Genomic DNA, 57,671 nt, shown 5'->3' with positions numbered 1-57,671 from the left:
ATGATGGCGGTGTCAAATCCTCCGTATGGCTGCCCATGTCTCCTGTTTCTCATTCCGACGCCAACGCCGAGTTGGTCTCTCTCATCAAGCCCCTGGCGCCGCGCCCGGGTTTCGTCGATACCCTCGTGCCGGGCGTGCAGGCGATGTCCTGGGATTACTACGTCGCCAGCAGCCCGCAGATATATGAACCCAGCCTGGTGATCATCGCCCAGGGCAGCAAACTCGCGCGCCTCGGCCCGCGAACGCTGGAATACGGCGCCGGTCATTATCTGGTGCAGGCGTTGTCGGTGCCGTTCATGTGCGAGACCTTCGCCACGGCCGAAGCGCCCATGTATGGCGTCGCCGTGTCAATTGATCGCGCGCTGCTGGGCGAGCTGGTGCAGACCATGGGCGAGGCGCCGAACGTGAAGGTCAGGGCGCAGACGCCGGAGTCCATGACCTCCGCCGAGCTGGATGCGCCGATGCGCGAAAGCGTCGAGCGGTTGCTGCGCTGCCTGCACGATCCGCTGGACGCGCAAGTGATGGGGCAGGCCCGTGTCAGGGAAGTGGTGTACGCCGCGTTGCGCGGTCCCCAGGCCGGAGTGCTGCGGGCATTGGTCGAACAGACCGGCCACTTCGCGCGCATTGCGGCGTCGCTGCAATACCTGCGCGACCATTACGATCAGGCCCTGAGCGTCGAGGATCTGGCCCGCTGCGCCAACATGAGCGCCTCGACCTTTCATGAGCATTTCAAGCGCAGCACGCTGCTGTCACCCGTTCAGTACCTGAAACGCGTGCGCCTGCTCAAGGCCCAGCAGATGCTCATCGGCGAGGGCATGGGGGTGGCGCAGGTCGCGCACAAGGTCGGGTATCAGAGCACGTCGCAATTCAGTCGCGAGTACAAACGCTACTTCGAGCGCAATCCGGGGGAAGAGGGCGAGCGGCTGAAGATATCAGCGTGAGGGGTGATGCCGAACCTCAAAAGCTTCCCGGCGGTAGGACCGGCTTCAGCCGGGAAGAGGCCAGTGTGAGCAACATCAATTGTGCGATGTGGCCGCTGACGCTTTCCCGGCTAAAGCCGGTCCTACTCAGAATCCCTTACATATTGGGATAGGTCGGGCCGCCTGCGCCTTCCGGTGCTACCCAGGTAATGTTCTGCGACGGATCCTTGATGTCACAGGTTTTACAGTGGACGCAGTTCTGGGCGTTGATCTGGAAGCGCTTGGCGCCGTCTTCCTGGGTCACGACCTCGTAAACCCCCGCCGGGCAGTACCGTTGAGCAGGCTCATCCCACTTGGGAAGGTTGACGCTGATCGGGATGCTCGGATCCTTCAGCTTCAAGTGGCACGGCTGCTCTTCTTCGTGGTTGGTGCCGGAGATGAACACCGAGCTTAATTTGTCGAAGCTCAGCTTTCCGTCGGGTTTCGGGTAGTCGATCTTCTTCGAATCGGCCGCCAGCTTCATGCACGCGTAGTCCGGCTTGGTGTCGTGCAGGGTGAAGGGGATCTTGCCGCCGAACAGGTTCTGGTCGATGAAGTTGAACGCGCCACCGAAGATCGCGCCGAACTTGTGCACCGCCGGGCCGAAGTTGCGGCTGGCGAACAGCTCTTCATGCAGCCAGCTGGCCTTGAAGCCCTCGACGTAGCCGTTGAGCGCGTCGCCCCCCTCGTTGCCAGCGAACAGCGCATCCGCCACCGCTTCAGCGGCGAGCATGCCGGACTTCATGGCGGTGTGGCTGCCCTTGATCTTGGCGAAGTTCAGCGTGCCCAAGTCGCAACCGATCAGCGCGCCGCCGGGGAAGACCATCTTCGGCAGCGAATTCAGGCCGCCCTTGCAGATCGCCCGCGCCCCGTAGCTGATGCGCTTGCCGCCTTCCAGGTATTGCTTGAGGACGGGGTGGTGCTTGAGGCGCTGGAATTCATCGAACGGCGACAGGTACGGGTTGGCATAGGACAGGTCGACGATCAGCCCGACCACGACCTGATTGTTTTCCAGGTGGTAAAGGAACGAGCCGCCGGTGTTTTCGGTGCCCATGATGTCCAGCGGCCAGCCGGCGGTGTGCACCACCAGGCCTGGCTGATGTTTGGCCGGATCGACTTCCCAGATTTCCTTCAGGCCGATGCCGTAATGCTGGGCGTCGGCTTCGCTGTCGAGGTTGAAGCGGTTGATCAATTGCTTGCCGATGTGACCACGGCAGCCTTCGGCGAACAGCGTGTACTTGCCGCGCAGTTCCATGCCGGGGGTGTAGAGGCCTTCTTTCGGATTGCCTTCACGGTCCACGCCCAGATCGCCGGTGAGAATCCCGCGGACCACGCCGTTTTCATCGATCAGCGCTTCCTGAGCCGCGAAGCCCGGGTAGATCTCTACGCCCAGGTTCTCGGCCTGCTGCGCCATCCAGCGGCACAGGTTGCCCAGGGAGATGATGTAGTTGCCTTCGTTGTGCATGGTCTTGGGCACGAATGCGCCCGGGACTTTCTGACTGGCGTCGGCACCGGTCAGCACATAGATGTCGTCACTTTTGACCGGCGTGTTGAGCGGGGCGCCGAGGGCTTTCCAGTCAGGGAACAACTCGTTGAGGGCGCGGGGTTCGAACACCGCACCGGAGAGGATGTGGGCACCGACTTCGGAGCCTTTTTCCACCACGCAGACGCTGATTTCCTGACCGGCGTCAGCGGCTCTCTGTTTCAGGCGGCAAGCGGCAGACAGCCCGGCGGGCCCGGCTCCGACGATGACGACGTCGAACTCCATAAATTCGCGTTCCACAGGCTATCTCCTACTCAAGGCTCAACGGCGTATTTTTTTATTGATGGCTAAACCGACACCGGGAAGGTCGTTGGCCCGGGTGTCATCTCAAAGGCGCGCATTATATCTACACCACCTCACAGGTCCAATACAAACGTTTGTTTGAATCGGCCGAAACCCTGATAAATCATGGTGAGACGGCTTGTGACTGGCGTTTATGTCGTATTGACCCGACTAGACGTTGCGGTCAAGATACGGGCGGTTTTGCGCTGGCTACGGGTTGGCTGTCAGCCCTGATGATTGCGTACGAACCGTCGGTAGCAGAACACCGGTAAAAGCAACGTGAGCATCGCCCCGCGCAACCGTCAGCCTCAGGCCGGCGGCGCGCTGCAGTTTACACGGGCGATCGGCGTCTGGCTTGGATTGCCGCCGTAGCGTGGCCGCTTTTGCTGACATCCGCATTCAGCAACCGTGAATACGTTGTTTTCACAGGTGTTCCTTACACTGACGAGTACCCATCGCCGGGCCTGGCCTGGCGATTTCTTTTCACCGGAGAGAAACGAGGAATCCATGAAGGTTCTTGTAGCTGTCAAACGAGTGGTCGACTACAACGTCAAGGTTCGCGTCAAAGCGGATAACTCCGGCGTCGATCTCGCCAACGTCAAAATGTCGATGAACCCCTTCTGCGAAATCGCTGTAGAAGAAGCCGTGCGCCTGAAAGAGAAGGGCGTTGCGACCGAGATCGTCGTCGTTTCCATCGGCCCGACCACCGCTCAGGAGCAACTGCGTACCGCGCTGGCACTGGGTGCCGATCGCGCCATCCTCGTGGAATCCGCTGACGAACTGACCTCGCTGGCCGTGGCCAAGTTGCTCAAGGCCGTTGTCGACAAGGAGCAGCCGCAACTGGTCATTCTCGGCAAGCAGGCGATCGACAGCGACAACAACCAGACCGGCCAGATGCTGGCTGCGCTGAGCGGTTATGCCCAAGGCACCTTCGCCTCCAAAGTCGAAGTGTCCGGCGACAACGTCAACGTCACCCGTGAAATCGACGCCGGTGCGCAGACCGTATCGCTCAAGCTGCCAGCCATCGTCACCACCGACCTGCGTTTGAACGAGCCGCGCTACGCGTCGCTACCAAACATCATGAAAGCCAAGAAGAAGCCTCTCGAAGTGCTGACGCCTGATGCGTTGGGTGTTTCGACTGCGTCCACCAACAAGACCCTGAAAGTTGAAGCCCCGGCTGCCCGCAGCGCAGGCATCAAGGTCAAGTCGGTTGCTGAACTGGTTGATAAACTGAAAAACGAAGCGAAGGTGATCTGATGACGACCCTGGTTATCGCTGAGCACGAAAACGGCGCAATCGCTCCCGCCACCCTGAATACCGTTGCTGCAGCCACCAAAATCGGTGGTGACATCCACGTTCTGGTCGCCGGCCTGAACGTCGCTGCCGTCGGCGAAGCTGCTGCAAAAATCGCCGGTGTGTCCAAGGTCCTCGTGGCTGACAACGCCGCCTACGAGCACCAACTGCCGGAAAACGTCGCCCCGCTGGTGGTCGAGCTGGCTTCGGCTTACAGCCACGTACTGGCCGCTGCAACCTCCAACGGCAAGAACATCCTGCCCCGCGTCGCAGCGCACCTGGACGTCGATCAGATCTCCGAGATCATCTCGGTCGAAAGCGCTGACACCTTCAAGCGCCCGATCTATGCCGGTAACGCTATTTCGACCGTTCAGTCGTCGGCAGCCGTGAAAGTCATCACCGTTCGCGCCACCGGCTTCGATGCAGTGGCAGCCGAGGGCGGTTCTGCTTCGGTGGAAGCCGTGAGCGCAGCCCACGATGCCGGCAAGTCGTCCTTCGTCAGCGAAGAACTGGCCAAGTCCGATCGTCCGGAACTGACCGCTGCCAAGATCGTCGTTTCCGGCGGCCGCGGCATGCAGAACGGTGACAACTTCAAACACCTGTACACCCTGGCTGACAAGCTGGGTGCAGCGGTCGGCGCTTCCCGCGCGGCCGTCGACGCAGGCTTCGTGCCCAACGACATGCAGGTCGGCCAGACCGGCAAGATCGTCGCGCCGCAGCTGTACATCGCGGTCGGCATCTCCGGCGCGATCCAGCACCTGGCCGGCATGAAAGACTCCAAAGTGATTGTCGCGATCAACAAGGACGAAGAAGCGCCAATCTTCCAGGTGGCCGATTATGGCCTTGTGGCGGATCTGTTCGAAGCGATCCCGGAGTTGGAGAAGCTGGTTTAATCCACTTCCCTGACTTATAAAGAGAACCCGTTCGTTCGGGCTGCCGCAAGCGTGTTCACTATGAACCAGCGCTCAGGCAGTCGGAACTGACGGGTTTTTTTATGGGCTCAAAAAAGGACGTTGTCATGTTGTCGCCAAAGCAGACGCTGGCTTCACTGCTGAGCGGGTTGCTGTTGCTGCCGTCGCTGGCCTGGTCGGCGGGCAAGTGTGACCGGCTGATCGTCACCGGCAGCCCTGACGCCCCGCCGTACCTGTGGCGCGACCCGCAGGACCCCAAGCACCTGATGGGCGCCAATGCCGACCTGCTCAAGGAGGTGGCGCAACAGATCGGCGTCAAGGTCGAGCTGCTGTATGGCGGCAAGCGCAGCCAGGCCCTTGAAGAGGTGCGCACCGGGCGCATGGACATGCTCGCCGACACGCCGCTCAACAGCGCCGAGCTGGAATCCCTGGACTTCATCCACCCGCCCATCGCCCAGAACGAAATCATGGTCTGGACCCGCAACGGTCATGAGCAGCCGTTCAATTCCCTGGCCGATCTGCAGGGCCATCCCGGCGCCATGTCCGAAAAGACCCGCGTGACCGCCGGATTCGATGAGGCGATCAAGGCGCACCTGACGCTGGAGAAGCAGGCCAGCCTCCCCAAGGCCTTTCAGAAACTGGCGGCGGGGCAGGTCGAGTTTGTCCTCGCCGGCCGCTATGCCGGTATGGCCGTGACCCAGGCGCTGGACATCGCCAAAGACCTGCAAACCCAGCCAATGCCCCTCGATCGGCCTGGGTTCTATCTGGCGCTGTCGTTCAACTCCTCCTGCAACGATCCATGGCTGCGCGGACAGCTGGCGAAAAAAATGACAGAATTGGCGGCTTCCGGTCGCTCCAGTGAAGCCGTCACGCGCAATCTGGACCTGTGGAAAATTCAATTGCAGCAGTCCGGTAGCGCCCTCCATCAGTAGGAATGTGTTTTGAGCTTTCTTTTGAAAATCCAGCCTGTATTCGCCGCCGTCGTGCTCGCCGCCCTCGTGGGCTGTGCCAACGACCCGGCGCCCACCGAACAACTCAAGCTCACCGAACAGGCCGTCGCCCAGGCCACTGCGGTCGGTGCTACGGATGACGAACCAGACCTGGTGACAGCGCAGGCGAAGCTGGCCCAGGCTCGCGCCGACATCGCGGACAAGTCCTACAAGGACGCTCGCATGCAGGCCGAACAGGCCGAGCTGGACGCGCGTCTGGCCGAGGCTCGAGTGCTGACGCAGAAGAGCGAAGCGCAGGTGGCCCAGGTCAATATCCGCCTCGAGCGTCTGCGCAAGCAGTTGGGGGCTGGCCAATGAATGCCGTTGCGCGAAGCCTCAGTCTCGGCCTCTTGCTGGTCAGTGCCGGTCTTGCCGGCTGTGCCGGCCACCAGAACAGTGAGCAGGCGCTGCAGGGCGCCATTGCCGATTACCAGAAGGTCAAGGAAGACACCAACGTTCTGCGCAGCGCGCCGAAGGACGTCATCCGCGCCGGCGAGTTGCTGGGCAGGGCCGAGCGCCTGTCGAGCTACATCGGCAGCGCTGACGACGTCAGTCATTACGCCTACCTGAGCAGCCGTTACAGCGCGATCGCCCGGGAGCACAGCAAGCTGCTGTTGAATCAGGAAAAGCTCGCGCGGCTGGAGCTGGAACGTCAGCGTCTGCAACTGGCGCTGCGTGAAGCCAAGCTGGCCGGCGCACAGCAGCAGGGCAAGTGGGCCGAAGATCAGGTGATCAGCCTGTCGACGCAGCAGAACGAGCGCGGGCTGGTGATGACCTTGGGCGACATGCTGTTTGACACCGGCCGCGCCGAACTGAAAAGCTCGGCCAATCGCACGGTGCTGAAGGTCGTGCAGTTCCTGCAATTCAATCCCAAGCGCGTGGTGCGCATCGAGGGTTACACCGACAGCACCGGCGACGCTCAGGAAAACCTCGCGCTGTCGAAAGACCGGGCACAGGCCGTGGCTGACGTGCTGTCTGATCTGGGCATCGAGGAAGACCGGATTCAGGTCGAGGGTTACGGCGATCAGTACCCGGTGGACGCAAACACCTCCGAAAGCGGGCGTGCGCAGAATCGTCGTGTGGAAATTGTGTTCTCCGACGACAAGGGCCATCTGAGCGCGCCTCGTTAAGGATCACGGGATTGTCAGGATCCGGGTGATTCAAACACCGCGCCCTCTAGCCGGAACAGGAACTGTCACCGTACACTTCCGAACTGTTCCGGTGATCCTTTCGTTTCGATCGCCGCACGCATGATCAAAGCACGGGATCGAGGGACGCGAAATGACCAGTCTGTTGCTGTACCAACGTATTGCCCAACAGCTGGCCGAAGACATTCGCCGGGGCGTGTATCAGCCCGGCGAGCGCGTGCCCTCGGTGCGCAAGATGAGCTCCCAGCTCAACGTCAGTCATGCCACCGTCCTGCAGGCCTACGCCAATCTCGAAGACCAGGGTCTGATCCGTGCGCGGCCGCAGTCCGGTTACTACGTGCATCAAACCCCGGCCCTCACGGCGGCGACCCCCGATATCGCGCGAGTCGAGCGACCCGGTCTGGTCACCCGCGCCAGCATCATTCAACAGGTGCTGGTCGAAGCGAGGCGGGAAGGGGTGTTCGCGTTTGGCGCTGCTGTCCCTCACATCGATTACTTGCCCCTGCGCGCGTTGCATCAGCAACTGGCCAAGGTCACCCGATTTCAGAGCCCTCGGGCGTTCAATTACATGTTCAGCCCTGGGTTCGAACCGCTGCGCCGTCAGGTGGCGATTCGCATGCGCGACGCCGGCGTGGTGATCGATCCCTCTGAAGTGGTGATCACCCATGGCTGTGTCGATGCGCTGCAGATGTCGCTGCGGGTGCTGACCAGCCCGGGCGACCTGATCGCCGCAGAATCTCCGACGTACTACGGCTTGCTGCAACTGGCCGATCTGCTTGGCCTGAAAGTCATCGAAATACCCAGCGACCCGAACACCGGGATCAGCCTGGAAGCGCTGCAACTGGCGGCCAATCAGTGGTCGATCAAAGCGCTGGTGATGACCTCGCGGCTGAGCAATCCCTTGGGCAGCACCATGCCGGAAGAACGGCAGAAACACCTGCTGCGCCTGGCCTCGGACTTCGACATTCAAATCATCGAAGACGATATCTACGGCGAGTTGATGTACGAGCAGAATAAGACCAAGGCATTGAAGGCCTTCGACCGGCTGGGCCATGTCATCTACTGCTCCAGCTTCTCCAAAACCCTGTCGCCGGGAGTGCGGATCGGCTGGATGATCGCCGGGAAATATCAGGCGGAAATCCAGCGCCTGCAAACCTTCAGCACCCATTCAGCGTGCAGCGTGACGCAGATGGCGGTGGCGTCCTACCTGGAAAACGGCGGGTACGACCGGCACCTACGCTTTATCCGCCAGGAGCACCGCAAAAATCTCAGCGCGTTTCAGCTGGCGGTGCAGCAGATGTTTCCCGAAGGCACGCAGATCAGCCGGCCTGCGGGCGGGTTCATTCTCTGGATAAGTCTGCCGGGGCGGGTGAACACTCAGGAGTTGCACGTGCGCGCGCTGGAGCAGGGCATCAGCATCGCGCCGGGGCTGATTTTCAGCAACACGGAGCAGTTCAACCATTGCATCCGCCTTAACTGCGGGTTGCCGTGGAACCGGGAAGCAGAGAGGGCGCTGATGACGGTGGGCATGCTGGCCAAGCAGTTGTGCCAGGATGCCGGGCAATCCTGGTGAACTCGTAGGGTTGCCAGCTTTCCTTACTATCGGGGGAGGCGGACGAGGGAACTTGTCAGCCGCCGTGCAAAGGGCCAGCATATGGCTCCTGTCTTACTTACTGCCGTTCAGACTATGAAATCACTGCGTTGTATAAGTGTGATGTTGTTGGTGTTGCTGAGCGCCTGTGATGCGGATAAAGCGCCCACGCCACCGGCGAAAGCCACCGCCTCGGCGCCTGCCGCGTCTGCCGATGCGCCCGCTGTGGCGCCCGTGTCTCCCGAACCAGCGAAGCCTGCTTCCGGACCTGAGCCTTCGCCTGCGTTGCCGGACAAGTCTGTGGCTGACGCGCCAGCGGTCCATACCCTTGCGCCAAATATCACGACCGTGCCTGTAGTCGCATCCGGCAAGTCATCGGCTGAAGCGCCGCGAACGGTCACCAGCGCCAAAACAGCTGATGACAAAACAGCGGGCCCCAACGCCAAATCCGCCAAGGTTAAAGCGGATAACGCCGAAGTGGCGCGGCGCGCTCCGGTGGCCAGCAAGAGCAAATCGGCGTCTCAAGTGGTCAAGGAAACCAAGCTCAACAAAGTCCCGCTGGACCTGAGCCTGCCCCCCGAGATGGTCAAACAGTTGACCCCGCCGTCCAACGTGATCACTGCCGCGTCGAAGGCCAAAGCCCCGTCAGCCGGCGCCAAGCCGCTGCTTCCGAAGATGTTCCCTGATGCGAACGCTGACCCGGACTTCCAGATGCAAGGCCGTCTGCTGAGCAACGAAATGGACCTGCAGTTGCGCAATGAGGCGCGCAAGGACGTGGAAGGCGCCGCGCTGGATTTCACCTTTAAAAAGTGATGAACCCATGACGCTGTCAGAGCGCTCGATTTCAAACGTGTGTTTTAGCGCGTAAGATCAGGCCATCGTTCTCACTGCCACACAGGTTCTTTTCATGGAATGCCGTCCAGGCTGCGGCGCGTGCTGCATCGCGCCGTCCATTACCTCACCGATTCCCGGGATGCCCAACGGCAAGCCTGCGGGCATGCGCTGTCTGCACTTGTCGCTGGATATGCTCTGCGGCATTTTTGGACAGCCGGGCAGGCCGGCGGTGTGTGGTCAGTTTGCGGCGGACCCTGAGGTGTGTGGCACCGGCCCCGAGGACGCGATCCGTCTGATCGGCTGGTGGGAAAACATGACATCGGTGGCGTGAAGCGCACCCGAGGCGCGACTGAACTTCAACAATAAGGAACACCATATGAGTTCGCTGTACCGCATTGCTTTCGGCTTGGGACTGACTGTATGGGTGGCTGCTTCAGCGCAGGCTGAAGAGTGGAAAGTCGCGAAGAACGAGGAGGGCATCAAGGTCTCCCTCAGCGAAGTTCCCGGATCGCAGTACAAGGCTTATCAAGGCGTGACCACCATCAAGGCGGGCATCGGCAAGCTCAGAGCGCTGCAGGAAGACGTAGCCGCTGCCTGCGCGTGGATTCACGAGTGCAAGCTGCAGAAGATCCTCAAGCACGACGGCGACAAGACCTGGACCTACTCCCAGTTCAACACGCCGTGGCCGGTCACGCCGCGGGATTCGGTGCTGAAAGTGACGACGGTGGAGGGCGCCGATGGCAGCGTGACCCGTGAGCTGGAAGGCGAGCCCAAGTACATCCCGGAAGAGAAGGGCTTTGTGCGGGTGGCGCAGGTTGAGGGGTTCTGGAAGTTCGTGCCCAAGGGCGACAACCTGACCGAGGTGACCTATCAGGTGCACACCGAGCCTGGCGGCAGCGTGCCGTCCTGGCTGGCGAACAAGTTCGTGGTGGATGCGCCGTTCAACACCCTAAAAGCGCTGAAGGACCGAGCCGAGAAGAACTGATCGGTTCGCTCGCGACGCTAAAGCCACACACTAAAAAGGCTGCCCGAGGGCAGCCTTTTTTTGCGTCGTCGTGGTGGCTGTCGAGTTATTTGCGCTCGGCCAGCGGAACGATGTCGCGCGACACTTCGCCGGTGTACAGCTGGCGTGGACGGCCGATTTTGTACGGGCTGGAGAGCATTTCTTTCCAGTGAGAGATCCAGCCGACAGTTCGCGCCAGGGCGAAAATCACGGTGAACATACTGGTCGGGATGCCGATTGCCTTGAGGATGATGCCCGAGTAGAAGTCGACGTTCGGGTACAGCGAGCGTTCGATGAAGTACGGGTCGGTCAGGGCGATCTCTTCGAGACGCATGGCCAGCTCGAGCTGCGGGTCATTGGTGATGCCCAGTTCGCGCAGGACTTCGTCGCAGGTCTGTTTCATCACGGTGGCGCGCGGGTCGCGGTTCTTGTAAACCCGGTGACCGAAGCCCATCAGCTTGAACGAATCGTTCTTGTCCTTGGCCTTGGCGATGTAGGTGTCGATGTTGGACACATCGCCGATCTCATCGAGCATGGTCAGCACGGCTTCGTTCGCGCCACCGTGGGCAGGGCCCCAGAGTGCGGCGATACCGGCGGCGATACAGGCAAACGGGTTGGCGCCCGACGAGCCTGCCATGCGCACGGTGGACGTCGAGGCGTTCTGTTCGTGGTCGGCGTGGAGGATGAAAATCCGGTCCATGGCCTTGGCCAGCGTCGGGCTGATCGGTTTGATCTCGCACGGCGTGTTAAACATCATGTGCAGGAAGTTTTCCGCGTAGCTGAGGTCGTTGCGCGGGTACATCATGGGTTGACCCATGGAGTACTTGTAAACCATGGCCGCCAGGGTCGGCATCTTGGCGACCAGACGGATCGCGGAGATTTCGCGGTGCTGCGGATTATTGATGTCCAGTGAGTCGTGGTAGAACGCCGAGAGGGCACCGACCACACCGCACATGACCGCCATCGGGTGGGCGTCGCGACGGAAACCGTTGAAGAAGGTCTTGAGTTGCTCGTGCACCATGGTGTGATTCTTCACGGTGACGACGAATTCGGCTTTTTGCTCGGCGGTTGGCAGTTCGCCGTTGAGCAGCAGGTAGCAGGTTTCCAGGTAGTCCGATTGCTCGGCCAGCTGTTCGATCGGGTAGCCGCGATGCAGGAGAATGCCGTTGTCACCATCGATGTAGGTGATCTTCGATTCGCATGAGGCGGTGGACATGAAGCCAGGGTCAAATGTGAAGCGTCCGGTGGCAGTCAGGCCGCGTACGTCGATAACATCGGGACCAACGGTGCCGGTCAGAATGGGCAGCTCGACGGGGGCTGCGCCCTCGATGATCAACTGCGCTTTTTTATCAGCCATGTGGCCTCCTAATTATGCTTCAAATCATCAGACAGACCCCCCACGCAGGGCCCGCATCACTATAGTGAGATAAATTCTAAAGTCAATTTGCCAAAAGTCTTGTAGCAGAAGGCTTTAACGCAGGGTTTTCGTCGAAATTACGGGCCATTTACGCCAATTATCGGGCTAAAGCAATCCACCCTTGGGACAGGGTCTGCGCGTTGTCATTAGTTGGCTAACTGTCTATACTCGGCGTCCGACCGCCAGGGGCTTTCAGGCCCGATTCAACGGGGTTGGTCACTTCCTGGGTAGTGGGTACCTGACCAGTACACTTCCCAACAACTTGCCCTGAGTGTTAGGGCTCTTCAGTGTGAAAAAAAGCCGTGAAAAGCCAACGACCTGTAAACCTAGACCTAAGGACCATCAAACTCCCTATCACTGCTTACACGTCCATCCTTCACCGTATCTCCGGTGTCATCCTCTTCGTCGGCATTGCCATCATGCTTTATGCATTGGACCTGTCGCTCGACTCCGAGGAAGGCTTCGCGTCGGTGAAAGCGGGACTGACCAGTCCGCTGGCCAAGTTCGTGATCTGGGCTCTTCTGTCCGCACTGCTGTATCACCTGGTGGCGGGCGTCCGTCATCTCATCATGGACTCGGGCATCGGCGAGACGCTGGAAGGCGGCAAGCTGGGCTCTAAAATCGTTATCGCCGTGTCTGTGGTGGTGATCGTTCTGGCAGGAGTGTGGATATGGTAACCAACGTCACCAACCTTTCTCGTTCGGGCCTGTATGACTGGATGGCGCAACGCGTCTCCGCCGTCGTACTCGCGGCTTATTTCATTTTCCTGATCGGGTACCTGATCGCTCACCCTGGCATCGAATACGCCACGTGGCACGCGCTCTTCTCCCATAACGCAATGCGCATCTTCAGCCTGTTGGCCCTTGTAGCCCTGGCGGCTCACACCTGGGTTGGCATGTGGACCATCGCGACCGACTACCTGACGCCGATGGCGCTGGGCAAGTCCGCGACAGTGGTGCGTTTCCTTTTTCAGGCGGTGTGCGGCATTGCGATGTTCGCTTACTTCGTCTGGGGTGTGCAGATTCTTTGGGGTATCTGATTCATGGCTAACATTAATACGCTTTCATTCGACGCCATTATCATTGGCGGCGGCGGTGCGGGCATGCGTGCCGCATTGCAGCTGGCTCAGGGCGGCCACAAGACCGCTGTCGTCACCAAGGTCTTCCCGACTCGCTCCCACACCGTTTCCGCCCAGGGTGGCATCACCTGCGCAATCGCTTCGGCCGACCCGAACGATGACTGGCGCTGGCACATGTACGACACCGTCAAGGGCTCCGACTACATCGGTGACCAGGACGCTATCGAATACATGTGTTCCGTTGGCCCGGAAGCCGTGTTCGAGCTCGAGCACATGGGTCTGCCGTTCTCCCGTACCGAGCAGGGCCGCATCTATCAGCGTCCGTTCGGCGGTCAGTCGAAGGACTTCGGCAAGGGCGGTCAGGCTGCACGTACCTGTGCCGCTGCCGACCGTACCGGTCACGCGCTGCTGCACACCCTGTATCAGGCCAACCTGAAAGCCGGCACCGTATTCCTGAACGAGTACTACGCAGTTGATCTGGTGAAGAATCAGGACGGCGCGTTCGTCGGCATCATCGCCATCTGTATCGAAACCGGTGAAACCTCCTACATCCGCGCCGACGCGACTGTATTGGCCACCGGCGGTGCCGGCCGCATCTATTCCTCCACCACCAACGCCCTGATCAACACCGGCGACGGCGTGGGCATGGCGTTGCGTGCCGGTGTACCTGTGCAGGACATCGAAATGTGGCAGTTCCACCCGACCGGCATTGCCGGCGCAGGTGTACTGGTCACCGAAGGCTGCCGTGGTGAAGGCGGTTACCTGATCAACAAGCACGGCGAGCGTTTCATGGAACGCTACGCGCCGAACGCCAAGGACCTTGCCGGTCGTGACGTGGTGGCTCGCTCGATGGTTAAAGAGATCATCGCCGGCAACGGTTGCGGTCCTGACGGCGACCACGTAATGCTCAAGCTTGATCACCTCGGTGAAGAAGTGCTGCACAGCCGTCTGCCAGGGATCATGGAACTGTCCAAGACCTTCGCACACGTCGATCCAGCCGTGGCGCCAATCCCTGTCGTACCGACCTGCCACTACATGATGGGCGGCGTTGCCACCAACATTCATGGTCAGGCGATCACCCAGGACGCCGCCGGCGTCGACACCATCATCCCGGGCCTGTTCGCGGTCGGTGAAGTGGCGTGCGTATCGGTTCACGGCGCCAACCGTCTGGGCGGCAACTCGCTGCTCGACCTGGTGGTCTTCGGTCGTGCTGCGGGTCTGCACCTGGAGCAGGCGCTCAACGAGGGCGTCGACTACCGTCGCGCTTCCGAAACCGACATCGACGTCGCGCTGGCTCGCCTCAATGGCCTGAACTCCCGCACCGATGGCGAAGACGTCGCGACCCTGCGCAAAGAGCTGCAGAGCTGCATGCAGAACTACTTCGGTGTGTTCCGTACCGGCGAATACATGCAGAAGGGTATTGCCCAGCTGGCTGACCTGCGCACGCGCATCGCCAACGTCAAGATCAACGACAAGAGCCAGGCGTTCAACACTGCCCGGATCGAAGCGCTGGAGCTGCAGAACCTGCTGGAAGTCGCTGAAGCAACGGCGATCGCCGCAGAGCATCGCAAGGAGTCCCGTGGCGCTCACGCCCGTGAAGACTTCGAAGATCGCGACGACGAGAACTGGCTGTGCCACACCCTGTACTTCCCGGGTGAAAAACGCGTAGCCAAGCGTGCCGTGAACTTCTCGCCGAAAACTGTTCCGACTTTTGAACCTAAGATTCGGACTTATTAAGGGTGACCGCCATGTTGCAAGTCAGTGTTTATCGCTACAACCCTGATCAGGACGCCGCGCCGTTCATGCAGGATTTCCAGGTCGACACCGGTGGCAAGGACCTGATGGTGCTGGACGTGCTGGCTCTGGTCAAAGAGCAGGACGAAGGCTTCTCGTACCGTCGTTCGTGCCGCGAAGGCGTGTGCGGTTCCGACGGCATGAACATCAACGGCAAGAATGGCCTGGCCTGCATCACGCCTCTGTCGGCTGTGGTCAAGGGCAACAAGCTGGTGGTTCGCCCACTGCCTGGTCTGCCGGTCATCCGTGACCTCGCCGTCGACATGAGCATCTTCTACAAGCAATACGAGAAGGTGAAGCCATTCCTGCAGAACGATACGCCGGCTCCGTCCATCGAGCGCCTGCAGACCCCGGAAGAGCGGGAAAAACTCGACGGCCTGTACGAGTGCATTCTGTGCGCTTGCTGCTCGACGTCCTGCCCGTCCTTCTGGTGGAACCCCGACAAGTTCCTGGGTCCTGCTGCGATCCTGCAAGCCTATCGTTTCCTGGCTGACAGCCGCGACACCCGGACGCAAGAGCGTCTGGCGTCCATGGACGATCCGTTCAGTGTGTTCCGCTGCCGCGGCATCATGAACTGCGTCAACGTGTGTCCGAAAGGCCTTAACCCAACCAAGGCTATTGGTCACGTGCGCAACATGCTGCTCAAAAGCGGTGTCTGAGTTTGCCGCACCTGTAACATCGCAGCACCCGCTACTGCAGCACCCGTAAACGCTGCGGCGCAGGCTTCAACCGGCGCCGTAGTTTTAACCTGAGCAGTTGTCGTATGGCTTCAGCTCTTATTTTGAAGAAATGAAACCAGCAGGGGCATCCGGGCTGGTACCCGGACTATCTGCGTGATCCCTAGTGACTTGAAGTCGCTGCACATGGACTTTTCAAGTTTGCGCTGGCATCGACGCCGATGGTGTCCCCTAATCGAGGGTGACCAAGCATGCAAGAAAGCGTGATGCAGCGCATGTGGAACAGCGCCCACCTTTCCGGTGGTAACGCTGCCTATGTGGAAGAGCTCTACGAGCTCTACCTGCACGACCCTAACGCTGTGCCAGAAGAGTGGCGCACCTATTTTCAGACGTTGCCGGCTGACGGCAGCACTGCCACCGATGTATCGCACTCTACGGTTCGCGATCATTTTGTGTTGCTGGGGAAAAACCAGCGCCGCGCCCAACCGGTCTCTGCCGGCAGCGTGAGCAGCGAGCATGAAAAGAAGCAAGTTGAAGTGCTGCGACTTATCCAGGCATTCCGTATGCGCGGCCATCAGGGTGCGCAACTCGATCCTCTGGGTCTGTGGAAGCGTACTGCGCCAGCTGACCTGTCGATCAACCATTACGGTTTGACCAACGCTGACCTCGATACCACATTCCGTGCCGGCGACCTGTTCATCGGCAAGGAAGAAGCGAGCCTACGCGAAATCGTCGAAGCGTTGCAGCAGACATATTGCCGCACCATCGGCGCCGAGTTCACGCACATCGTCGATTCCAACCAGCGCAACTGGTTCATGCAGCGCCTCGAAAGCGTGCGCGGCCGTCCTGCCTATTCCGCCGACATCAAGAGCCACCTGCTCGAGCGCGTCACGGCGGGCGAGGGTCTGGAGAAGTACCTGGGCACCAAATACCCGGGCACCAAGCGTTTCGGTCTGGAAGGCGGCGAAAGCCTGATCCCGATGCTCGACGAGCTGATTCAGCGCTCCGGTTCCTACGGCACCAAGGAAGTCGTCATCGGCATGGCCCACCGTGGCCGTCTGAACGTGCTGGTTAACACCTTCGGCAAGAACCCGCGCGACCTGTTCGACGAGTTCGAAGGCAAGAAGAAGGTCGAACTGGGCTCCGGTGACGTCAAGTACCACCAGGGCTTCTCGTCCAACGTGATGACTACCGGCGGCGAAGTCCACCTGGCGATGGCGTTCAACCCGTCCCACCTGGAAATCGTTTCCCCTGTGGTGGAAGGTTCGGTGCGTGCCCGTCAGGACCGTCGTAACGACGCCACTGGCGAGAAAGTGCTGCCGATCTCGATCCACGGTGACGCTGCGTTCGCTGGCCAGGGTGTGGTGCTGGAAACCTTCCAGATGTCGCAGACACGTGGCTTCAAGACGGGCGGCACGATTCACATCGTGATCAACAACCAGGTCGGCTTCACCATCAGCAAGCAGGAAGACTCGCGCTCTACCGAGTACGCGACCGACGTTGCCAAGATGATTCAGGCGCCGATCCTCCATGTGAATGGCGATGATCCGGAAGCCGTGCTGTTCGTGACCCAGTTGGCGATCGACTACCGCATGCAGTTCAAGCGTGACGTGGTCATCGACCTGGTCTGCTACCGTCGTCGCGGCCACAACGAAGCCGACGAACCGAGCGGCACCCAGCCGCTGATGTACCAGCAGATTGCCAAGCAGCGCACCACCCGTGAGCTGTACGCCGATTCTCTGGCCGCCGCCGGCATCCTCAACGCCGAAGCCGCTCAGGCCAAGGTCGACGAGTACCGCAACGCGCTGGACAACGGCATGCATGTGGTCAAAAGCCTGGTCAAAGAGCCGAACAAGGAATTGTTCGTCGACTGGCGTCCGTACCTGGGTCACGCGTGGACGGCACGTCACGACACCAGTTTCGACCTCAAGACGCTCCAGGAACTGTCAGCCAAGCTGATGGAAGTGCCAGAAGGTTTCGTGGTTCAGCGTCAGGTCCAGAAAATCTACGAAGACCGCCAGAAGATGCAAGTCGGTGGACTTCCGATCAACTGGGGCTACGCGGAAACCATGGCTTACGCCACGCTGGCATTCGAAGGCCATCAGGTGCGCATCACCGGGCAGGACGTCGGTCGCGGTACGTTCTCGCACCGTCACGCCGTGCTGCACAACCAGAAAGACGGCGCGACCTACGTGCCTCTGCAGAACCTGTACGCCGGTCAGCCTCGTTTCGACCTGTACGACTCGTTCCTGTCGGAAGAAGCCGTGCTGGCGTTCGAATACGGTTACTCGACCACTCAGCCCAATGCGCTGGTGATCTGGGAAGCCCAGTTCGGTGACTTTGCCAACGGTGCACAGGTCGTGATCGACCAGTTCATCACCAGCGGCGAGCACAAGTGGGGCCGTCTGTGCGGTCTGACCATGCTGTTGCCCCATGGCTACGAAGGGCAGGGCCCGGAGCACTCATCGGCACGTCTTGAGCGTTACCTGCAATTGTGCGCCGAGCACAACATTCAGGTCTGCGTACCGACCACCCCGGCTCAGATCTACCATCTGTTGCGCCGTCAGGTGATCCGTCCGCTGCGCAAGCCGCTGATCGTGTTGACGCCGAAGTCGTTGCTGCGCCACAAGCTGGCCGTGTCGACCCTGGAAGATCTGGCCCATGGCTCGTTCCAGACCGTCATCCCGGAAATCGACACCCTCGATGCCGCGAAAGTGACGCGTCTGGTGCTGTGCAGCGGCAAGGTCTACTACGACCTGCTGGAAAAACGCCGTGCCGAAGGCCGCGAAGACATCGCCATCGTGCGTCTCGAGCAGCTCTATCCGTTCCCGGAAGACGACCTGATGGAGGCCATCGCGCCTTACACCAACCTGACCAACGTGGTCTGGTGTCAGGAAGAACCGATGAACCAGGGCGCCTGGTACAGCAGTCAGCACCACCTGCGCCGCAGCATCGGCAATCACAACCGCAACCTCGTTCTCGAGTATGCCGGCCGTGATGCTTCCGCTGCTCCTGCTTGTGGATACGCTTCGATGCACGCCGAACAGCAGGAAAAACTGCTGAAAGACGCGTTCTCCGTTTAACGCCTTCGCGCACTAGAAACCGAATTAAAGGAATTACAGATAATGGCTATTGAGATCAAAGCCCCCTCTTTCCCGGAATCCGTTGCCGACGGCACCGTTGCCACCTGGCACAAGAAACCGGGCGACGCCGTCAAGCGTGATGACCTGATCGTTGATATCGAAACCGACAAGGTCGTTCTGGAAGTACTGGCCGAAGCTGACGGCGTACTGGGCGCAATCGTTGCCGAAGAGGGCGCCACTGTCCTGTCGAACCAGTTGCTGGGCTCGATCGAAGAAGGCGGCGCTGCTGCCGCTCCAGCTGCTTCCGCTCCAGCCGCCGCTGCATCGGCTCCTGCCGCTGCGCCTGCCCAGGCTGCTGCTGCCCCAGCCGCTGCTTCCGTTGACGAAGACGCGATCGGCGCTCCGGCTGCCCGCAAGCTGGCCGAAGAAAACGGCATCAACCTGTCCAGCGTCAAAGGCACTGGCAAAGACGGTCGTGTTACCAAGGAAGACGTCGTCGCTGCCATCGAAGCGAAGAAATCCGCTCCGGCCGCCGCGCCTGCCGCCAAGCCTGCTGCTGCAGCCGCTGCTCCTGTGACCGCCGTTGGCGACCGCACCGAGAAGCGCGTGCCGATGACCCGTCTGCGCGCCAAGGTTGCCGAGCGTCTGGTTGAAGCTCAGTCGAACATGGCGATGCTGACCACCTTCAACGAAGTCGACATGACCGAAGTCATGGCGCTGCGTTCGAAGTACAAGGACCTGTTCGAGAAGTCCCACAACGGCGTACGCCTGGGCTTCATGTCGTTCTTCGTCAAGGCAGCGACCGAAGCGCTGAAACGCTACCCGGCCGTCAACGCTTCGATCGACGGCACCGACATTGTCTACCACGGTTATGCCGACGTCGGCGTTGCCGTGTCGAGCGATCGTGGCTTGGTGGTTCCGGTGCTGCGCAATGCCGAGCAGATGAGCCTGGCTGAAATCGAAGGCGGCATCGCCACCTTCGGCAAGAAAGCCCGTGACGGCAAACTGTCCATCGACGAGATGACTGGCGGTACCTTCACCATCACCAACGGTGGTACTTTCGGTTCGATGATGTCGACCCCGATCGTCAACCCGCCGCAAGCGGCCATCCTGGGCATGCACAACATTCTGCAGCGTCCTATGGCGATCAACGGTCAGGTCGTCATCCGTCCGATGATGTATCTGGCGCTGTCCTACGATCACCGCCTGATCGACGGTAAAGAAGCCGTGACGTTCCTGGTGACCATCAAGAACCTGCTGGAAGACCCGGCGCGTCTGTTGCTGGACATCTAACGAAGCAGCGTCAAGCTGCAATCCGAAAGCTTCAAGTCAGAAGCGGTACGGTATGCAGCTTGTCACTCGCGGTTGGTATCAATGAATAAGTCGCAAGCCGATCCTGCAGTTCATCGCAGGTCAGCTTGTAGCTTGCAGCTTAAAGCTCGCAGCTAAAGAGGAACTCTTTTCTATGTCCCAGAAATTCGACGTGGTAGTGATTGGCGCTGGCCCTGGCGGCTACGTGGCTGCTATCAAGGCCGCGCAACTCGGTCTCACGACTGCCTGCATCGAGAAGTATCAGGATAAAGAGGGCAAGCTGGCCCTCGGCGGTACCTGCCTGAACGTGGGCTGCATCCCTTCCAAGGCGCTGCTGGACAGCTCCTGGAAATTCTACGAAGCCAAGAACCAGTTCGGTGTTCACGGTATCTCGCTCAGCGACCTGAAAATGGACATTGCGGCCATGATTGGCCGCAAGGCGCAGATCGTCAAAGGCCTGACCGGCGGCGTTGCCAGCCTGTTCAAGGCCAACGGCGTCACTTCCCTGCAAGGCCACGGCAAGCTGCTGGCCGGCAAGAAAGTCGAGCTGACCAAGCCTGACGGCACCACCGAAGTCATCGAAGCCGAGAACATCATTCTGGCCTCCGGTTCGCGTCCGATCGACATTCCGCCGGCTCCGGTCAATCAGGTCACCATCGTCGATTCGACAGGCGCCCTGGAATTCCCGGCTGTGCCTGAGCGCCTGTGCGTTATCGGCGCCGGTGTAATCGGTCTGGAACTGGGTTCGGTCTGGGCTCGCCTGGGTGCCAAAGTGACGGTGCTCGAGGCCCTGGAGAAATTCCTGCCGGCCGCTGACGAAGCTGTCGCCAAGGAAGCGCAGAAGACCTTCACCAAGCAGGGTCTGGACATCAAGCTGGGCGCACGCGTCACCGGTTCCAAGGTCAATGGCGACGAAGTCGTTGTGACCTACACCGACAAGGACGGCGAGCAGAACATCACCTTCGACCGCGTGATCGTGGCCGTGGGCCGTCGCCCGGTAACCACCGAACTGCTGGCTGCAGACAGCGGTGTCGACATCGACGAGCGCGGTTTCATCTTCGTCAACGAGCAGTGCGAGACCAGCGTTCCTGGCGTGTACGCGATCGGTGACGTGGTTCGTGGTCTGATGCTGGCGCACAAAGCATCCGAAGAAGGCATCATGGTTGTCGAGCGCATCAAGGGTCACAAGACCCAGATGAACTACGACCTGATCCCGTCGGTTATCTACACCCACCCGGAAATCGCATGGGTCGGTAAAACCGAGCAGACGTTGAAGGCCGAAGGCGTGGAAGTCAACGTCGGTCAGTTCCCGTTCGCGGCCAGCGGCCGTGCAATGGCAGCGAATGACACCGGCGGTTTCGTCAAGGTCATCGCTGATGCCAAGACCGACCGTGTACTGGGTGTACACGTCATTGGTCCTGGCGCTGCAGAGCTGGTACAGCAGGGCGCGATCGGCATGGAGTTCGGCACCAGTGCCGAAGACATCGGCATGATGGTCTTCTCCCACCCGACGCTGTCCGAAGCGCTGCACGAAGCGGCACTGGCTGTGAATGGCGGCGCCATCCACATCCAGAACAAGAAAAAACGCTAAAGATAACCACGACGGTCCGCCCGTCGTAGGCCCTGCTCGCAGGGCTTACCGCGGAAGGTCCGTTGGACTCGAACTCCCGGCGGCGAAGGGCAGGCTTGATGCCTGAGCGGCGTTCTCCGGGAGAAGCGGTCACAGGTGGTGCGGCACGCTTTGACGAGCAGCACCGAATGCGCAGTACCTAACGAAGACGGTAATAAGCATGAATCTTCACGAGTATCAGGGTAAGCAGCTGTTTGCTGAATACGGCCTGCCAGTATCCAAGGGCTATGCAGTAGACACCCCGGAAGCAGCAGCAGAAGCGTGCGACAAGATCGGCGGAACCGAGTGGGTCGTCAAAGCCCAGGTTCACGCAGGCGGTCGCGGTAAAGCGGGCGGCGTCAAGCTGGTTCGCAGCAAGGAAGACGCCGCTGCGTTCGCTCAACAGTGGCTGGGCAAGCGTCTGGTCACTTACCAGACTGATGCCAACGGTCAGCCAGTCACCAAGATCCTGGTTGAATCGTGCACTGACATCGCCAAAGAGCTGTACCTGGGCGCTGTAGTCGATCGTTCGAGCCGTCGTATCGTGTTCATGGCTTCCACCGAAGGTGGCGTGGACATCGAGAAGATCGCTCACGACACGCCTGAGAAGATTCTCAAAGCGACCATCGATCCACTGGTTGGCGCTCAGCCATTCCAGGGTCGCGATCTGGCATTCCAGCTGGGTCTGGAAGGCAAGCAGGTCACCCAGTTCGCCAAGATCTTCACCGGTCTGGCCAAGCTGTTCCAGGACCACGATCTGGCCCTGCTGGAAGTGAACCCGCTGGTGATCAAGGCTGACGGCGATCTGCATTGCCTCGACGCCAAGATCAACATCGACGCCAACGCCATGTACCGTCAGCCAAAGCTGAAGGCTTTCCACGACCCATCGCAAGATGACCCACGTGAAGCCCATGCTGCCAAGTTCGAACTGAACTACGTGGCACTGGAAGGTAACATCGGCTGCATGGTCAACGGTGCCGGTCTGGCCATGGGCACCATGGACATCGTCAACCTGCATGGCGGCAAGCCAGCCAACTTCCTCGACGTAGGCGGCGGCGCAACCAAGGAACGCGTTACCGAAGCGTTCAAGATCATTCTGTCCGACACCAACGTCGCGGCAGTACTGGTCAACATCTTCGGCGGCATCGTTCGCTGCGACATGATTGCCGAAGGCATCATTGGCGCCGTGAAAGAAGTCGGCGTGAAAATCCCGGTGGTTGTTCGCCTTGAAGGCAACAACGCTGAGCTGGGCGCTAAAGTACTGGCAGAAAGCGGCTTGAACATCATCGCAGCTACCAGCCTGACCGACGCTGCTCAACAAGTCGTCAAAGCTGCGGAGGGCAAATAATGAGCGTCCTGATCAATAAAGACACCAAGGTTATCTGCCAAGGCTTCACCGGCTCCCAGGGTACCTTCCACTCCGAGCAAGCCATTGCCTACGGCACCAAAATGGTTGGCGGCGTGACCCCAGGCAAGGGCGGCACCACGCACCTGAACCTGCCCGTGTTCAACACGGTGTCCGAAGCAGTAGAAAAAACCGGCGCAACCGCTTCGGTCATCTACGTTCCGGCTCCGTTCTGCAAGGATTCCATCCTTGAAGCAGCGTTCGGCGGCATCAAGCTGATCGTCTGCATCACCGAAGGCATCCCGACCATCGACATGCTCGAAGCCAAGGTCAAGTGCGACGAACTGGGTGTGGTCCTGATCGGCCCTAACTGCCCAGGCGTCATCACCCCGGGCGAGTGCAAGATCGGCATCATGCCAGGTCACATTCACTTGCCAGGTAAAGTCGGTATCGTGTCGCGTTCCGGCACCCTGACTTACGAAGCTGTGAAGCAGACCACTGACGCCGGTTTCGGTCAGTCGACCTGCGTCGGTATCGGCGGTGACCCGATCCCGGGTTCGAACTTCATCGACATCCTGAAGCTGTTCCAGGAAGACCCGAAGACCGAAGCGATCGTCATGATCGGCGAGATCGGCGGTTCGGCTGAAGAAGAAGCGGCTGCCTACATCAAGGCACACGTGACCAAGCCAGTCGTTTCCTACATCGCGGGTGTGACTGCTCCTCCGGGCAAGCGCATGGGCCATGCGGGCGCGATCATCTCCGGCGGCAAAGGCACTGCAGACGAGAAATTCGCTGCACTGCAAGACGCGGGCGTGAAAACCGTGCGTTCGCTGGCAGACATCGGCAAAGCCCTGGCTGAGCTGACCGGTTGGGAAGTGAAGAAGGCTTAATCGCCCTCGTCTCAATCAACAAAAGCCACCTTCGGGTGGCTTTTGCGTTTCCGGCGTTTCGATTTGCCTCGTGCTCTTGGCCCAATCCTGTCAGACATTTCTGATATGCGACACGAATGTGCATTCAGCGGTCGCACCGCCCTGTATAGGTGCGCCAAATAGGGTAGGCTAGCCGCCGTTTTGTGCAGTCGGCTCCCACAAGGAGCGGCGGCGCGCTCAGGGTCTGTCTTAAAAGGGCGGGCAGCATTTCCCCCACCCTCAGGGAAATCCTCTTCTTAATTCCGATTCAGCAGTGTGGTTTCCTTAATGAAAGTGTTGAAAGGCCAGGACATTCTGGCACTGGGTTTCATGACGTTTGCGCTGTTCGTCGGCGCTGGCAATATCATCTTCCCCCCGATCGTAGGCCTCCAGGCCGGCCCCAACGTATGGATGGCCGCTTTGGGCTTTCTGGTCACGGCCGTCGGCCTTCCGGTGGTGACTGTCATCGCGCTCGCCAAAGTTGGCGGCGCTATGGACGCGTTGAGCAGCCCGATCGGCAAGGTCGCCGGGACCATTCTCGCCGCCGTCTGCTACCTGTCCGTGGGGCCGTTGTTCGCCACGCCGCGCACGGCGACGGTGTCGTTTGAGGTCGGCCTGGCGCCGTTGACCGGTGAAAGCCCCCTTGCACTGTTTCTCTACAGTCTGGTTTATTTCGTGCTGGTGTTCTGGATCTCCCTTTATCCGGGGCGATTGCTCGACACCGTGGGCCGCTTCCTCGCGCCGCTGAAGATCATCGCCCTGGCCATCCTCGGCATCGCCGCGTTTGTCCTGCCAGCGGGGGAGGTGGGCATTGCCGAACCTGCCTACGTCGCCGCGCCGTTTTCCCAGGGGTTCATCAACGGCTATCTGACCATGGACACCCTGGGCGCGCTGGTTTTCGGCATCGTCATCGTCAATGCGATTCGCTCCCGCGGTGTCGAGTCGCCTCGGCTGATCACCCGTTACGCCATCATCGCCGGCCTGATCGCCGGTGTCGGTCTGGCCCTGGTCTACATCAGCCTGTTCCGTCTGGGCTCGGACAGCCATGCCATCGCCGCCGGTGCCACCAATGGCGCTGCGGTGTTGCATGCTTACGTTCAGCACACCTTTGGCACCCTGGGCAGCAGCTTCCTCGCCGTTCTGATCTCGCTGGCGTGTCTGGTCACCGCGGTTGGCCTGACCTGCGCTTGCGCCGAGTACTTCAGCCGCGTGCTGCCGCTGTCTTACAAGACACTGGTGATCCTGCTGGCGGCGTTTTCGCTGCTGGTGTCCAACCTTGGTCTGACCAAGCTGATCCAGTTCTCGATCCCGGTGCTGACCGCCATCTACCCGCCGTGCATTGCGCTGGTGGCGTTGAGCTTCTGCAAGGACTTCTGGCATGAGCAGGGTCGGATCGTCGCGCCGGTCATGCTGGTGGCGTTCCTGATCGGTGCGGTGGATGCGGTCAAGGGTTCTGCGCTGGGTGTGTACCTGCCGGATGCGCTGGCCCATCTGCCGTTGAGCGAGCAAGGCCTGGCCTGGCTGATCCCGTCGCTGATCACGCTGTTCATCGCGTTCGTGGTGGATCGCATGCTGGGCAAGCGCAGCGAAGCGCTGGCCTGAGGGGGAAGGTCGGCGCTTCGCAGAATAAACACGCCGATCTTTTCAAGCAGACAAAACAAAGCCCGCTAAATGCGGGCTTTGTTTTTTGAAACTCTGGAAACTTACTGCTTAGTTGCAGGTGCTGCCTGGTTCGCTTCTTTCGCGCGCTCTTGAGCGGCTTCAGCGTTCTTTTGAGCGGCTTCCTGACTTTCTTTGGCAGCGTCGTTCACTTTGTCTTGCGCTTTTTGCATCGATTCTTGCGACTGCTCGGCAGCCTTGTTTGCATCTTGCTGTTTATCTTCGGATTTTTTGTCACAGGCGGCGAGGCCCAGAGTGGCAGAAAGCATGAGGGCAATAGCTAAAGATTTACGCATGGGGTGTTTCTCCTTATTGGTCATCAACGTGCCTTCGAGCATTCGGTTATAAGGTTAGTTCCATGTTCCGGCGGGATAAATACATAAGCGTCTCAGCGGTGTAACAACTCGGCTGATCACACGCGGTTAGTGGTTTATGTCCGGTGTTCAGTCGACAGATCTGCAGCCCGGAGATTTTCGGCGGGTGAAGATTCTTCGCTGACGGCACGCCTGCCCTTGAAATCGTCTCCCCAGCCCCCACCTTGATGACAACCCGCTGCTCGGAGCCGCCCTCGGCGTTTCGCGCAGCTACCCCTATTTGTGTGGACTGATTGGAGTTTGATGACCATGAGTGTGGAAACTCAAAAGGAAACCCTGGGCTTCCAGACCGAGGTGAAGCAGCTGCTGCACCTCATGATCCATTCGCTGTACTCGAACAAGGAAATCTTCCTTCGCGAGCTGATCTCCAACGCGTCCGACGCGGTGGACAAGCTGCGCTTCGAGGCACTGTCCAAGCCTGAGCTGCTGGAAGGCGGCGCCGAGCTGAAGATCCGTGTCAGCTACGACAAGGACGCGAAGACGGTCACTCTGGAAGACAACGGCATCGGCATGAGCCGCGAGGATGTCATTACTCATCTGGGCACCATCGCCAAGTCCGGCACAGCCGACTTCATGAAGAACCTGTCCGGTGATCAGAAGAAAGATTCTCACCTGATCGGTCAGTTCGGTGTCGGTTTCTACTCCGCGTTCATCGTGGCCGATCAGGTTGAAGTGTTCACCCGCCGCGCCGGCCTGCCCGCCAGCGAAGGGGTGCACTGGTCGTCGAAAGGCGAGGGCGAGTTTGAAGTTGCCACCCTCGAGAAGGCCGATCGCGGTACGCGCATCGTGCTTCACCTCAAGAGCGCCGAAGACGAGTTCGCTGACGGCTTCCGTCTGCGTAACATCATCAAAAAGTACTCCGACCACATCGCCCTGCCGATCCAGTTGCCGAAAGAGCAGGCGTCGGTCGAAGGCGACGCCGAGCCTGTTGAAGAGTGGGAAACCGTCAACCGTGCCAGCGCGCTGTGGACCCGTCCACGTACCGAGGTCAAGGACGAGGAATACCAGGAGTTCTACAAGCACATCGCCCACGATTTCGAGAACCCGCTGAGCTGGAGCCACAACAAGGTCGAAGGCAAGCTGGAATACAGCTCGCTGCTGTACGTGCCGGCCCGCGCGCCATTCGATCTGTATCAGCGTGAAGCACCGCGCGGCCTGAAGCTGTACGTGCAGCGCGTGTTCGTCATGGACCAGGCCGAATCGTTCCTGCCGCTGTACCTGCGCTTCATCAAGGGCGTGGTCGATTCAAACGACCTGTCCCTGAACGTGTCCCGTGAAATCCTGCAGAAAGACCCGATTATCGATTCGATGAAGTCCGCGCTGACCAAGCGTGTGCTGGATATGCTGGAGAAGCTGGCGAAAAACCAGCCGGAAGACTACAAGGGCTTCTGGAAAAACTTCGGTCAGGTGCTGAAGGAAGGCCCGGCCGAAGACTTCGCCAACAAGGAGAAGATCGCCGGCCTGCTGCGCTTCGCATCGACCTCCGACGACAGCGGCGAGCAGAGCGTTTCGTTGGCCGACTACCTGTCGCGCGCCAAGGAAGGTCAGGACAAGATCTACTTCCTCACCGGCGAAAGCTACGCGCAGGTCAAGAACAGTCCGCACCTCGAAGTCTTCCGCAAGAAAGGCATTGAAGTGCTGCTGCTGACCGACCGTATCGACGAGTGGCTGATGAGCTACCTGAGCGACTTTGACGGCAAGGGCTTTGTCGACGTGGCACGCGGTGACCTGGACTTGGGCAAGCTTGATTCCGAAGAGGACAAGAAAGCCCAGGAAGAAGTCGCCAAGGACAAGGAAGGCCTGATCGAGCGCCTGAAAACCGCGCTGGGTGATGCCGTCAGTGAAGTGCGTGTTTCCCACCGTCTGACCGATTCGCCGGCGATCCTGGCGATCGGCGAGCAGGACTTGGGTCTGCAGATGCGTCAGATCCTGGAAGCGAGCGGTCAGAAGGTGCCGGACTCCAAGCCGATCTTCGAATTCAACCCTTCGCACCCGCTGATTGGCAAGCTGGACAACGAGCAGAATGAAGACCGCTTCGGCGATCTGTCCCACATCCTGTTCGACCAGGCTGCGCTGGCAGCCGGCGACAGCTTGAAAGATCCGGCTGCCTACGTGCGCCGTTTGAACAAGTTGTTGGTCGAGCTCTCGGTTTAACATCCGCGTCACGGCAGAACCCGCTCCGGCGGGTTTTGTCATTTAATCTCCCTCCATCCTTATCAGCAGGAGTTCGCTATGAGCAATGTGACCGTGCAGTCCGTCGTGTATGACATCGACGGCGTGAGCTACGAGAGTCGTCTGGCCTTCAGCGAAGGTGCTCAGGCCGCACCGGGTCTGGTGATGGCGCCTAACTGGATGGGCGTCAGCGAAGACGCCGAGCAGATTGCCAAAGACGTGGCGGCGAAGGGCTATGTGGTCTTGCTGGCGGATCTTTACGGCCAGCAAGTGCGCCCGACTAATGGTGACGAAGCGGCGGCTGCCATGATGCCGTTGAAGAACGATCGCGTGCTGTTGAACACACGCATGAAGGCCGCCCTGGATCAATTGACTGCGCAGACCATTGCGGCCGTCGACACGTCCCGGCTGGCGGCGTTCGGCTTCTGCTTCGGCGGTTGCTGCGCACTGGAACTGGCGCGCACCGGTGCGCCGTTGAAGGCTGCGGTCTCCTTCCATGGCACGCTCGACACGCCGAACCCGGCTGACGCCAACAACATTAAGGGCAAAGTGCTGGTGATGCACGGCGCGTCCGACCCTCTGGTGCCAAAAGAGCAGCTGCCGGCATTTGAAGCCGAGATGAACGCTGCCAACGTCGACTGGCAACTCTTGAGCTACGGCGGGGCGTTCCATTCGTTCACCGACCCACACGCCAACAATCCGGGCGTACAGATGTACAACCCGACCGTTTCGAAGCGCGCGTTTACCTCGATGCACAACCTGCTGGACGAAGTGTTCGCGGGCTGATGTGATGTTTTAACTGTTGTGGGAGTGCCCCTCCGGTCACTCCCACAGCGTCCGGGCAGGCCGCGGCCAATCAGCGCTTCGGCCTGCTGCCCACCGGCAATTCAATCCGCTCTACTTCCCCCGGCACGGTCGGCCAGTCCCCGGCCGCCCATTTCGCCCTGGCCTGTTCAATCAGCGCCGCGTCACTGGCGACGAAATTCCAGTTCATCTTTCTCGGCCCATCCAGGGGCGCACCGCCGAACAGCACCGCATGGCATTCGCTTTCCGCGCACAGCGTCGGCTCGCTCCCTGCGTCCAGCACCACCAGACTGCGCGGCTGCACCGGCTCGCCATCCAGTAGCAAGTCGCCTTCGATAACGTACAACGCGCGCTGCTCGTGCTCGGCGGGCACACACAGCGTCGTCGCCGTCTGCAGGTTCAGTTCGGCGTAAAGCGTGGGTGACAGCACCGGCACCGGCGACTTCAGGCAAAAGCCTTCGCCCGCGATCAAGCGGATGCGAATACCCATGGCGTCGCTGACCGGCAGTGTGGCGGCGGGGTGATGGCTGTAATGACCGGCGCCTTGCTCATGGGATTTGGGCGAGGCCAGCCAGACTTGCAGGCCATGCAGGCGAGAGCCACTGGCGTGCAAGTCCTCGGGTGTGCGTTCAATGTGGGCGATGGCGCTGCCGGCGGTCATCCAGCTGACCTCGCCGGGCCTTACGTGCAGATCGCTGCCGAGGCTGTCCTTGTGTCGGATTTCGCCTTCAAACAGGTAGGTCAGCGTCGACAGGCCGATGTGCGGATGCTGGCGGATGTCCATGCCGGTGCCGGGCGCGTAGCTGGTCTCCAGCATGTGATCAAAAAAAACGAAAGGCCCTACGCTTCGGCATTGCGCAGCGGGGAGGGGGCGCAGGATCGGTTGGCCTTCGACGTCTTCGGCGCGGGGAATGATGGTCAGCATGATGGCGCTCTCTCTTTCGGTGCGGTTGTAGGACCGGCTTCAGCCGGGAAGGGGCCAGGCAGGGCACCGTTGATCTTGCCGCATGACAACCGAAGCGTTCGCGGCTAAAGCCGGTCCTGCAAAGAGCAGGTCCAACGCAATGGGTTTCAGCAGCCCACAAAAAAGGCGCCCCGAAGGGCGCCTTTTGTCTGCAACTGACTTACTTGCCAGTCCAGCGCTTCATCACCAGCGTGGCGTTGGTGCCGCCGAAGCCGAAGCTGTTGCTCATCACCAGATTCAGCTCGGTGTTTTCGCGGGTCTTGGTCAGGATCGGCATGTCGGCAACGGCTGGGTCCAGCTCGTCGATGTTCGCCGAACCGGCCATGAAGTTGCCTTCCATCATCAGCATGCAGTAGATCGCTTCGTGAACGCCGGCGGCGCCCAGGGAGTGACCCGACAGGCTCTTGGTGGAGCTGATGGCAGGCGCCTTGTCGCCAAACACTTCACGCACGCCTTCCATTTCCTTGACGTCGCCGACCGGAGTGGAGGTGCCGTGGGTGTTCAGGTAGTCGATGGTGCCATCAACGGTGGACAACGCCTGCTGCATGCAGCGGATGGCGCCTTCGCCGCTTGGAGCGACCATGTCATAACCGTCGGAAGTGGCGCCGTAGCCTACCAGCTCTGCGTAGATCTTCGCGCCACGGGCCAGAGCGTGCTCCAGTTCCTCGACCACCACCATGCCGCCGCCGCCGGCGATGACGAAACCGTCACGGTCTGCGTCGTAGGCACGGGAAGCCTGTTCAGGCGTGTCGTTGCGTTTGCTGGACAACGCGCCCATGGCGTCGAACAGGAACGACTGGCTCCAGTGCTCCTCTTCGCCACCGCCGGCAAACACGATGTCCTGCTTGCCCATCTGAATCTGTTCCATGGCGGTACCGATGCAGTGAGCACTGGTGGCGCAGGCAGAAGCGATGGAGTAGTTCAGGCCCTTGATCTTGAATGGCGTTGCCAGACAGGCTGAAACCGTGCTGCTCATGGTCCGGGTGACGTAATACGGGAGAACCTTTTTGATGCCTTTCTCGCGCAGGATGTCCAGCGCTTCCATCTGGTTCAGGGTCGAAGCACCGCCAGAGCCGGCAATCAGACCGGTACGCGGGTTGGATACCATCTCTTCGGTCAGGCCGGAGTCTTCCACGGCGCTCTTCATGGCCACGTAGGCATAAGCCGCCGCCTGACCAACGAAGCGCAGGGTTTTGCGGTCGACCAGTTCCTTGAGCGGCAGGTTTGGATCGATGGAACCCGATACCTGGCTGCGCAGACCCATTTCGGCGTATTCCGGGTTGAAACGGATGCCAGGGCGACTTGCACGCAAGTTGGCGGAGACGGTGTCTTTGTCATTGCCCAAGCAGGAAACAATGCCCAGACCAGTGATAACGACGCGGCGCATGCGAATACCCTTAGAAATTTTCAGTGGAAGTGAAGACACCGACGCGCAGGCCTTCGGCGGTATAGATTTCACGGCCGTCCACGCTGACCGAACCGTCGGCGATCGCCAGGTTCAGCTTGCCTTTGAGGACGCGCTTGATGTGAATGTTGTAGGTGACTTTCTTGGCGGTCGGCAGGACCTGACCGAAGAATTTCACTTCGCCCGAGCCCAGTGCGCGACCGCGGCCCGGCAGGCCTTGCCAGCCGAGGAAGAAACCGACCAGCTGCCACATGGCATCGAGGCCCAGGCAGCCCGGCATCACCGGATCACCTTCGAAGTGACAGGCGAAGAACCACAGGTCCGGGTTGATATCGAGTTCGGCGACCAATTCACCTTTTCCGTACTTGCCGCCTTCTTCACTGATGTGGGTGATGCGATCGACCATCAGCATGTTGGGGGCGGGCAATTGCGCATTACCTGGGCCGAACAGCTCGCCGCGACTGCAGCGCAGCAGATCTTCCCGGGTAAAGGCGTTTTGTTTGGTCATGCGAACTCCTCGATAATCCTGTGCGGCAGGGTGTGGCGTTACTTACCCAGTCTGGCCAGCGGGTCATCCCTCTGCTGGCAGCCTACTCATAGACTATTGCGTTGTAGTGAAAGTCACAGCACGGGTGAAATGAAAGTACACCTGTGCACTGAAATTTTTCGACCGCGCGTGGGCGTGGGTCGAATCGGCACACAAGACTGCCGGAATTTATCATTTACCGCCAGTCGCAGATGCCTTAATGGTCAACCATCGCTGCAAAACCTGCTGTAAATCAGTACGTTTGAATGGCTTGGCCAGGTAATCGTTCATTCCGGCTTGCAGACAGATGTCCCGGTCGCCGTGCTGGGCGTTGGCGGTCAGGGCAATAATGGGCAACGTCGCCAGCCCCGGCAGCAGTCTGATTCGGCGCGTGGCTTCGTAGCCGTCCATGACCGGCAGTCGGCAGTCCATCAAAATCAGCGCAAAGCTTTCCCGGCTGGCCATGTTCACCGCTTCAACGCCATCCGCCGCCACGCTCACCTGCAAACCCAGGCTGCGTAGCATCGCCTCGACCACGGTGCGATTGACCGGGTTGTCCTCGACCAGCAGCACACAGGCGTCGCGGCTCTGGGGCATTTCGCCGACGCCGCCGGACGTGGGTTCTATCACTGGCGGCTGAACCCGCTGCAACGGAATTTTTAGCTGAAACACCGAGCCGAGTCCTTCACTGCTCTGGGCCTGCAGTGACCCGCCCATGCGTTCGGCCAGGTTGCGCGCAATGGGCAGGCCCAGGCCGGTGCCGCCATAGCGGCGGGAGATGGAGTTGTCCGCTTGCTGAAACGCGTCGAACATCGATTCCAGCAGGTCCGGAGAAATGCCGATGCCGCTGTCGCGCACCGCGCAGGTGAACAAAATGTGCTGCGGGTTGGCGAGGGTGAAGTCCGCTTCGACGCGCACGCTGCCGAACTCGGTGAATTTCAGCGCATTGCCGATCAGGTTGACCAGAATCTGCCGGATGCGCGTCGGGTCGCCCTTGACTTGTAGCGCCTCCATCGACGGCGGCAGATCCAGTTCCAGTGCCAGACCGCGCTGCTGTGCGTTGTGGGCAAACGCCTGAACCGAGGTGCTGATGAGGTCGGCGAGGTTGAACGAAATGCTTTCCAGTTCCAGCGCATCCCGTTCGAAGCGGGAGAAATCCAGAATGTCGTTGATGACCCGCAGCAGGTGCTCGGTGGATTCCATGGCCAACGCGGCGTATTCAGCCTGCTCATCGGTCATCTTCGTGGTTTCCATCAACTGCAGCATGCCCAGTACGCCATTCATGGGCGTGCGCAGTTCGTGACTCATCATGGCGAGGAATTCGGACTTCGCGTTGTTGGCACGTTCGGCTTCTTCGCGGGTGCGGATGAGCTCGTCCATCGCCTGCTTCTGCTCGCGGCTGGCCTTCTCAAGGCCCAGGGCCAGATTGTTGATGTGCCGCGCCAGATCGCCCAGCTCGGCATCGTCGGCAACCGGCAGCGGGGCCGAGTAATCGCCGTGCTGGATGGCTTTCACCGCCGCGCTCATGGCGCTGATCGGCTGGGACAGGCTCAGCGACAGGCGTCTCGCCAGCATGTAGGTAAAGAGAAGGGCGAACATCGCCAGCACACCGGCCTTCAGCAATATCTCCTGCTCGCGCTGATTGAAGGCGTCGCTGGACATGCCCACCAGCACCCGTCCCAGATAACCTTCCACCGGTACGCTGGGGTCGTCACCGGAACCGGCCTCGTTGGCATTTTCGAACGGCTGCGCGGACCTGTCCGGCTGCAGGCGGATGGGCGCCTGGAACACTTCCATCTGCCGCGAATGCCCTTGTTCCTCGGAGGGTTCGACATGAACCAGCACCTTGCCGGCACTGTTGCGCACTTCGAGAAAACGCACGTGGGGCGTGTTCATCGTGGCGTTCATGAGGTTTTCCAGGACGGCGTTATTGCCGACGATGACCCCGTATTCCGACGCGGGTGCCAACTGGTTGGCGATGAGTTGCCCGGTGTGATTGAGTTCCTGTCGCAGGTCCTGAATTCGCACCACAGTAAAGAAGCTGATCAGCAGGAGGGTCAGCAATAACGCGGGGCCCAGGCTGAGGATCTGCGTCCGGGTGCTGATGTTCCAGCCGCGCTGAGCCGTCACGGCGCGATTCCAGCTGGCCGGATTCGCAGGATGTGCAGAGGGTCAGGCATGGCAAAGCCTGACGGGGCGCGGGAAGTGAACGCTTGGTGTCATGTCACGGATCTCTTCGGGAACGACCTGACGATAGCTCATCGGCGTCGCTGAGGAATTTTCATCTCGGGGGCGCATCTTAACCGAGCTGTGGGCAATTTCCTCGGCAAGAGTGGGGGATCGGCTATAAGTTCGTGGGGGCACCTTTTGCCGCTGGCCCCGAGACTAACGCTCCGTATAATGCCCGCATCGCCAGATCTGATGGCCCTGAATGGATTGTTTTATGACCCAGCAGCAACCAATAGCGGTCCTTGGCGGCGGCAGCTTCGGGACCGCAGTGGCCAATCTGTTGGCCGGCAACGGTCATCGGGTGACGCAGTGGATGCGCGATCCGGAGCAGGCCGAGGCGATCCGGACGAACCGCGAGAACCCGCGCTACCTCAAGGGCATCAAGGTGCTCAACGGCGTCGAGCCGGTCACCGATCTGCACGCCACTTTGCAGGACAGTCAACTGGTGTTCGTGGCGCTGCCGTCCAGTGCGCTGCGTGGCGTACTGACCCCGCATGTCGATCTGCTCGCCGGCAAGATGCTGGTCAGCCTGACTAAGGGCATCGAGGCCGACACCTTCAAACTCATGAGCGAGATCCTCCAGGATATCGCCCCCGCTGCGCGGATTGGCGTGCTGTCCGGGCCCAATCTGGCCCGGGAAATCGCCGAACACGCCCTGACTGCGACTGTGGTTGCCAGCGAAGATGAAGACCTCTGTCAGCAGGTTCAGGCCGCGCTGCACGGTCGTACCTTCCGCGTGTACGCCAGCGCCGACCGTTTTGGCGTGGAGCTGGGCGGCGCGCTGAAAAACGTTTACGCCATCATCGCCGGCATGGCGGTGGCGCTGAATATGGGCGAGAACACCAAGAGCATGCTGATCACCCGCGCGCTGGCCGAGATGACCCGCTTTGCGGTCAGTCAGGGTGCCAACCCGATGACCTTCCTGGGTCTGGCCGGTGTCGGCGATCTGATCGTCACCTGTTCGTCGCCGAAGAGCCGTAATTATCAGGTCGGTTTTGCCCTGGGGCAGGGCCTGAGCCTGGACGAAGCGGTGACCCGACTGGGCGAGGTCGCGGAGGGCGTCAACACCCTCAAGGTGCTCAAGGCCAAGGCGCAGGAACTGCAGGTTTACATGCCGCTGGTGGCCGGGCTTCACGCCATTCTTTTCGAGGGCCGCACGCTGGAGCAGGTCATCGAACTGCTGATGCGCGCCGAGCCGAAGACCGATGTCGACTTCATTTCAACCAGTGGTTTCAACTGATCCCTTCACGGAGAAGCTCTTGAACGAATCAAAACTCAAGCAACACGAATCAATCCTGCTGCGCATCCTGTGGATGGTGCTGTTTGTGCTGGTCTGGCAAGTGGCGGAGGTGGTGCTGGGGGTGGCTGTCCTGGTGCAGCTGGTTTACCGCCTGTTCAATGGCGCGCCGAGCCTCAGCGTCATGTCGTTCGGCGACAGCCTGAGCCAGTATCTGGCGCAGATCGGTCGCTTTGGCACCTTCCACACCGATCAGAAGCCATGGCCGTTTGCTGACTGGCCTGCGCCGCGTGCGCCCGAGGGCGAGGCGCCGCATGTGGTGGTTGTCAAGCCGCAACCGGCGCCTGCCGCGGCTGAGCCGACGCCCGTCACGCCTCAACCGGTGCCAGTGACTCCGCACCCGGTTCCCGCCACGCCGCCGGTGGTTTCCGAAACCCCGCCGGTGGTGGTCGACACGTCGCCCCCTGTTGCCGATGCATCGTCCTCTGCGCCGGTTGGCCCGTCGGTTACTCCGCCGGTTAAGCCCGACGAAGAGCCGAAACCGTGAAGCTCTGGATTCTGCGACACGGCGAGGCGAAACCTCAGGCCCGTACCGATGCCGAGCGGGAGCTGACGGCCAAGGGCCGCGAAGAGGTGTTGCGCAGCGCCGCTCACCTGATGGGTCAGCCGCTGCAGCGGATCATCGCCAGCCCCTATGTGCGTGCTCAGCAGACCGCCGAGCTGGTCCGTCAGGCCCTCGGGTTCACCGATGCCATCGTGACCGTGCCGTGGCTGACGCCGGACTGCAATCCGCACAAGGTGCTCGAGCAACTGGATGCGTACAGCGCGGAGAATGTGTTGCTGGTCAGCCATCAGCCCTTGGTGGGCAGTTTGATCGGGCTGGCGGTGCATGGCTCTTTGCAGCAGGCGCAACCGATGCACACCGCCAGTCTTGCTCAGCTTGAGGCGGATTTGCCCCTTGCCGGTGCGATGGAACTGGTGGATGTTCGGCACGCTGAGTGATGGGGCGGTGAGCGGTTTGCTCAGCTCCCCCTGCTGCCTGTGATATGTATTGATAACTCGCTAATAACAAGGAAGAACCATGAGTGTATGGCGTAGCCCTCCGGATCTTGACGCGCTTAATGCGAAGCAGAAGAACACCATCGGTGAGGTGCTGGATATTCGGTTTGAAGCGGTCGACGATCGGTCTCTGACGGCGAGCATGGCGGTGGATGAGCGCACTCATCAGCCTTACGGTTTGTTGCACGGCGGCGCGTCGGTGGTGCTGGCGGAGACGGTGGGGTCTACGGCCAGTTATCTGGTGATTGATACCGATCGGTTTTTTTGTGTGGGTATTGAGGTCAACGCGAACCATTTGCGCGGGGTGCGCAGTGGGCGGGTAACGGCAGTGGCGCACCCGGTGCATATCGGGCGCACGACCCATGTCTGGGATATTCGTCTGACGACGGAGGACGGCAAGGCCTGTTGTATTTCCCGGTTGACGGTGGCGGTGGTGCCCCATGGTGAGCAGCCTCCGTCTCGCTGATGGTTGGGCGCTTGACGCCAAGATCAAGGGCGTCGGCCTAACGGCCTCGGGTTTCGCCTTCGGCGAGTTACTTGGAAAAGCACCCCAAGTAACCAAAGGTGCCTGCTCCTGGTTGGGCCCTTCGTTCCTCAGGGTTCCTTCACTCCGGTCTCGCTCCGTGGGCCCGCCGCCATCCGCCATCCATGGCGGGGGGCGGCTCTCGCGGCATCCATGCCGCTCGGCCCACTGCGCGAGACCTGCGTTCAGCCTGCACCCAAGTCGCGATTGGCGGTGTTTGAGCCATTTGCGTACGAAGATCAAAAGCGCATTTACGCAGATCAAAAGCTTCCCGGCTGAAGCCGGTCCTACGGTCGGAGTTGTCGCTACTCCCACTGACTGCACGCGCTGCTGTGAGTGGGACCGGCTTTAGCCGGGAAGAGGCCGGGTTGGGCACCATCAATTAAACGGTCCAACGCTCGATCGTTCCCACGCTCCGCGCGGTAATGCCGCCTCAGACGCTCCGCGTCTCTGCCGTGGCGCTCACACCCAGATAAACCTTCCCATGACCGGAGTGGCCTCATCGATGGCAGTTCCGGTCATTGCCGCGCTTGGCGGGCGGTGCGCACAATCGCGGCTTGTTCTGGTTGCTCTGGGTGTGCCGGCATGTCTCAACTTTTGTTTTTCGCTCACGCCAATGGCTTTCCGTCGGGTACGTACGGCAAGTTGTTCGCGGCGCTTGGGCCTGAGTTCGAGATTCGTCATCTGGAGCAGCATGCCCATGACCCGCAATTTCCGGTGACGGACAACTGGCCGGAGCTGGTGGATGAGTTGATTCATCATCTGCGCGAGCAGGCGCAACCGGTGTGGGGCGTAGGCCATTCGCTGGGTGGTGTACTGCATTACCACGCGGCGCTGCGTCATCCTGAGTTGTACCGCGGCGTTGTGATGCTGGATTCACCGGTGCTGACGCGGTTCGATCAGTGGATGATTCGGGCGGCCAAGCGCTTCGGGTTTATCGATCGCATCACGCCTGCGGGCCGGACGTTGGGGCGTCGTGAGGTGTTCAGCAGCGTCGAGGCGGCGCGGGATTATTTTGCCGGCAAGTCGCTGTTTCGGCGTTTCGATCCCGAGTGTTTCGAGGCGTATCTGCTTCACGGGCTGCAAGCCGATGGCGACGGGTTGCGCTTGCGTTTCGACCCTGCCACCGAAATCAGCATCTACCGCAGCGTGCCCCACACCAGCCCCGGTCTGGCCCGTCAGTTGCGCGTACCGTTGGCGATGGTGCGCGGCGAGAGCAGCGATGTGGTGCGGCGCCACCATGCGCTGTCGGTCAAAAGCATGCGCGAGGGCGAGTATCTTTCCGTGCCCGGTGGGCATATGTTCCCGCTCGAACATCCCGAGGACACCGCCCACATGCTCAGAACGCTGTTTTCCCGCTGGACGGCCAGAGCTGAAGGCGCGACCACTGACGCCGCCCTGCAACGAGCCCGCGCATGACCTGCTCGGTGGAAGAGATCCGTCTGAGCTTGCCCCATATCGAGCTGGCCGCTCATCTGTTCGGTCCCCAGGACGGCATTCCGGTAATCGCTCTGCATGGCTGGCTGGACAACGCCAACAGCTTCGCGCGGCTGGCGCCCAAGCTTGAAGGGCTGCGGATCCTGGCACTGGACATGGCCGGGCATGGCCACTCCGACCACCGCCCGCCGGGTTCGGCGTATGGTTTGCCGGACTACGCCCACGACGTGTTGCACGTGGCGGGGCAGATGGGCTGGGAGCGGTTTTCTCTGCTGGGGCATTCCTTGGGGGCAATTATTTCCGTGCTCGTTGCGGCGGCGGTCCCCGAACGAGTTAATCGTCTGGCCTTGATCGACGGGTTGGTTCCGCCGGTGGGCGAGCCCGAGTCTGTGGTCGAGCGCATGGGCGCGGCGCTGCAGGCGCAATTGACCCAGCAGAGCAAGCGCAAGCCCGTCTACCCGGACATGGACCGGGCGGTGGAGGCGCGCATGAAAGGCATGGTCGCGGTCAGTCGTGAGGCCGCCGAGCTGTTGGCCCTGCGTGGCTTGATGCCGGTGCCGGGTGGTTACACCTGGCGCAGCGACAGCCGACTGACCTTGCCCTCGTCGATTCGTCTGACGCGAGCGCAGGCGCTGGCTTTCGTCACGGCGGTGCGCTGTCCGGCACAGTTGATCGTGGCCGAGGAGGGCATGCTCGCGCAGAACCGGGAGCTGCTCGCCAGCGTTCCTTTTACGGTGACGTCCTTGCCGGGCGGGCACCATCTGCACCTCAACGACGAGGCGGGGGCGCGCTCTGTTGCAGACTGTTTCAATCGCTTCTTCGCCGTGCCTTGACTTGCGACCTGCAACTGCCGAGGCTGGGGCAGTTGAAACAGGAGACTGCACGATGGACCACTGCCCACGCCGCACCGTTTTATTTTCATGCTTGCCGCGCGTTGTCGCGGCTTTGTTTTTCCTGCCGATTACGTCCCCGGGTGCTTTGCCTGCTGCATTCGCCGCCGCCTCGCCGATTGCCCTGCCATGAGCGCCTCCATGACGTTCACCCGCACGCTCGCGCTGACGCTGCTGCTGACCGGCTTCAGCGCCGCCATCCAGGCGGCCGACGTTCCCGGCAGTCAGGACTTGCCCATCGTGCCGCGGCTGACAGACGCGGAAATCGTCGATTATCGGCCCGCCATTGAGCTGGAACGCATTTACCCGCTGGGCTCGATTCGCAAGATCAGCGGCCAGTTGCGCTTCGACGGGCAAGTGTCCGGGCGCGGCAACGTCACCGCCATCACCTACCAATTGCCGGTCGAGCACAGCGCCGACGAAGCGTTCACCGCCGCCCGCGAAGCACTGCAGCAGCAGGGCGCGCAGCTGCTATTCTGGTGCCAGGCGCGGGATTGCGGCGAAAGCAGCCTGTGGGCCAACGAGGTGTTCGGCAATGCCAAGCTGTATGGCGCTGACAACGGTCAGTCCTACTTGCTGCTGCGCCTGGCCGCGCCGGCGGATAACACGCTCTTGGCGTTGTACGGCATCACCCGGGGCAACCGCCGGGCGTTCCTCCATGTCGAGCAGTTTCAGTCGAGCACGCCGCTGGGGGACTTGCTGCCGACTTCCGCGACCCTGTTGCGCGAGCTGAAAAGCACCGGCGAGCTGGAACTGCCGATGCTGACCGCTGAGCCGCAGGAGCCGTGGATCACCTTGCTGTCCCGTGGCCTGAATCTGGACAGCACCTTGCGGGTTACGCTTTCCGGGGATCAGCGCGAAGCGTGGCGTCAGGCGCTGGTGGCCAAAGGCGTACGCGCTGCACGAATGGAAGCGGGCGACCGGAAAAATCCCGGCCTGACCCTCGAACTCATCCGCTGACCGCCGCAGAGCCAGGTTTGGTCTGACTTCACCGTGTGTTTACAATGCCGCCCCCCAATCGTACCCGTGAGTCAGATGACAGAGCCAAGCGTGCTTCGCCTTTCCATTATTGTGACGTTTGCTCTGGCTATTTTTGGGGTGGTATTCGGTCTGCTGACCGGGTCTGCGTCGATTATTTTTGACGGCGTATACACCCTTATCGACGCAATCATGACGAGCTTTGCACTGGTCGTTGCCAAACTGATTGCCTTCTCTCACAACGATGTCGGTCGCGCCCGCCTGACCAAGAATTTCACGATGGGGTTCTGGCACCTTGAGCCCATTGTGCTTGGTTTGTCCGGGACTCTATTGGTTGGCACCGCTGGCTATGGCCTGATCATGGCCGTCGGAAGCCTGATGGCGGGCGGGCGACACCTGGACTTCGATCTCGCGCTCATTTTTGCTTTTGTGGCCCTTGTGAGCGCGGTTGGAATGATCATCTATGGCCAACGAGCAAACAAACGCCTCAATTCAAGCTTCATCGCCCTGGACGTTAAAGCCTGGACAATCTCCGCTGCAATGACCGGCGCTCTGTTAGTCGCGTTCCTGACCGGCTGGATTATCAGGGGCACAGAGCTGGAATGGTTATCGCCTTACATAGATCCCGCGGTGTTGGCGCTTGTTTGTCTCATCGTTTTACCCTTGCCTCTGCCAACGATTCGTGACGCTCTCGCAGATGTTCTGCTGGTGACCCCGCCAGAAATGAAGAAAAGAGTTGATGACGTTGCCAGCGATGCAGTCCAGCGACATGGCTTCCTTTCCTACCGTGCCTATGTGGCCCGAGTGGGGCGCGGGAGGCAGATCGAGATTTACTTCATCGTTCCACCGGGCTTGCCGCCACGCTCCCTGGAGGCATGGGATCTGATCCGGGATGAAATTGGCGAAGAGGTCGGAGGTACCGGCCCTGATCGTTGGCTGACAATCGCCTTTACCGTTAATAAAGAATGGGCTGAGTGATAGAAGGTCAAATCGCCCGCAAACACCGGCGGACAGGTCTTCAGCACGCATAGACTTGTCTCGGTTCCGTCCTTAAGGCTGGCGTGGGTGTGAGCGCGCGGCGGGCTGCGTGGTTAGACGGTATGCTGCTCGGATTAAACCCCCTCTTTTGCGGAATGACCGATGTTCAATAACGATCGCCTGTTGGTGCAGATTCTCCTGCTCGCGCTGCTCGGCGCCTGCCTGTGGGTGATGGTGCCGTTCTGGTCGGCGCTGTTCTGGGGTGCGGTGCTGGCGTTTGCCAGTTGGCCGCTGATGCGTCTGTTGACCCGCGCGCTCAAGGGGCGTGAGTCCCTCGCGGCGGCGATTCTGACCCTGGGCTGGATGGTGCTGGTGCTCGCGCCGCTGGTCTGGCTGGGCTTCAATCTGGCGGACCACGTGCGCGACGCAACGGCGTTCGTCAAGGACGTGCAAGTGGACGGCCTGCCGGATCCACCCACCTGGCTGGCGGGCGTTCCGCTGGTGGGCGAGCGGTTGGTGGGTTACTGGAACACCATCGACCAACAAGGCGCGGCGCTGCTGGTCAGCGTCCGGCCTTATCTGGGTCAGGTCGGCAACTGGCTGCTGGCGCGCAGTGCGCAGATCGGCGGCGGCATTCTTGAGCTGACCCTGAGCATCGTCTTCGTGTTCTTTTTCTACCGCGACGGGCCGCGGGTGGCGGCGTTCGTGCTGAGTCTGCTGGAACGGCTGATCGGCGATCGCGCTCAGTATTACCTCGATCTGGTGGCCGGCACGGTGCAACGGGTGGTCAACGGTGTGATCGGCACGGCTGCGGCGCAAGCGGTGCTGGCCCTGATCGGTTTTCTGATTGCCGGCGTGCCGGGCGCGCTGGTGCTGGGCATTGGCACCTTCCTGCTGAGCCTGGTGCCCATGGGCCCGCCGCTGATCTGGATACCCGCCACGGCGTGGCTGGCCTGGAGAGGCGATTACGGCATGGCGATTTTTCTCGGCTTGTGGGGCACCTTCATCGTCAGTGGCGTCGATAACGTGCTCAAGCCGTACCTGATCAGTCGGGGCGGCAACCTGCCGTTGGTGATTGTCTTGCTCGGGGTGTTTGGCGGGTTGCTGGCGTTCGGCTTCATCGGCCTGTTCATCGGCCCGACCTTGCTGGCGGTGGCCTACAGCTTGCTGCTGGACTGGGTCGGCGACAGCCGCGCGCGGCAGCCGGTCAAGTAATTCACACCCGTAAAAAGCACGGGCATAAAAAAACCTCCGCCGAGCTCAGTTCGGCGGCGGTTTTTTTTCGTCAGGCCGAGGTGCTGACGTATTTGCCGGACGTGGCGTTGCTGTTGAGGTTGTAGCGGTCACTGAGGGCCGCGACCATGCGGTTCAAGGCTTCGGTGGCCTGGGTGGTGGTTTGCGAAGTGGCTGTTTGGCTAGCGGCGGTCTGGTTGCTGGAGGACGAGGTGCTGGCGGAATTTGTCGTGCCCTGCAACACGCTGGTCAGTTCGGCCGCGGTGATGCTGCCGTCACTGTCGCTGTCCAGGCTGCTGAACAGGTCACTGGCGTCTTCGGCAGGGGGCGGAGGCGGCGGTTGTTGGGCCTGCAGGCTGGCGGTCAGTTCGTCGAGGCTGACGGTGCCGTCCTTGTTGGTGTCGAGGGCATCGAACACCTTACTGCTGTCGGCGCTGCTGTCTGAACTGCTCAACGCCGTGGTCAGTTCAGCGCTGCTGACCGTCCCGTCGCCGTCGCTGTCCAGCGCACTGAGCAGGTTTTGCGCTTCGTCTTCGGAGGACGCGGCGTCCATCTGCATCGGCGGTGGCGGCGGAGGCGTCAAGGCAGCCAGTTCGTCGGCGTCGAGGCTGTCGTCGTCATTGCTGTCGAGATCGCCGAACGCCTTGCTCAAGCTGACGGTAATGCCGTCTTTGGAATCCGAGGACAGCGACGAGCTCAGCTCGTCCTTGTCGATGCTGCCGTCGCCGTTCGCGTCGAGTTTCTTCAATAATTCGTCGGCGAACTTCTTGCTGTTGGCTGTGCTGGTGGTGCTGCTCGTGCTGGCACTGGTGTAGCTGGAATAACTGCTGCTGCCGCTGACGCCTGTGATCATCGGACTGACTCCCCATCAGATGGATAATGCCGGGCGGTGCTCCGGCTTATGCAGCGTCAGGGCAAGGCGTGTCGTGGGTGTGTTGGGTTTGTACCGCCGCGCTTACGTGAGGCTTGCGTAGCGGCGCCGGGTCAGATTCGCGGCAGATCCAGCACGGCGGTCAGGCCGCCGCCGGGGGTTTTTTCGAGGCGCAGGTCGCCGCCCATTCGGCGCGCGGCTTCCCGGGCGATGGTCATGCCGATGCCGACGCCGCCCGAGTTGCGATTGCGCGAGCTCTCGACGCGATAGAAGGGCTCGAACACCACTTCACGCAGGTCTTCAGGAATGCCGGGGCCGTGATCGATGACGCTGACCCGCAGGCGATCGCTGGCGTCTTCGATCTCGACCCGCGCGTGCCCGGCGTAACGCAGGGCGTTGTCGATCAGGTTGTTCAGGCAAGAGCGCAGGGCCATGGGCTGGGACTTCAGTGGCCGGCAGGTGCCGCTCGCCTGAATGTCGTCACCGTTGTCCTGGGCGTTTTCGGCGAGGGATTCAATCAGCGCCTGCACGTCGAAATACTGCAGCGCTTCGCTGGTGCGCTGTTCGTTGAGGTAGGTCAGGGTCGCGTCGAGCATGCCGATCATGTCGTTGAGGTCCTGGCTCATCTGCCCGTGCAGCCGCGGCTCGTCGATCTGCTCGACCCGCAGTTTCAGACGCGCCAGCGGCGTGCGCAGGTCATGGGAGACGGCGGCGAGCATGCGCCCGCGCTGTTGCACCTGTTCGCGAATGCGCTCCTGCATCAGGTTGAACGCCTGCGCCGCCTGACGTGCCTCGCGAGGGCCATTGGCGGCCAGGGGCGGGCTGTCGAGGTTTTCGCTGAGGCGCTCGGCCGCTTCGCTCAGTCGGCGGATCGGCCGGCTCAGGGCCTTGGCGCCGAACCAGGCGGCGAGCACCAGGCTGATCAGCTGGAACAGCAAGGGCACCAGCGGAATGCCGAGCATCGGCGGGCGGCATCCTTGCGGTGGAGGAGGGCGCTGAAGGTCGTCGTCCGTTGCAGCGTCGCGTTCGGGTGGCGGTTGCATCTGGCTTTCCATCGGCCGATCGCAACCGGGCGGGGGCGGCATTCTCGGGCCGTAGTGGTGAAACCAGACGAATGCGAGCAGGTGCGCCAGGACGATCGCCAGCATTGCCCCGCCAAACAGCCGGGCAAACAGGGTATCGGCCGAGCGGATCAACCAATCTCCCGGGCGTCGAACATGTAGCCTTCGCCGCGCACGGTTTTGATCAGTTGCGGTGATTTCGGGTCATCGCCGAGCTTCTGCCGCAGGCGCGAGACGAGGAGGTCGATGCTGCGATCGAACGCTTCAATGGAGCGGCCCCGGGCGGCGTCGAGCAGTTGTTCGCGGTTGAGCACGCGACGCGGCCGTTCGAGGAAGACCCGCAGCAGGCGGAATTCGGCGTTGGACAAGGGCACGACGAGGCCGTCCGGCGCGGTGAGTTGGCGCAGGACGCTGTTCAGGCGCCAGTTGTCGAAGCGCAGGGTGGTGCGTTCTTCGGTGCGGTCATCGCGCACGCGGCGCAGGATGGTCTGGATCCGCGCGACGAGTTCGCGGGGCTCGAAGGGTTTGGCCATGTAGTCGTCGGCGCCCAGTTCCAGGCCGATGATGCGGTCGGTGGGTTCGCAGCGGGCGGTGAGCATGAGGATGGGGATGTCGGAGGTGCTACGCAGCCAGCGGCAGAGGGAGAGGCCGTCTTCGCCGGGGAGCATGAGGTCAAGGACGACGACGTCGTAGGTGTCTTCGGTGAGGGCCAGGCGCATGGCGTTGCCGTCGGTGACGCCGGTGCTGTGGATGTTGAAGCGGGCGAGGTAGTCGCAGAGCAGTTCGCGGATGGGGATGTCGTCGTCGACGATGAGGGCGCGGGTGTTCCAGCGGCGCTCTTCGCTCGGCGCGGTGGCGGTGGTGCTGTCGGGTGTTGTCTGCATGGTGCTGCCGCCGTGTGGTGCTGCCGAGTGGGCCGCGGGTAGGAGTCGACGCTGCCATGCTACTTCGCTGGCGAGCGGGGCGGAAGGGTGAGGGGGGCAGGTGTCGGTGGATTGTCTTGAATGTATCAAGGTCGGTACACGGCTGACCTGCCGTGCTTCGTATCAAGATCAAGATCAAGATCAAGATCAAGGGCGTCTGCCTGGGGGCAGACTGTTTCGCCTTCGGCGAGTTACTTGGAAAAGCACCCCAAGTAACCAAGGGTGCTTGCTCCTGGCTAGGTCCCTCCTTCGTCGGGATACCCTCACTCCGACGACGCTCCGTGGGCCCGCGCCGAACGGACATCCATGTCCTGACGGCGCTCTCGCCGCATCCATGCGGCTCGGCCCACTCCGCGTCGTCTGCGTTCGGCCTGCACCCAAGTCGCGATTGGTGTCGTCTGGACGTCTTGCGTATGAAGATCAAGATCAAGATCAAAAGCAGATCAACAGCTTCCCGGCTGAAGCCGGTCCTACAAAAGCACCGCGTACGCCCTGTAGGACTGGCTTTAGCCGGGAAGAGGCCAGCCCAGGCGGCGACAGTTTTGCTGATTGGACACCCCATCTGTGGGAGCGAGCTTGCTCGCGAATGCTTTATCCCAAACACCAGATATCCGGTGGATGTACCGACCCCTTCGTGAGCAAGCTCACTCCCACAAGTCCCTGGCGCTTGACCCACTCCGCGTCGTCTGCGTTCGGCCTGCACCCAAGTCGCGATTGGTGTCGTCTGGACGTCTTGCGTATGAAGATCAAGATCAAAAGCAGATCAACAGCTTCCCGGCTGAAGCCGGTCCTACAAAAGCACCGCGTACGCCCTGTAGGACTGGCTTTAGCCGGGAAGAGGCCAGCCCAGGCGGCGACAGTTTTGCTGATTGGACACCCCATCTGTGGGAGCGAGCTTGCTCGCGAATGCTTTATCCCAAACACCAGATATCCGGTGGATGTACCGACCCCTTCGTGAGCAAGCTCACTCCCACAAGTCCCTGGCGCTTGACCCACTCCGCGTCGTCTGCGTTCGGCCTGCACCCAAGTCGCGATTGGTGTCGTCTGGACGTCTTGCGTATGAAGATCAAGATCAAAAGCAGATCAACAGCTTCCCGGCTGAAGCCGGTCCTACAAAAGCACCGCGTACGCCCTGTAGGACTGGCTTTAGCCGGGAAGAGGCCAGCCCAGGCGGCGACAGTTTTGCTGATTGGACGCCCATCTGTGGGAGCGAGCTTGCTCGCGAATGCTTTATCTCAAACACCAGATATCCGGTGGATGTACCGACCCCTTCGTGAGCAAGCTCACTCCTACAAGTCCTCAGAGTTTGATCTCCCTTGATCTGCCCATGATCGTGATCTGCTGTTGATCTTGATCTTCATGCACAGAAAGCTCAGACGCCGCTAATCGCGACTTGGGTGCAGGCCGAACGTAGACGACGCGGAGTGGGCCGAGCCGCATGGATGCGGCGAGAGCGCCGTCAGGACATGGATGTCCGTTCGGCGCGGGCCCACGGAGCGTCGTCGGAGTGAGGGAATCCCGACGGAGGAGGGACCTAACCAGGAGCAGGGCCTTTTTGGTTACTTTTTCGGCTCTTGGAAAAAGTGACCCGCCGTAAGGGCGGAACCATAACTACAGCCCACACAAATATTGGATATGCCCGCGATCTAAAGCCCGCAAAGCCGCTAAATCAACCACTCTTTACGCTTTCTTTATGCCCCCCGACCCCCGTCGCTCTCGTTCCTTTACACCCCCGCTGCAGACAATTGCCCCACACGGCAGTCGCCGTATGACGGAGAGTTTTTCATGAGCGTTCTGGATGGGGTGTCACTGCTGCTCGCGGCAGGGTTATTCGTTTACTTGCTGGTTGCGCTCCTGCGCGCCGGCCGGGTCGAGGAGTAACGGCCATGCACGGTTACGAATACCTGCTGATACTGGCGTTTTTCGCCTTGGTGCTGTTGCCCGCGCCGCTGCTGGGACGGTTCTACTACAACGTCATGGAAGGTAAGCGGACCTTTCTGACCCCGGTAATGGGCCCGGTCGAACGCATCTGCTATCGCCTGTCCGGCGTCGACCCTGCGGTCGAACAAAACTGGAAAACCTACACAATCGCCCTGCTGGCCTTCAACCTGGCCGGGTTCGTCGTGCTGTTCGCCATCCTGCTCATGCAAGGCTCGCTGCCGCTTAACCCTCAAGGTCTGCCGGGCATGGAGTGGTCGCTGGCGTTTAACACCGCGATGAGCTTCGTCACCAACACCAACTGGCAGAGCTACAGCGGCGAAGCGTCCCTGAGCTACCTCAGCCAGATGGCCGGTCTGACCGTGCAGAACTTCGTCAGCGCCGCCACCGGCATCGCCGTGCTGGTCGCGTTTTGCCGCGGCATCAGCCGTCGCTCGACGCAGCACCTGGGCAACTTCTGGGCCGACATGACCCGCGCGACCCTCTATGGCCTGTTGCCGATGTGCATCATCCTGGCGCTGTTTCTGGTGTGGCAGGGCGTGCCGCAAACCTTCGCCCATTACGTGGACGCCGTGACCCTGCAAGGCACCGACCAGACCATTCCTCTGGGCCCGGCTGCCAGCCAGATTGCGATCAAGCAACTGGGCACCAACGGCGGCGGCTTCTTCGGCGTCAACTCGGCGCATCCGTTCGAGAACCCGACCATCTGGAGCAACCTGTTCGAGCTGGTGTCGATCATCCTGATCCCGGCCGCGCTGGTGTTCACCTTCGGCCACTACGTGAAAGACATGCGCCAGAGCCGCGCGATCATCGCCTGCATGCTGGCGCTGTTCCTGATCGGTGGCGCGACGGCGATGTGGGCTGAGTACCAGCCTAACCCTGCGCTGAACATCGCGTCGGTCGAGCAGACCGCGCCGATGGAAGGCAAGGAAACCCGCTTTGGCACAACGGCCACCGTGCTGTGGGCCGCAACCACCACGGCGGCGTCCAACGGTTCGGTCAACGGCATGCACGACAGCCTCAACCCGCTTACCGGGATGATCGCCCTGGCCAACATGATGGTCGGCGAAGTGATCTTCGGCGGCGTCGGCGCGGGCCTCTACGGCATGTTGCTCAACGTATTGATCGCGGTGTTCCTCGCCGGCCTGATGATTGGCCGCACCCCGGAATACCTCGGCAAGAAACTGCAGGCCCGTGAGGTCAAGTTGCTGGTGGCGACCTTGATCGTGATGCCGGTCGGCGTGCTGGTGTTCGGTGCGCTGGCAGCCTCGTTGCCCGGCCCGGCAGGTGCGATCAGCAACCCCGGCGCCCACGGTTTCAGTCAGTTGCTATATGCCTACACTTCGGCGACCGCCAACAACGGTTCGGCCTTCGGCGGCTTCAGCGCCAACACCACCTTCCACAACCTGATGTTGGGCCTGTCGATGTTCATTGGCCGCTTCGGCTACATCCTGCCGGTGCTGGCCCTGGCTGGCAGTCTGGCCGCGAAGAAGACCTCGCCGCTGGGCCAGAACAGCTTCCCGACCCACGGCCCGCTGTTCGTCACCTTGCTGACCGTGACCATCCTGCTCGTGGGTGGCCTGACGTTCCTGCCGACCCTGGCACTGGGACCGATCGCCGAACACTTGAGCCTGGGCTTCTGAGGACCACACCATGAACATGCAAGCCCCCGTAACAAAAAGCCCGGACAGTAAAAGCTCGGACTCTAAAGGCCAGGCCAGCAAGACAGCCGGCCATGACGCGCAGCCCGCATCGAACGTGTCGGCCAAGACCGGCTTCGCCGCGCTGTGGCGCCCGGCGCTGGTCCAGGCGTTCATCAAGCTCGACCCGCGCCAGCTGCACCGTGCGCCGGTGATGCTGGTGGTCGAACTGACCGCGATTCTGACCACCGTGCTGTGCCTGATCCCCGATCCGGCGGTGCCGACGTCCGTCGCCGTGCAGATCGCCGTCTGGCTTTGGTTCACCGTGTTGTTCGCCAACTTCGCCGAAGCCTTGGCCGAAGGTCGCGGCAAGGCCCGTGCCGACAGCTTGAAAGCCGGGAGCGAAGGCCTGAAAGCGCGGATCCAGGGCGCCAATGGCAGCTACCAGATGGTCAACGCCGCCACGCTGCGCAAGGGCGATGTGGTCCGCGTCGAAGCCGGCGAGATGATCCCGGGCGACGGCGAGGTGATCGAAGGCATTGCGGCCGTCAACGAAGCGGCGATTACCGGTGAGTCTGCGCCGGTGATCCGCGAGTCCGGCGGCGACCGTTCGGCCGTGACCGGCAACACGCGACTGGTATCCGACTGGCTGCTGGTGCGGATCAGCGCCAACCCCGGCGAATCGACGCTGGACCGCATGATCGCGCTGGTCGAAGGCGCCAAGCGCCAGAAGACCCCCAACGAAGTCGCTCTCGACATTCTGCTGATCGGCCTGACCCTGATCTTCCTGCTGGTGGTCGTGACCCTGCAGCCGTTCGCGCATTTTGCCGGCGGTAACCTGCCGCTGGTGTTCCTCGTGGCGCTGCTGGTCACCCTGATTCCGACCACCATCGGCGGCCTGCTCTCGGCCATCGGCATTGCCGGCATGGATCGCCTGGTGCGCCTCAACGTGATCGCCAAGTCCGGCCGTGCGGTAGAGGCGGCGGGTGACGTGCATGTGTTGCTGCTGGACAAGACCGGCACCATCACCTTCGGCAACCGTCGTTGCGCGGCGGTGTATGCCGCGCCGGGCGTGTCGGCCAAAGAGCTGAGCGAAGGCACGCTGCTGGCCTCGCTGGCGGATGACACCGCCGAAGGCAAGTCCATCGTCGAGTACCTCCGCGGTCTGCACCCGATGACCGAGCCTGCACCGAGCCAGTTGACGGCGGTGCCGTTCACCGCAGAAACCCGCTTGTCCGGCGTTGACTACGAAGGCCGCGTGTACCGCAAGGGTGCGGTGGATTCGCTGCTGAAATTCCTCGGCCGTGACCGCAGTGACCTGCCGCCGGTACTGGCGCGGGAGATCGACAAGATCGCCAAGACCGGTGGTACGCCGTTGCTGGTCTGCGGCGATGGCAAGCTGCTGGGCGCGATTCATCTCAAGGACGTGGTCAAGCCGGGCATTCGCGAGCGCTTCGAGGAACTGCGCAAACTGGGCATTCGCACGGTCATGGTCACGGGCGACAACCCGCTGACGGCGGCAGCGATCGCGGCAGAGGCGGGCGTCGATGACGTGCTGGCCGAAGCCACTCCCGAGAAGAAGCTGGAGCGCATCCGTCAGGAGCAGAACGACGGGCGTCTGGTGGCGATGTGCGGCGACGGTGCCAACGACGCGCCAGCGCTGGCCCAGGCCGACGTCGGCATGGCGATGAACGATGGCACCCAGGCGGCGCGGGAAGCGGCCAACATGGTCGATCTCGACAGCGACCCGACCAAGCTGCTGGACGTGGTGCAGATCGGCAAGGAATTGCTGGTAACCCGCGGCGCCCTGACGACCTTTTCCATCGCCAACGACGTGGCCAAGTATTTCGCCATCCTGCCGGCGCTGTTTGCGGCGATCTATCCGCAACTGGGCGTGCTCAACATCATGCACCTGGCCAGCCCGCAGAGCGCGATTCTGTCGGCCATCGTGTTCAACGCGCTGATCATTGTCGTGCTGATCCCGCTGGCGCTGCGCGGTGTCCGGGTGCAGGCCGCCAGCGCGGCGCATCTGCTGCGCCGCAACCTGTTGGTCTATGGCCTCGGCGGGCTGGTCGTGCCGTTCGTGGGCATCAAGGTGATCGACCTGCTGTTGACCGCCCTGCACCTGGTTTAACCCGTTGATCGCGCCGTGCGGTGACTGATCCCGCGCGGCGCTCACTTCGAATGAGGAATGAATGATGTCCAGCGTATTGCGTCCGGCCGTGAGCCTGATCGTTTTGATGACCCTGATCACCGGCGTGGCTTACCCGCTGGTGGTGACCGGCGTCGCCCAGGTGGCGTTTCCGGATCAGGCCAATGGCAGCCTGGTCTACGACGACCATGAAAAAGTGCGTGGCTCTGAACTGATCGCACAGAATTTCACCGGCGAAGAATGGTTTCACCCGCGTCCGTCTGCCGGGGCCTTTGCCACCGTCGCCAGCGGCGCGAGCAACCTGGCGCCGAGCAATCCGGCGCTGGCGACCCGAGTGACCGATGATGCCGCCAAAGAGAAGGTCGACAGCCAGGGCCCGGTGCCGCTGAACCTGCTGACCACGTCGGCCAGCGGTCTTGATCCGCATCTGTCGCCAGCCGCGGCGCAATACCAGGTGGCCCGCATCGCAGCAGCGCGGAACCTGCCTGCCGAGTCGGTGCAGAAACTGGTGGCGGACAACACCCAGACCTCGCTGATCGGCCCGCCGGTGGTAAACGTGCTGGACTTGAATCTGAGTCTGAATCGGTTACCGTCTGGCAACGTCGTGAACTGACGCCAACGGGCGACGCCACACGTGCACACATCACCCCGCACCAGGACAACTTTTCGTGAATTCAACCACCCGCGCCGACGCTTTGCTGGTCAATCTTCCCCGGGACGATCGCGGGCGGCTGAAGGTGTTTCTCGGTGCGGCACCGGGCGTGGGCAAGACCTACGCCATGCTTCAGGCCGCGCACACGCAGATGCGCCAGGGCGTTTCGCTGCTGGCCGGGGTCGTCGAGACCCACGGCCGCGCCGAAACCGAGGCGCTGCTGGGCGGTTTGCCCCAGCAACCCATGGTCCGTTCCGAATACCGCGGGGTCATGCTCGAAGAGATGGACCTGGACGGTATTCTTGCGGCGAAACCCAAACTGGTGCTGGTCGACGAACTGGCCCATTCCAACGCGCCCGGCAGCCGCCACGCCAAGCGCTGGCAGGACATTCAGGAATTGCTCTCGGCGGGGATCGACGTTTACACCACGGTCAACGTTCAGCACCTGGAAAGCCTCAACGATCAGGTGCGCGGCATCACCGGCGTGCAAGTGCGCGAAACCTTGCCGGACTGGGTGTTGCAGGAAGCCTACGAACTGGTGCTGATCGACCTGCCGCCCCGCGAATTGCTGGAGCGGTTGCGCGACGGCAAGGTCTACGTGCCGGAGCAGGCCCGCGCGGCCATCGATGCGTTTTTCACCCAGACCAACCTCACCGCGTTGCGGGAAATGGCCATGCAGACCGCCGCCGCCCAAGTCGACAACGACCTGGCGCTGGGCTATCGGCAGTTGGGTCAGGCGGCGCCCGCAGTGCGCGGCCGTCTGTTGGTGGGGATCGACGGCGACGCCCAGGCCGAGCGCTTGGTGCGCCACGCCAGCCGGGTCGCGCAACGTCGGCACCTGCCGTGGAGTCTGGTGCATGTCGACAACGGGCGCTTTTTCGATGAGCTGGCCCGCAGCCGTTTGCAGAATGCCCAGCAACTGGCCGAACGCCTCGGCGGGGAAGTGGTGGTGCTGCGCGCGCCGGAAGTGGCGAAGACGCTGATTCAGCACGCCACCGAACGCCGCGCCAGCCTGGTACTGGTGGGGCAGTCGCGGCCTTCGCTGCGGCGTCGGGTGTTGGGCGGCGGTCTGGCGTCGCGTCTGCTGCGCAATGCCCACGGTCTGGAAATCAACGTGCTCGACAGCGAGTCGCGCCCTGATCAGCCGCAATCCACTTCGCCGCGCAATCTGGTCTGGTTTGATTACGCCCTGGCGCTGGTTGCCACAATCGGCGCCAGTGCCTTGGCCTGGGCGGTGTCCAGCTGGTTGGCGCTGCCGAATATCTCCCTGGTCTTTCTCGCCGCCGTGTTGCTGGTGGCCGTGCGCAGCAGCGTCGGCCCGGCGATGGTCTGTTCGGTGCTGTCATTTCTGGCCTATGACTTTTTGTTCATCCCGCCGAACTTTTCCCTGAGCATCCAGCGCGAAGAAGACGTGCTGACGCTGCTGTTTTTCCTGCTGATGGCCGCGCTGACCGGCAATCTCGCCGCTCGCCAGCGCCGCCAGTTGCAAGCGCTGCGGGACACCCAGGAGGAGACCAGCGAACTGCTCGACCTGTCCCGCCGCCTGACCGCCGCCACCGATCGCCAGGCCGTGCTCAGTGCGGCCGATCATCACCTGGCCGGCTGGAGCGAGTTGCAGCTGTGCGTGCTGGACAACGACCGCGAGCAGGGTTGGAAAGTCGAGGTGGGCGGGCCGCTGGAGTTTTCTGAATTTGAACGCGCAGCGGCGGACTGGGCCTGGCAGCACGGGCAACCGGCGGGCAAGGGCACTGGCACGCTGCCGTCGGGGAGTTGGTGGTGGTTGCCGCTGTGGGTAGACGACGCGCCGATGGCGTTACTGGGGATTCGTGCGAAGCAGGGCCAGACTTTCAGCCCTCAGCGGCGACGTCTGCTGACCGCGCTGAGTCAGCCATTGGGTCAGGCCCTGGCCCGGGCGCGACTGGCCGAGGATCTCGAGGCCGCGCGTTTGCACGGCGAGACCGAACAGCTGCGCAGCGCGTTGCTGGCGTCGGTCTCCCACGACCTGCGCACGCCGCTGACCGCCATGCGCGGCAGCATTGACAGCCTGTTGGCCCTGGGCGAGGCGATTCCGCTGGAAGACCGTCGCGAATTGCTCGAAGGCACCCGCGACGAGGCCGAGCGTCTGGATCGCTACATTCAGAATCTGCTGGACATGACGCGCCTCGGTCATGGCGCGCTGAAGCTGGCGCGGGACTGGGTCTCACCGGTTGACATCGTCGGCAGCGCGCTCAATCGCCTGCGTGCGGTGCTCGCGCCGCTGCAAGTCATGACCGAATTGCCGGCGGAATTGCCGCTGCTGTACGTGCACGCCGCGCTGATCGAGCAGGCGCTGATCAACGTGATCGAAAACGCCGCGCGCTTCTCGCCGGTCAATGGCCGTCTGCAGATGGCGGTGAGCGTGCAGAACGAGGAGATTATTTTCGCCGTCAGTGATGAAGGGCCGGGGATACCCGAGAACGAACGGGCGAAGATTTTTGATATGTTCTACACCGCCGCGCGGGGAGACCGAGGCGGGCAGGGCACGGGGCTGGGTCTGGCGATCTGTCAGGGCATGGTCGGCGCCCATGGCGGGCGGATCAGCGTGGACGACGGCATCGACGGTCGCGGCACCTGCATCAGCCTGCACTTGCCGCTGCAGGCGCAGCCCGAAGCGGAAATGGACCAGGCGGTCTGAACCCGCTTTGCGCTACGCTGACGTTCTTTCGGTACCGACCCTTTTCTTCATGACAGGACACCCATGAGCCAGACGGCGACCATCCTGGTGATCGATGACGAGCCGCAGATCCGCAAGTTCCTGCGCATCAGCCTCGCGTCACAAGGCTACAAAGTGCTGGAAGCCGGCACCGGCACTGACGGCCTGACCCAGGCCGCACTGAATAAACCCGACCTGCTGGTGCTCGACCTGGGCCTGCCGGACATGGACGGGCAGGACGTGCTCAGCCAGTTTCGCGAGTGGTCGACGGTGCCGGTGCTGGTGCTGTCGGTGCGTGCCAGTGAGGGCGAGAAAGTGCGCGCGCTGGACGCCGGCGCCAACGATTACGTGACCAAACCGTTCGGCATCCAGGAGTTTCTGGCGCGGATTCGTTCGCTGTTGCGCCAGGCGCCGGAGAGCGGTCAGGTGGAATCGGCGGTGGTCATCGGCCCGCTGAACATTGATCTGGCCTACCGCCGGGTGTCCCTGGGCGATGCCGAAGTCGCCCTGACCCGCAAGGAGTACGCGGTGTTGGCGCAACTGGCGCGGCATCCCGGACGGGTCATTACCCAACAGCAACTGCTCAAGGACATCTGGGGCCCGACCCACGTCGAAGACACCCATTACCTGCGCATCGTGGTGGGCCACCTGCGCCAGAAACTCGGCGACGACCCCGCCGCGCCGCAGTACATCGTGACCGAAGCGGGGGTTGGGTATCGGTTGGTGAATGCGTGAAGGCATTCGCTTGCTTTGGGCCGCATCTGCCCAAGCGCGGTGCGTCAGCCCATGTCTTCATATCAGATCCACCGCAATTCGCGAGCAAGGTGGAGCGCCACCCCGGTCGCTCCCACAGGATCTCGGCAGCGCTGACAATCTTATGTGAACGCAGCAAGTGTGGGAGTGAGCTTGCTCACGAATGCGGTAAGTCAGCGCATATCTCCATGTCTGACCCACCCAATTGCTCACGAATGCTCCTGCTCATACCGATCCAGCGTTTCCCTGGCGATCTGCCGCCCGAGCGCGATCAGCTCCGGGGCTTTGTAGAATTCGAAGAACCGGCACACGCGCTTCGGCACGTTGATCAGGATGTCGGGCGGGTAGCCGGCGATTTTGTATTGCGCCAGGGACGTCTGCATGACCTCGAAACTCTGGTTGATCAGGTCCAGCAGCGAGGCAGGGCCGACGTTGTCGATGATGATCGAGCCGCTGGCCGATCTCGGCGCCCCGGCCTGGGTGGGCGCGGCGGAGGGTTGCTGGCCCTGGGGGTCGGCGGATTCGATATCGGCCATCAACCACGGATTGCCCGTCAGCACGGCGGCGCTGGGCTTGAGCCTTTCCTGCGCCAGACGCAAACTATCCTCGCCGGTCAGGTCCAGCTTGCGGCGGAACGGCAGGTGCGAGCCGATGGAGCTCATCAACCCGTCGATACGCTTCTTCACCGCCGGCGGGCGCTCGATCACCGGCAAGGTGTAATGCTTCTGGGTCGTTGAATTGAGGTTGACCGCGACGATCAGATCGCAGTGGCTCGACACCACCGGCACGATCGGCAACGGGTTCAGCAGGCCGCCATCCACCAGCGTACGGTTGCCCTGAACCACCGGGGTAAACAGGCTGGGGATCGCCGCCGAGGCGCGCATCGCCGAATGCAGATTGCCTTCCTGAAACCAGATTTCCTGCTGGTTGGTCAGGTCCGTGGCCACGGCGGTGTAGGGAATCGGCAGGTCCTCGATGTTGATCTCGCCGACGATGTCGCGAATCTTGCCGAACACCTTCTCGCCGCGAATCGCCCCCAGCCGGAAACTCACGTCCACCAGCCGCAACACGTCCAGGTAATCCAGGCTTTCGATCCACGCCTTGTACTCGGGCAGCTTGCCTGCCGCGTAGATCCCGCCGATCACCGCGCCCATGGAACAGCCGGCGATGCAGGCAATGTCGTAGCCGCGATGTTCGAGCTCTTCGATGACGCCGATGTGCGCATAACCCCGTGCGCCCCCGGAGCCCAGCACCAGCGCGATGCGTTTATTCATGTGCGTTTCCCACTGTCAGCGTTCAGGCGGCGCGCAAGGCGGCCGATTCATCACACACCAGCGTAACGCCAACGGCCCGAAACGGGTATTGTGCATCGCCCGGGTGTGGCACTTTTACATCGCCGCACCGTCAAAGCCGCATCAATGATTTCCTTAGTTGAGGTAACACCCATGAAAGCCTGGATCTGCCTGCCCCTGTTGGCATTGGTTCTCACCGGTTGCGCCGGTAAAACGGCCTACCGCGACAGCTGTGCCACCAACCTTGACGCAGCCTGGCACGAGCTCGATCTGGCCAAGGCCGAAGGTTTCGCCGGCACGGTCAGCTACTCCAAGGCCCTGTCGCTGCTGACCGGCGCCAAGACCCAGCAGCAGTTCGAAGCGTTCGAGGGCTGCTCCGAGAAAGCCGAGAAAGCCCGTTTCTATATCCGTGAGTCCCGCGCCGGTCGCTGAAATCGTTCCAAAGTCCGCAGCCATCACGCGGTCTCCCTGTAGGAGTGAGCTTGCTCGCGAAGCATGCGGTCAGTCGCCATCAAGCTGACCGGGATAACGCCGATCGCGAGCCAGCTCACTCCTACCGTCCTGTTTCGCTCCACCCTGATGAATCCCTCCATCCCGCTCTGGCGAAAAGGCCTACGCTGACCTTACAGTGGCTGCACGTCTGGCATCGTCTGCAGTCCTATTAGCCATGAGCAGTCGCCTGGGGAGGCCTTCCGATGGGCAGAAAACTGGATGCGTGTCTCAACGCAATCAATGAAGTGGTGCTGGGCAAGGAACCGCAGGTGCGCCTGGCGCTGACCTGCCTGCTGGGCGGCGGGCATCTGTTGATTGAAGACTTGCCCGGCATGGGCAAAACCACCCTCAGCCACACCCTGGCGCGGGTGCTCGGCTTAAGCTTTCAGCGCATTCAATTCACCTCCGATCTGCTGCCGGGCGACATCCTCGGCACGTCCGTTTTCGATCGTGACACCGGGCAGTTCACCTTCCACCCCGGACCGATCTTCGCCGAGCTGGTGCTGGCCGACGAAATCAACCGCGCTACGCCCAAGAGCCAGAGCGCGCTGCTCGAAGCCATGGAGGAGGGCCAGGTCACCATCGAGGGCGCCACCCGTTTGCTGCCCGATCCGTTTTTCGTCATCGCCACCCAAAACCCCTTCAGCCAGGGCGGCACCTTCGCCTTGCCGGAATCGCAACTGGACCGCTTCCTGATGCGCCTGTCCCTGGGTTATCCCGCGCGCTCGGCGGAAAAAGCCCTGCTGCTGGGGGAATCCCGTCGCGACCTGCTGCCGCGCATCGAGCCGTTGCTGGACCACGCCGAACTGGCCTTGCTTCAGCAGCAGGCGCGGCAGGTGCGGGCCAGCGACGCCCTGGTCGATTACGTGCTGCGGCTGGTCGATGCCACGCGCAGCCAGCCGCAATTCGCCTACGGCCTGTCGCCCCGCGCGAGCCTGGCGATCCTGTCGGCGGCGCGTGCC

General features: G+C 61.6%; 48 protein-coding genes and 3 pseudogenes (1 of these 51 only partly in view). 39 read left to right on the top strand and 12 right to left on the bottom strand.

Annotated elements, in window-relative coordinates:
- Positions 1 to 35: 35 nt before the first annotated feature.
- Positions 36 to 941: an AraC family transcriptional regulator gene (locus tag IFT47_RS06980; protein ID WP_192174879.1), complete on the top strand. Its 906-nt coding sequence runs from the start codon at positions 36 to 38 to the stop codon at positions 939 to 941.
- A 136-nt stretch (positions 942 to 1,077) separates the two neighbouring features.
- Here IFT47_RS06980 and IFT47_RS06975 read toward each other — a convergent pair whose 3' ends face one another.
- Positions 1,078 to 2,742, bottom strand: coding sequence for a 4Fe-4S dicluster domain-containing protein (locus IFT47_RS06975; RefSeq protein WP_192174880.1), 1,665 nt, complete (start codon positions 2,740 to 2,742; stop codon positions 1,078 to 1,080).
- Positions 2,743 to 3,291: 549 nt separating this feature from the next.
- Here IFT47_RS06975 and IFT47_RS06970 point away from each other — a divergent pair.
- The 9 genes from IFT47_RS06970 to IFT47_RS06930 all read left to right on the top strand — a co-directional run bounded on the left by IFT47_RS06970 (position 3,292) and on the right by IFT47_RS06930 (position 10,535).
- Positions 3,292 to 4,041, top strand: coding sequence for an electron transfer flavoprotein subunit beta/FixA family protein (locus IFT47_RS06970; RefSeq protein WP_192174881.1), 750 nt, complete (start codon positions 3,292 to 3,294; stop codon positions 4,039 to 4,041).
- Entirely contained in the window at positions 4,041 to 4,970 is a 930-nt protein-coding gene (locus IFT47_RS06965) for an electron transfer flavoprotein subunit alpha/FixB family protein (RefSeq protein ID WP_192174882.1), read from the top strand. The genes IFT47_RS06970 and IFT47_RS06965 overlap by 1 nt, the downstream gene beginning before the upstream one ends.
- A gap of 128 nt (positions 4,971 to 5,098) precedes the next feature.
- A complete protein-coding gene (locus IFT47_RS06960) occupies positions 5,099 to 5,920 on the top strand; it encodes a substrate-binding periplasmic protein (protein ID WP_407073266.1) in 822 nt (273 codons plus the stop codon).
- A 21-nt stretch (positions 5,921 to 5,941) separates the two neighbouring features.
- A complete protein-coding gene (locus tag IFT47_RS06955; protein WP_192174908.1) occupies positions 5,942 to 6,295 on the top strand; it encodes a DUF4398 domain-containing protein in 354 nt (117 codons plus the stop codon).
- Entirely contained in the window at positions 6,292 to 7,107 is an 816-nt protein-coding gene (locus tag IFT47_RS06950) for an OmpA family protein (RefSeq protein ID WP_192174884.1), read from the top strand. The genes IFT47_RS06955 and IFT47_RS06950 overlap by 4 nt, the downstream gene beginning before the upstream one ends.
- A 151-nt stretch (positions 7,108 to 7,258) precedes the next feature.
- Positions 7,259 to 8,698 (top strand): aminotransferase-like domain-containing protein, encoded by a 1,440-nt coding sequence (locus tag IFT47_RS06945; RefSeq protein ID WP_122538388.1) that lies wholly within the window; start codon positions 7,259 to 7,261, stop codon positions 8,696 to 8,698.
- Positions 8,699 to 9,016: 318 nt separating this feature from the next.
- Positions 9,017 to 9,529: a translation initiation factor 2 gene (locus IFT47_RS06940; RefSeq protein ID WP_192174885.1), complete on the top strand. Its 513-nt coding sequence runs from the start codon at positions 9,017 to 9,019 to the stop codon at positions 9,527 to 9,529.
- Positions 9,530 to 9,623: 94 nt separating this feature from the next.
- Positions 9,624 to 9,881, top strand: a complete 258-nt coding sequence (locus tag IFT47_RS06935; RefSeq protein ID WP_192174886.1) for a YkgJ family cysteine cluster protein — start codon at positions 9,624 to 9,626, stop codon at positions 9,879 to 9,881.
- Between the two features lie 45 nt (positions 9,882 to 9,926).
- Positions 9,927 to 10,535 (top strand): START domain-containing protein, encoded by a 609-nt coding sequence (locus IFT47_RS06930; RefSeq protein WP_192174887.1) that lies wholly within the window; start codon positions 9,927 to 9,929, stop codon positions 10,533 to 10,535.
- A gap of 85 nt (positions 10,536 to 10,620) precedes the next feature.
- Here IFT47_RS06930 and gltA read toward each other — a convergent pair whose 3' ends face one another.
- Positions 10,621 to 11,910: a citrate synthase gene (gene gltA / locus IFT47_RS06925; protein WP_192174888.1), complete on the bottom strand. Its 1,290-nt coding sequence runs from the start codon at positions 11,908 to 11,910 to the stop codon at positions 10,621 to 10,623.
- 362 nt (positions 11,911 to 12,272) lie between these two features.
- Here gltA and sdhC point away from each other — a divergent pair, with 362 nt between their 5' ends.
- From sdhC to brnQ, 10 genes are all read left to right on the top strand, one after another.
- A complete protein-coding gene (gene sdhC / locus IFT47_RS06920; RefSeq protein WP_133771634.1) occupies positions 12,273 to 12,647 on the top strand; it encodes a succinate dehydrogenase, cytochrome b556 subunit in 375 nt (124 codons plus the stop codon).
- Entirely contained in the window at positions 12,641 to 13,009 is a 369-nt protein-coding gene (sdhD, locus tag IFT47_RS06915) for a succinate dehydrogenase, hydrophobic membrane anchor protein (RefSeq protein WP_122538398.1), read from the top strand. The genes sdhC and sdhD overlap by 7 nt, the downstream gene beginning before the upstream one ends.
- Before the next feature lie 3 nt (positions 13,010 to 13,012).
- The gene (sdhA, locus tag IFT47_RS06910; protein ID WP_192174889.1) at positions 13,013 to 14,785 is read left to right on the top strand and encodes a succinate dehydrogenase flavoprotein subunit; all 1,773 of its coding nucleotides are present in this window, start codon (positions 13,013 to 13,015) and stop codon (positions 14,783 to 14,785) included.
- A gap of 11 nt (positions 14,786 to 14,796) precedes the next feature.
- Positions 14,797 to 15,501, top strand: a complete 705-nt coding sequence (locus IFT47_RS06905) for a succinate dehydrogenase iron-sulfur subunit (RefSeq protein WP_122538402.1) — start codon at positions 14,797 to 14,799, stop codon at positions 15,499 to 15,501.
- A gap of 269 nt (positions 15,502 to 15,770) precedes the next feature.
- Positions 15,771 to 18,602, top strand: a complete 2,832-nt coding sequence (locus IFT47_RS06900) for a 2-oxoglutarate dehydrogenase E1 component (protein WP_192174890.1) — start codon at positions 15,771 to 15,773, stop codon at positions 18,600 to 18,602.
- A 42-nt stretch (positions 18,603 to 18,644) separates the two neighbouring features.
- The gene (gene odhB / locus IFT47_RS06895) at positions 18,645 to 19,895 is read left to right on the top strand and encodes a 2-oxoglutarate dehydrogenase complex dihydrolipoyllysine-residue succinyltransferase (protein WP_192174891.1); all 1,251 of its coding nucleotides are present in this window, start codon (positions 18,645 to 18,647) and stop codon (positions 19,893 to 19,895) included.
- Positions 19,896 to 20,067: 172 nt separating this feature from the next.
- Positions 20,068 to 21,504, top strand: a complete 1,437-nt coding sequence (lpdA, locus tag IFT47_RS06890) for a dihydrolipoyl dehydrogenase (protein ID WP_122538408.1) — start codon at positions 20,068 to 20,070, stop codon at positions 21,502 to 21,504.
- Between the two features lie 199 nt (positions 21,505 to 21,703).
- Positions 21,704 to 22,870, top strand: coding sequence for an ADP-forming succinate--CoA ligase subunit beta (gene sucC, locus IFT47_RS06885; protein ID WP_004882574.1), 1,167 nt, complete (start codon positions 21,704 to 21,706; stop codon positions 22,868 to 22,870).
- Positions 22,870 to 23,757, top strand: a complete 888-nt coding sequence (sucD, locus tag IFT47_RS06880) for a succinate--CoA ligase subunit alpha (protein WP_037009399.1) — start codon at positions 22,870 to 22,872, stop codon at positions 23,755 to 23,757. The genes sucC and sucD overlap by 1 nt, the downstream gene beginning before the upstream one ends.
- 306 nt (positions 23,758 to 24,063) lie before the next feature.
- On the top strand, positions 24,064 to 25,377 hold the full coding sequence (gene brnQ / locus IFT47_RS06875; RefSeq protein ID WP_192174892.1) for a branched-chain amino acid transport system II carrier protein: 1,314 nt from the start codon (positions 24,064 to 24,066) through the stop codon (positions 25,375 to 25,377).
- 101 nt (positions 25,378 to 25,478) lie between these two features.
- On the opposite strand, the gene IFT47_RS06870 is transcribed toward brnQ, so the two are convergent.
- The gene (locus IFT47_RS06870; RefSeq protein ID WP_065986299.1) at positions 25,479 to 25,730 is read right to left on the bottom strand and encodes a hypothetical protein; all 252 of its coding nucleotides are present in this window, start codon (positions 25,728 to 25,730) and stop codon (positions 25,479 to 25,481) included.
- Between the two features lie 327 nt (positions 25,731 to 26,057).
- Between IFT47_RS06870 and htpG the strand changes: the two genes are divergently transcribed.
- A complete protein-coding gene (gene htpG, locus IFT47_RS06865) occupies positions 26,058 to 27,962 on the top strand; it encodes a molecular chaperone HtpG (protein WP_192174893.1) in 1,905 nt (634 codons plus the stop codon).
- A 78-nt stretch (positions 27,963 to 28,040) separates the two neighbouring features.
- The gene (locus IFT47_RS06860) at positions 28,041 to 28,766 is read left to right on the top strand and encodes a dienelactone hydrolase family protein (RefSeq protein WP_122538412.1); all 726 of its coding nucleotides are present in this window, start codon (positions 28,041 to 28,043) and stop codon (positions 28,764 to 28,766) included.
- Positions 28,767 to 28,836: 70 nt separating this feature from the next.
- On the opposite strand, the gene IFT47_RS06855 is transcribed toward IFT47_RS06860, so the two are convergent.
- The 5 genes and pseudogenes from IFT47_RS06855 to IFT47_RS28065 form a co-directional block, all read right to left on the bottom strand.
- Complete coding sequence (locus tag IFT47_RS06855) at positions 28,837 to 29,709, bottom strand: pirin family protein (RefSeq protein ID WP_192174894.1); 873 nt, start codon at positions 29,707 to 29,709, stop codon at positions 28,837 to 28,839.
- Positions 29,710 to 29,908: 199 nt separating this feature from the next.
- Positions 29,909 to 31,135 (bottom strand): beta-ketoacyl-ACP synthase I, encoded by a 1,227-nt coding sequence (gene fabB / locus IFT47_RS06850; protein WP_133771614.1) that lies wholly within the window; start codon positions 31,133 to 31,135, stop codon positions 29,909 to 29,911.
- Positions 31,136 to 31,145: 10 nt separating this feature from the next.
- The gene (gene fabA, locus IFT47_RS06845; protein WP_192174895.1) at positions 31,146 to 31,661 is read right to left on the bottom strand and encodes a 3-hydroxyacyl-[acyl-carrier-protein] dehydratase FabA; all 516 of its coding nucleotides are present in this window, start codon (positions 31,659 to 31,661) and stop codon (positions 31,146 to 31,148) included.
- 210 nt (positions 31,662 to 31,871) lie between these two features.
- A pseudogene (locus IFT47_RS06840) lies at positions 31,872 to 33,365 on the bottom strand (response regulator); the annotation flags it as partial.
- Positions 33,366 to 33,439: 74 nt separating this feature from the next.
- A pseudogene (locus tag IFT47_RS28065) lies at positions 33,440 to 33,809 on the bottom strand (hybrid sensor histidine kinase/response regulator); the annotation flags it as partial.
- Between the two features lie 313 nt (positions 33,810 to 34,122).
- Between IFT47_RS28065 and IFT47_RS06835 the strand changes: the two are divergent.
- From IFT47_RS06835 to IFT47_RS06795, 9 genes and pseudogenes are all read left to right on the top strand, one after another.
- Positions 34,123 to 35,148 carry an NAD(P)H-dependent glycerol-3-phosphate dehydrogenase gene (locus IFT47_RS06835; RefSeq protein ID WP_192174897.1) on the top strand — a complete coding sequence of 342 codons (1,026 nt, stop codon included), beginning with the start codon at positions 34,123 to 34,125 and terminating at the stop codon, positions 35,146 to 35,148.
- A 19-nt stretch (positions 35,149 to 35,167) separates the two neighbouring features.
- Positions 35,168 to 35,488 (top strand): annotated as a pseudogene (locus tag IFT47_RS06830) (DUF4389 domain-containing protein); the annotation flags it as partial.
- Between the two features lie 200 nt (positions 35,489 to 35,688).
- The gene (gene sixA, locus IFT47_RS06825; RefSeq protein ID WP_192174898.1) at positions 35,689 to 36,147 is read left to right on the top strand and encodes a phosphohistidine phosphatase SixA; all 459 of its coding nucleotides are present in this window, start codon (positions 35,689 to 35,691) and stop codon (positions 36,145 to 36,147) included.
- A 79-nt stretch (positions 36,148 to 36,226) separates the two neighbouring features.
- On the top strand, positions 36,227 to 36,670 hold the full coding sequence (locus IFT47_RS06820; RefSeq protein WP_074884934.1) for a hotdog fold thioesterase: 444 nt from the start codon (positions 36,227 to 36,229) through the stop codon (positions 36,668 to 36,670).
- 642 nt (positions 36,671 to 37,312) lie between these two features.
- On the top strand, positions 37,313 to 38,146 hold the full coding sequence (locus IFT47_RS06815) for an alpha/beta fold hydrolase (protein ID WP_192174899.1): 834 nt from the start codon (positions 37,313 to 37,315) through the stop codon (positions 38,144 to 38,146).
- Positions 38,143 to 38,997, top strand: a complete 855-nt coding sequence (locus IFT47_RS06810) for an alpha/beta fold hydrolase (protein WP_192174900.1) — start codon at positions 38,143 to 38,145, stop codon at positions 38,995 to 38,997. The genes IFT47_RS06815 and IFT47_RS06810 overlap by 4 nt, the downstream gene beginning before the upstream one ends.
- Positions 38,998 to 39,195: 198 nt before the next feature.
- Entirely contained in the window at positions 39,196 to 40,014 is an 819-nt protein-coding gene (locus IFT47_RS06805) for a DUF4892 domain-containing protein (RefSeq protein ID WP_192174901.1), read from the top strand.
- A gap of 75 nt (positions 40,015 to 40,089) precedes the next feature.
- Positions 40,090 to 41,010 carry a cation diffusion facilitator family transporter gene (locus IFT47_RS06800; protein WP_192174902.1) on the top strand — a complete coding sequence of 307 codons (921 nt, stop codon included), beginning with the start codon at positions 40,090 to 40,092 and terminating at the stop codon, positions 41,008 to 41,010.
- Between the two features lie 162 nt (positions 41,011 to 41,172).
- Positions 41,173 to 42,225: an AI-2E family transporter gene (locus IFT47_RS06795; RefSeq protein ID WP_192174903.1), complete on the top strand. Its 1,053-nt coding sequence runs from the start codon at positions 41,173 to 41,175 to the stop codon at positions 42,223 to 42,225.
- A 70-nt stretch (positions 42,226 to 42,295) separates the two neighbouring features.
- Here IFT47_RS06795 and xopAW read toward each other — a convergent pair whose 3' ends face one another.
- The 3 genes from xopAW to IFT47_RS06780 form a co-directional block, all read right to left on the bottom strand.
- Complete coding sequence (xopAW, locus tag IFT47_RS06790; protein WP_192174904.1) at positions 42,296 to 43,096, bottom strand: EF-hand domain-containing protein; 801 nt, start codon at positions 43,094 to 43,096, stop codon at positions 42,296 to 42,298.
- Between the two features lie 131 nt (positions 43,097 to 43,227).
- Positions 43,228 to 44,310 carry a sensor histidine kinase gene (locus IFT47_RS06785; protein WP_192174905.1) on the bottom strand — a complete coding sequence of 361 codons (1,083 nt, stop codon included), beginning with the start codon at positions 44,308 to 44,310 and terminating at the stop codon, positions 43,228 to 43,230.
- Complete coding sequence (locus tag IFT47_RS06780) at positions 44,307 to 45,059, bottom strand: response regulator (RefSeq protein WP_133771586.1); 753 nt, start codon at positions 45,057 to 45,059, stop codon at positions 44,307 to 44,309. Before IFT47_RS06780 ends, IFT47_RS06785 begins: the two co-directional genes overlap by 4 nt.
- Positions 45,060 to 46,883: 1,824 nt before the next feature.
- On the opposite strand from IFT47_RS06780, the gene kdpF reads away from it, so the two are divergent.
- The 6 genes from kdpF (at position 46,884) to IFT47_RS06750 (ending at position 54,907) form a co-directional block, all read left to right on the top strand.
- Positions 46,884 to 46,979, top strand: a complete 96-nt coding sequence (gene kdpF, locus IFT47_RS06775; RefSeq protein WP_037009437.1) for a K(+)-transporting ATPase subunit F — start codon at positions 46,884 to 46,886, stop codon at positions 46,977 to 46,979.
- A 5-nt stretch (positions 46,980 to 46,984) separates the two neighbouring features.
- Complete coding sequence (kdpA, locus tag IFT47_RS06770) at positions 46,985 to 48,679, top strand: potassium-transporting ATPase subunit KdpA (RefSeq protein WP_192172201.1); 1,695 nt, start codon at positions 46,985 to 46,987, stop codon at positions 48,677 to 48,679.
- A gap of 16 nt (positions 48,680 to 48,695) precedes the next feature.
- On the top strand, positions 48,696 to 50,810 hold the full coding sequence (gene kdpB, locus IFT47_RS06765) for a potassium-transporting ATPase subunit KdpB (RefSeq protein WP_192172295.1): 2,115 nt from the start codon (positions 48,696 to 48,698) through the stop codon (positions 50,808 to 50,810).
- A gap of 64 nt (positions 50,811 to 50,874) precedes the next feature.
- Positions 50,875 to 51,441, top strand: coding sequence for a potassium-transporting ATPase subunit KdpC (gene kdpC / locus IFT47_RS06760; RefSeq protein WP_192172200.1), 567 nt, complete (start codon positions 50,875 to 50,877; stop codon positions 51,439 to 51,441).
- A gap of 55 nt (positions 51,442 to 51,496) precedes the next feature.
- Positions 51,497 to 54,154: a DUF4118 domain-containing protein gene (locus IFT47_RS06755; RefSeq protein WP_192172199.1), complete on the top strand. Its 2,658-nt coding sequence runs from the start codon at positions 51,497 to 51,499 to the stop codon at positions 54,152 to 54,154.
- Between the two features lie 63 nt (positions 54,155 to 54,217).
- Positions 54,218 to 54,907, top strand: coding sequence for a response regulator (locus tag IFT47_RS06750; protein WP_192172198.1), 690 nt, complete (start codon positions 54,218 to 54,220; stop codon positions 54,905 to 54,907).
- A gap of 227 nt (positions 54,908 to 55,134) precedes the next feature.
- On the opposite strand, the gene IFT47_RS06745 is transcribed toward IFT47_RS06750, so the two are convergent.
- On the bottom strand, positions 55,135 to 56,199 hold the full coding sequence (locus tag IFT47_RS06745) for a patatin-like phospholipase family protein (protein WP_192172197.1): 1,065 nt from the start codon (positions 56,197 to 56,199) through the stop codon (positions 55,135 to 55,137).
- Positions 56,200 to 56,370: 171 nt separating this feature from the next.
- Here IFT47_RS06745 and IFT47_RS06740 point away from each other — a divergent pair, with 171 nt between their 5' ends.
- Entirely contained in the window at positions 56,371 to 56,649 is a 279-nt protein-coding gene (locus IFT47_RS06740; RefSeq protein ID WP_062381160.1) for a hypothetical protein, read from the top strand.
- 263 nt (positions 56,650 to 56,912) lie between these two features.
- Positions 56,913 to 57,671, top strand: partial view of an AAA family ATPase gene (locus tag IFT47_RS06735; protein WP_122538460.1) — the 5' portion only. 159 nt of this gene lie beyond the right edge of the window; 759 of the gene's 918 nt are visible here — the first part of the coding sequence; the start codon lies at positions 56,913 to 56,915; its stop codon lies beyond the right edge, outside the window.

Origin of the sequence: Pseudomonas sp. CFBP 13711, from assembly GCF_014842265.1 — a bacterium.
GTDB lineage: Bacteria > Pseudomonadota > Gammaproteobacteria > Pseudomonadales > Pseudomonadaceae > Aquipseudomonas.
This window is presented reverse-complemented; position numbering and strand designations above follow the sequence as displayed.

Excerpts from the sequence above, each read along its gene's own strand:
- sucC (WP_004882574.1), top strand. The coding sequence starts at position 21,704 with ATGAATCTTCACGAGTATCAGGGTAAGCAGCTGTTTGCTGAATACGGC.
- kdpB (WP_192172295.1), top strand. The coding sequence starts at position 48,696 with ATGCAAGCCCCCGTAACAAAAAGCCCGGACAGTAAAAGCTCGGACTCT.
- IFT47_RS06855 (WP_192174894.1), bottom strand. The coding sequence starts at position 29,709 with ATGCTGACCATCATTCCCCGCGCCGAAGACGTCGAAGGCCAACCGATC.
- kdpC (WP_192172200.1), top strand. The coding sequence starts at position 50,875 with ATGTCCAGCGTATTGCGTCCGGCCGTGAGCCTGATCGTTTTGATGACC.
- IFT47_RS06835 (WP_192174897.1), top strand. The coding sequence starts at position 34,123 with ATGACCCAGCAGCAACCAATAGCGGTCCTTGGCGGCGGCAGCTTCGGG.
- IFT47_RS06860 (WP_122538412.1), top strand. The coding sequence starts at position 28,041 with ATGAGCAATGTGACCGTGCAGTCCGTCGTGTATGACATCGACGGCGTG.
- IFT47_RS06950 (WP_192174884.1), top strand. The coding sequence starts at position 6,292 with ATGAATGCCGTTGCGCGAAGCCTCAGTCTCGGCCTCTTGCTGGTCAGT.
- IFT47_RS06810 (WP_192174900.1), top strand. The coding sequence starts at position 38,143 with ATGACCTGCTCGGTGGAAGAGATCCGTCTGAGCTTGCCCCATATCGAG.
- sdhD (WP_122538398.1), top strand. The coding sequence starts at position 12,641 with ATGGTAACCAACGTCACCAACCTTTCTCGTTCGGGCCTGTATGACTGG.
- IFT47_RS06805 (WP_192174901.1), top strand. The coding sequence starts at position 39,196 with ATGACGTTCACCCGCACGCTCGCGCTGACGCTGCTGCTGACCGGCTTC.
- IFT47_RS06820 (WP_074884934.1), top strand. The coding sequence starts at position 36,227 with ATGAGTGTATGGCGTAGCCCTCCGGATCTTGACGCGCTTAATGCGAAG.
- sdhA (WP_192174889.1), top strand. The coding sequence starts at position 13,013 with ATGGCTAACATTAATACGCTTTCATTCGACGCCATTATCATTGGCGGC.
- IFT47_RS06980 (WP_192174879.1), top strand. The coding sequence starts at position 36 with ATGTCTCCTGTTTCTCATTCCGACGCCAACGCCGAGTTGGTCTCTCTC.
- IFT47_RS06800 (WP_192174902.1), top strand. The coding sequence starts at position 40,090 with ATGACAGAGCCAAGCGTGCTTCGCCTTTCCATTATTGTGACGTTTGCT.
- kdpF (WP_037009437.1), top strand. The coding sequence starts at position 46,884 with ATGAGCGTTCTGGATGGGGTGTCACTGCTGCTCGCGGCAGGGTTATTC.
- IFT47_RS06750 (WP_192172198.1), top strand. The coding sequence starts at position 54,218 with ATGAGCCAGACGGCGACCATCCTGGTGATCGATGACGAGCCGCAGATC.
- IFT47_RS06900 (WP_192174890.1), top strand. The coding sequence starts at position 15,771 with ATGCAAGAAAGCGTGATGCAGCGCATGTGGAACAGCGCCCACCTTTCC.
- xopAW (WP_192174904.1), bottom strand. The coding sequence starts at position 43,096 with ATGATCACAGGCGTCAGCGGCAGCAGCAGTTATTCCAGCTACACCAGT.
- IFT47_RS06780 (WP_133771586.1), bottom strand. The coding sequence starts at position 45,059 with ATGCAGACAACACCCGACAGCACCACCGCCACCGCGCCGAGCGAAGAG.
- kdpA (WP_192172201.1), top strand. The coding sequence starts at position 46,985 with ATGCACGGTTACGAATACCTGCTGATACTGGCGTTTTTCGCCTTGGTG.
- brnQ (WP_192174892.1), top strand. The coding sequence starts at position 24,064 with ATGAAAGTGTTGAAAGGCCAGGACATTCTGGCACTGGGTTTCATGACG.
- gltA (WP_192174888.1), bottom strand. The coding sequence starts at position 11,910 with ATGGCTGATAAAAAAGCGCAGTTGATCATCGAGGGCGCAGCCCCCGTC.
- IFT47_RS06945 (WP_122538388.1), top strand. The coding sequence starts at position 7,259 with ATGACCAGTCTGTTGCTGTACCAACGTATTGCCCAACAGCTGGCCGAA.
- IFT47_RS06745 (WP_192172197.1), bottom strand. The coding sequence starts at position 56,199 with ATGAATAAACGCATCGCGCTGGTGCTGGGCTCCGGGGGCGCACGGGGT.
- IFT47_RS06815 (WP_192174899.1), top strand. The coding sequence starts at position 37,313 with ATGTCTCAACTTTTGTTTTTCGCTCACGCCAATGGCTTTCCGTCGGGT.
- IFT47_RS06935 (WP_192174886.1), top strand. The coding sequence starts at position 9,624 with ATGGAATGCCGTCCAGGCTGCGGCGCGTGCTGCATCGCGCCGTCCATT.
- IFT47_RS06965 (WP_192174882.1), top strand. The coding sequence starts at position 4,041 with ATGACGACCCTGGTTATCGCTGAGCACGAAAACGGCGCAATCGCTCCC.
- htpG (WP_192174893.1), top strand. The coding sequence starts at position 26,058 with ATGAGTGTGGAAACTCAAAAGGAAACCCTGGGCTTCCAGACCGAGGTG.
- IFT47_RS06740 (WP_062381160.1), top strand. The coding sequence starts at position 56,371 with ATGAAAGCCTGGATCTGCCTGCCCCTGTTGGCATTGGTTCTCACCGGT.
- IFT47_RS06870 (WP_065986299.1), bottom strand. The coding sequence starts at position 25,730 with ATGCGTAAATCTTTAGCTATTGCCCTCATGCTTTCTGCCACTCTGGGC.
- IFT47_RS06930 (WP_192174887.1), top strand. The coding sequence starts at position 9,927 with ATGAGTTCGCTGTACCGCATTGCTTTCGGCTTGGGACTGACTGTATGG.
- IFT47_RS06970 (WP_192174881.1), top strand. The coding sequence starts at position 3,292 with ATGAAGGTTCTTGTAGCTGTCAAACGAGTGGTCGACTACAACGTCAAG.
- fabB (WP_133771614.1), bottom strand. The coding sequence starts at position 31,135 with ATGCGCCGCGTCGTTATCACTGGTCTGGGCATTGTTTCCTGCTTGGGC.
- IFT47_RS06905 (WP_122538402.1), top strand. The coding sequence starts at position 14,797 with ATGTTGCAAGTCAGTGTTTATCGCTACAACCCTGATCAGGACGCCGCG.
- lpdA (WP_122538408.1), top strand. The coding sequence starts at position 20,068 with ATGTCCCAGAAATTCGACGTGGTAGTGATTGGCGCTGGCCCTGGCGGC.
- IFT47_RS06795 (WP_192174903.1), top strand. The coding sequence starts at position 41,173 with ATGTTCAATAACGATCGCCTGTTGGTGCAGATTCTCCTGCTCGCGCTG.
- fabA (WP_192174895.1), bottom strand. The coding sequence starts at position 31,661 with ATGACCAAACAAAACGCCTTTACCCGGGAAGATCTGCTGCGCTGCAGT.
- odhB (WP_192174891.1), top strand. The coding sequence starts at position 18,645 with ATGGCTATTGAGATCAAAGCCCCCTCTTTCCCGGAATCCGTTGCCGAC.
- sucD (WP_037009399.1), top strand. The coding sequence starts at position 22,870 with ATGAGCGTCCTGATCAATAAAGACACCAAGGTTATCTGCCAAGGCTTC.